At 59.2% G+C, this 41,546-nt stretch carries 36 protein-coding genes and 1 pseudogene; 25 read left to right on the top strand and 12 right to left on the bottom strand.

The features are described from left to right. From ABD827_RS01620 to ABD827_RS01605, 4 genes are all read right to left on the bottom strand, one after another. The coding region (locus tag ABD827_RS01620; protein WP_344961742.1) for a DUF4347 domain-containing protein at positions 1–4,963 on the bottom strand (4,963 nt) is incomplete at its 3' end. Between the two features lie 61 nt (positions 4,964–5,024). Continuing rightward, entirely contained in the window at positions 5,025–5,765 is a 741-nt protein-coding gene (locus ABD827_RS01615; RefSeq protein ID WP_344961740.1) for an efflux RND transporter periplasmic adaptor subunit, read from the bottom strand. Continuing rightward, positions 5,762–7,354, bottom strand: a complete 1,593-nt coding sequence (locus tag ABD827_RS01610; protein ID WP_344961738.1) for a TolC family protein — start codon at positions 7,352–7,354, stop codon at positions 5,762–5,764. Before ABD827_RS01610 ends, ABD827_RS01615 begins: the two co-directional genes overlap by 4 nt. A 380-nt stretch (positions 7,355–7,734) precedes the next feature. Further along, positions 7,735–8,220: a zinc ribbon-containing protein gene (locus ABD827_RS01605; RefSeq protein WP_344961735.1), complete on the bottom strand. Its 486-nt coding sequence runs from the start codon at positions 8,218–8,220 to the stop codon at positions 7,735–7,737. A 122-nt stretch (positions 8,221–8,342) separates the two neighbouring features. Between ABD827_RS01605 and leuS the strand changes: the two genes are divergently transcribed. The 14 genes from leuS (at position 8,343) to lipA (ending at position 22,436) form a co-directional block, all read left to right on the top strand. Further along, entirely contained in the window at positions 8,343–10,922 is a 2,580-nt protein-coding gene (leuS, locus tag ABD827_RS01600) for a leucine--tRNA ligase (protein ID WP_344961733.1), read from the top strand. Positions 10,923–11,171: 249 nt separating this feature from the next. Beyond that, entirely contained in the window at positions 11,172–11,657 is a 486-nt protein-coding gene (locus ABD827_RS01595; protein ID WP_298719083.1) for an LPS-assembly lipoprotein LptE, read from the top strand. Beyond that, the gene (holA, locus tag ABD827_RS01590) at positions 11,657–12,685 is read left to right on the top strand and encodes a DNA polymerase III subunit delta (protein ID WP_344961730.1); all 1,029 of its coding nucleotides are present in this window, start codon (positions 11,657–11,659) and stop codon (positions 12,683–12,685) included. Before ABD827_RS01595 ends, holA begins: the two co-directional genes overlap by 1 nt. Before the next feature lie 152 nt (positions 12,686–12,837). Next, the gene (nadD, locus tag ABD827_RS01585; RefSeq protein WP_344961728.1) at positions 12,838–13,485 is read left to right on the top strand and encodes a nicotinate-nucleotide adenylyltransferase; all 648 of its coding nucleotides are present in this window, start codon (positions 12,838–12,840) and stop codon (positions 13,483–13,485) included. Between the two features lie 34 nt (positions 13,486–13,519). After that, the gene (rsfS, locus tag ABD827_RS01580) at positions 13,520–13,861 is read left to right on the top strand and encodes a ribosome silencing factor (RefSeq protein ID WP_344961726.1); all 342 of its coding nucleotides are present in this window, start codon (positions 13,520–13,522) and stop codon (positions 13,859–13,861) included. Then, positions 13,861–14,331, top strand: coding sequence for a 23S rRNA (pseudouridine(1915)-N(3))-methyltransferase RlmH (gene rlmH, locus ABD827_RS01575; protein WP_298719075.1), 471 nt, complete (start codon positions 13,861–13,863; stop codon positions 14,329–14,331). Before rsfS ends, rlmH begins: the two co-directional genes overlap by 1 nt. Positions 14,332–14,333: 2 nt before the next feature. Beyond that, positions 14,334–16,226, top strand: a complete 1,893-nt coding sequence (gene mrdA / locus ABD827_RS01570; RefSeq protein ID WP_344961827.1) for a penicillin-binding protein 2 — start codon at positions 14,334–14,336, stop codon at positions 16,224–16,226. Continuing rightward, positions 16,219–17,325, top strand: a complete 1,107-nt coding sequence (gene rodA, locus ABD827_RS01565) for a rod shape-determining protein RodA (protein WP_344961724.1) — start codon at positions 16,219–16,221, stop codon at positions 17,323–17,325. The genes mrdA and rodA overlap by 8 nt, the downstream gene beginning before the upstream one ends. A 12-nt stretch (positions 17,326–17,337) precedes the next feature. Beyond that, entirely contained in the window at positions 17,338–18,315 is a 978-nt protein-coding gene (gene mltB / locus ABD827_RS01560; RefSeq protein WP_344961722.1) for a lytic murein transglycosylase B, read from the top strand. Further along, a complete protein-coding gene (locus tag ABD827_RS01555; protein WP_344961720.1) occupies positions 18,299–19,126 on the top strand; it encodes a septal ring lytic transglycosylase RlpA family protein in 828 nt (275 codons plus the stop codon). The genes mltB and ABD827_RS01555 overlap by 17 nt, the downstream gene beginning before the upstream one ends. A 73-nt stretch (positions 19,127–19,199) precedes the next feature. Then, complete coding sequence (locus ABD827_RS01550) at positions 19,200–20,366, top strand: serine hydrolase (protein WP_425567953.1); 1,167 nt, start codon at positions 19,200–19,202, stop codon at positions 20,364–20,366. 181 nt (positions 20,367–20,547) lie between these two features. After that, positions 20,548–20,811, top strand: coding sequence for a DUF493 family protein YbeD (gene ybeD, locus ABD827_RS01545; RefSeq protein ID WP_298719064.1), 264 nt, complete (start codon positions 20,548–20,550; stop codon positions 20,809–20,811). 9 nt (positions 20,812–20,820) lie between these two features. Next, complete coding sequence (gene lipB, locus ABD827_RS01540; protein ID WP_298719062.1) at positions 20,821–21,474, top strand: lipoyl(octanoyl) transferase LipB; 654 nt, start codon at positions 20,821–20,823, stop codon at positions 21,472–21,474. Beyond that, positions 21,471–22,436, top strand: a complete 966-nt coding sequence (lipA, locus tag ABD827_RS01535; protein ID WP_298719060.1) for a lipoyl synthase — start codon at positions 21,471–21,473, stop codon at positions 22,434–22,436. The genes lipB and lipA overlap by 4 nt, the downstream gene beginning before the upstream one ends. Positions 22,437–22,892: 456 nt before the next feature. Here lipA and aroG read toward each other — a convergent pair whose 3' ends face one another. After that, positions 22,893–23,948 (bottom strand): 3-deoxy-7-phosphoheptulonate synthase AroG, encoded by a 1,056-nt coding sequence (gene aroG, locus ABD827_RS01530; protein ID WP_344961716.1) that lies wholly within the window; start codon positions 23,946–23,948, stop codon positions 22,893–22,895. A 224-nt stretch (positions 23,949–24,172) separates the two neighbouring features. On the opposite strand from aroG, the pseudogene ABD827_RS01525 reads away from it, so the two are divergent. From ABD827_RS01525 to ABD827_RS01490, 8 genes and pseudogenes are all read left to right on the top strand, one after another. Further along, positions 24,173–24,334 (top strand): annotated as a pseudogene (locus ABD827_RS01525) (DUF2061 domain-containing protein); the annotation flags it as partial. A 79-nt stretch (positions 24,335–24,413) separates the two neighbouring features. Then, the gene (locus ABD827_RS01520; RefSeq protein ID WP_298719054.1) at positions 24,414–24,815 is read left to right on the top strand and encodes a DUF2750 domain-containing protein; all 402 of its coding nucleotides are present in this window, start codon (positions 24,414–24,416) and stop codon (positions 24,813–24,815) included. Then, positions 24,815–25,252: a YaiI/YqxD family protein gene (locus ABD827_RS01515; protein ID WP_344961713.1), complete on the top strand. Its 438-nt coding sequence runs from the start codon at positions 24,815–24,817 to the stop codon at positions 25,250–25,252. Before ABD827_RS01520 ends, ABD827_RS01515 begins: the two co-directional genes overlap by 1 nt. A gap of 264 nt (positions 25,253–25,516) precedes the next feature. Continuing rightward, the gene (locus tag ABD827_RS01510) at positions 25,517–26,062 is read left to right on the top strand and encodes a YceB family lipoprotein (RefSeq protein ID WP_344961711.1); all 546 of its coding nucleotides are present in this window, start codon (positions 25,517–25,519) and stop codon (positions 26,060–26,062) included. 206 nt (positions 26,063–26,268) lie between these two features. Then, entirely contained in the window at positions 26,269–26,871 is a 603-nt protein-coding gene (locus tag ABD827_RS01505) for a LysE family translocator (RefSeq protein WP_344961709.1), read from the top strand. 41 nt (positions 26,872–26,912) lie between these two features. Continuing rightward, positions 26,913–27,299, top strand: coding sequence for a hypothetical protein (locus tag ABD827_RS01500; RefSeq protein WP_344961707.1), 387 nt, complete (start codon positions 26,913–26,915; stop codon positions 27,297–27,299). 52 nt (positions 27,300–27,351) lie between these two features. Next, positions 27,352–29,409: a protein-disulfide reductase DsbD family protein gene (locus ABD827_RS01495; RefSeq protein ID WP_344961705.1), complete on the top strand. Its 2,058-nt coding sequence runs from the start codon at positions 27,352–27,354 to the stop codon at positions 29,407–29,409. Beyond that, positions 29,406–29,918, top strand: coding sequence for a protein disulfide oxidoreductase (locus ABD827_RS01490; protein ID WP_344961703.1), 513 nt, complete (start codon positions 29,406–29,408; stop codon positions 29,916–29,918). The genes ABD827_RS01495 and ABD827_RS01490 overlap by 4 nt, the downstream gene beginning before the upstream one ends. Before the next feature lie 169 nt (positions 29,919–30,087). Here the strand turns inward: ABD827_RS01490 and ABD827_RS01485 are convergent, their stop codons facing one another. From ABD827_RS01485 to gpt, 5 genes are all read right to left on the bottom strand, one after another. After that, positions 30,088–30,516 (bottom strand): hypothetical protein, encoded by a 429-nt coding sequence (locus ABD827_RS01485; protein WP_298719041.1) that lies wholly within the window; start codon positions 30,514–30,516, stop codon positions 30,088–30,090. A 65-nt stretch (positions 30,517–30,581) separates the two neighbouring features. Continuing rightward, positions 30,582–31,838 (bottom strand): glutamate-5-semialdehyde dehydrogenase, encoded by a 1,257-nt coding sequence (locus ABD827_RS01480; RefSeq protein WP_344961700.1) that lies wholly within the window; start codon positions 31,836–31,838, stop codon positions 30,582–30,584. Positions 31,839–31,846: 8 nt separating this feature from the next. Further along, complete coding sequence (gene proB, locus ABD827_RS01475) at positions 31,847–32,950, bottom strand: glutamate 5-kinase (protein ID WP_344961698.1); 1,104 nt, start codon at positions 32,948–32,950, stop codon at positions 31,847–31,849. 114 nt (positions 32,951–33,064) lie between these two features. After that, positions 33,065–33,463: a sigma factor-binding protein Crl gene (gene crl, locus ABD827_RS01470; protein ID WP_298719035.1), complete on the bottom strand. Its 399-nt coding sequence runs from the start codon at positions 33,461–33,463 to the stop codon at positions 33,065–33,067. A gap of 156 nt (positions 33,464–33,619) precedes the next feature. Beyond that, positions 33,620–34,090: a xanthine phosphoribosyltransferase gene (gene gpt, locus ABD827_RS01465; RefSeq protein WP_298719033.1), complete on the bottom strand. Its 471-nt coding sequence runs from the start codon at positions 34,088–34,090 to the stop codon at positions 33,620–33,622. Between the two features lie 333 nt (positions 34,091–34,423). Here gpt and ABD827_RS01460 point away from each other — a divergent pair, with 333 nt between their 5' ends. The 3 genes from ABD827_RS01460 to ABD827_RS01450 all read left to right on the top strand — a co-directional run bounded on the left by ABD827_RS01460 (position 34,424) and on the right by ABD827_RS01450 (position 38,152). After that, positions 34,424–36,052 carry a methyl-accepting chemotaxis protein gene (locus ABD827_RS01460; protein ID WP_344961693.1) on the top strand — a complete coding sequence of 543 codons (1,629 nt, stop codon included), beginning with the start codon at positions 34,424–34,426 and terminating at the stop codon, positions 36,050–36,052. Between the two features lie 121 nt (positions 36,053–36,173). Next, positions 36,174–37,631: an aminoacyl-histidine dipeptidase gene (locus tag ABD827_RS01455; protein WP_344961691.1), complete on the top strand. Its 1,458-nt coding sequence runs from the start codon at positions 36,174–36,176 to the stop codon at positions 37,629–37,631. Positions 37,632–37,810: 179 nt separating this feature from the next. Next, a complete protein-coding gene (locus ABD827_RS01450; RefSeq protein WP_344961689.1) occupies positions 37,811–38,152 on the top strand; it encodes a hypothetical protein in 342 nt (113 codons plus the stop codon). Between the two features lie 242 nt (positions 38,153–38,394). Here the strand turns inward: ABD827_RS01450 and dinB are convergent, their stop codons facing one another. Both dinB and ABD827_RS01440 read right to left on the bottom strand, forming a co-directional pair. After that, positions 38,395–39,450 (bottom strand): DNA polymerase IV, encoded by a 1,056-nt coding sequence (gene dinB / locus ABD827_RS01445; RefSeq protein WP_344961687.1) that lies wholly within the window; start codon positions 39,448–39,450, stop codon positions 38,395–38,397. A 50-nt stretch (positions 39,451–39,500) separates the two neighbouring features. Next, positions 39,501–41,087: a methyl-accepting chemotaxis protein gene (locus tag ABD827_RS01440; RefSeq protein WP_344961685.1), complete on the bottom strand. Its 1,587-nt coding sequence runs from the start codon at positions 41,085–41,087 to the stop codon at positions 39,501–39,503. Positions 41,088–41,546: the final 459 nt, after the last annotated feature.

Here is a 41,546-nt window from a genome sequence, read left to right as displayed (position 1 = left end):
CGTCGATCACGTAGCTGTAGGAGCCGTCTTCGTTCAACGTCAGGCTGCCGTACTGGCCATTCAGTGCCGTGCCGACCGTGCCGCCGGTGTCACCAAACTCGACCGTGGTCACCACCTTGGTTTCGCCATTGGCCACGCTGTCGACATCGCTGTCGTTGTTCAGCACGTTGCCGCTGGCATTACTGCCCACGCTGCCGTTGGCCTCGCCGCCCGCTTCTACCGCGATCGCCGTGTCATCGGTCGCCACCGGGGCATCGTTCTGTCCCTGGAGGGTAATGGTCAGCGTCGCGGTATCGGTAGCACCGGCCGCATCGGTGACGGTATAGCCGAAGGCTTCGCTCAGAGTCTGGCCGCTGGTACGCAGGGCCTGCACCGCCGCATTGCTCTCGTCGATCACGTAGCTGTAGGAGCCGTCTTCGTTCAACGTCAGGCTGCCGTACTGGCCATTCAGTGCCGTGCCGACCGTGCCGCCGGTGTCACCAAACTCGACCGTGGTCACCGCCTTGGTTTCGCCATTGGCCACGCTGTCCACGTCGCTGTCGTTAGCCAACACATTGCCGCTGGCATTACTGCCCACGCTGCCGTTGGCCTCGCCGCCCGCTTCTACCGCGATCGCCGTGTCATCGGTCGCCACCGGGGCATCGTTACTGCCCTTGATAGTGATGGTCAGCGTCGCGGTATCGGTAGCACCGGCCGCATCGGTCACGGTATAGCCGAAGGTTTCACTCAGGGTCTGACCGCTGGTACGCAGTGCCTGGACCGCCGCATTATTCTCGTCGATCACGTAGCTGTATGAGCCGTCTGCATTCAGTGTCAGGCGGCCGTACTGGCCATTCAGTGCCGTGCCGACCGTGCCGCCGGTGTCGCCGAACTCGACCGTGGTCACCGCCTTGGTTTCGCCATTGGCCACGCTGTCCACGTCGCTGTCGTTAGCCAACACATTGCCGCTGGCATTACTGCCCACGCTGCCGTTGGCCTCGCCACCCGCTTCTACCGCGATCGCCGTGTCATCGGTCGCCACCGGGGCATCGTTACTGCCCTTGATGGTAATGGTCAGCGTCGCGGTATCGGTAGCACCGGCCGCATCGGTGACGGTATAGCCGAAGGTTTCGCTCAGAGTCTGGCCGCTGGTACGCAGGGCCTGCACCGCCGCATTGCTCTCGTCGATCACGTAGCTGTAGGAGCCGTCTTCGTTCAACGTCAGGCTGCCGTACTGGCCATTCAGTGCCGTGCCGACCGTGCCGCTGGTGTCACCGAATACCACGCCGGTAACAGTGCTAGTATCGGCGCTGTCAACATCACTATCATTACCGAGCACGTCACCTCTGACCTCACCTCCAGCGGTAGCATTGACAACACCACCGGCCTCGGTAGCTATATTACTGTCATTCTTCGCCACCGGCGCATCATTCAACGGGGTCACCGTCAGCGTGGTGCTCTGCACATTACTGCTCTCGGCTCCCGCGTCATCGGAATTGGCGTCGGTCACCTGCCACTGCAGGGTGCGGGTGGCGCTGGTCGCGGTCGGATCGTCCGAGCTGCAGGCGAAGGTCACGCTGCGCAACACCGCCTGGTAGTTGGCCACCGAGTCGGTACCGGTCAGGGTCAGCACGCCAGTAGCGCTGTCGTAGCTGGCCGAGATCACAGTGCCGGTGGTGGTCGCCGCCAGCACATCGCCGCTGGTCAGGCCGGCGCTGAGGGTGACACTGGCCCCGGTCAGCTGGCTGTCGTCGGCATCACCGAGGCTGATGGTGCCATCGATCACCGTGGCGGAGGCGTTCTCCGTATAGGCAGCCGTAGCGGCCGCGGAGACCATCGGCGCGTCGTTGCTCGGCGTAATCGCCAGCGTGGTGCTCTGCACATTACTGCTCTCGGCTCCCGCGTCATCGGAGTCGGCGTCGGTCACCTGCCACTGCAGGGTGCGGGTGGCGCTGGTCGCGGTCGGATCGTCCGAGCTGCTGGCGAAGGTCACGCTGCGCAACACCGCCTGGTAGTTGGCCACCGAGTCGGTACCGGTCAGGGTCAGCACGCCAGTAGCGCTGTTGTAGCTAGCGCTGATACTGGTGCCGCTGGTGGTCGCCGCCAGCACATCCCCGGCAGTCAGGCCGGCGCTGAGGGTGACGCTGGCCCCGGTCAGCTGGCTGTCGTCGGCATCACCGAGGCTGATGGTGCCATCGATCACCGTGGCGGAGGCGTTCTCCGTATAGGCAGCCATAGCGGCCGCGGAGACCACCGGCGCATCGTTGCTCGGGGTCACCGTCAGGGTGGTGCTCTGTACTGTGCTGCTCTGAGTCCCGGCGCCGTCGGAGTTGGCATCGGTCACCTGCCACTGCAGGGTGCGGGTAGTGTTGCTGGCGGTCGGATCTTCCGAGCTGCTGGCGAAGGTCACGCCGCGCAGCACCGCCTGGTAGTTGGCCACCGTGTCGGTGCCGGACAGGGTCAGCACGCCGGTAGCACTGTTGTAGCTGGCGCTGATGGCGGTACCACCGGTGCTGGCCGCCAGTACATCGCCGCTGGTCAGGCCGCTGCTGATGGTGACGCTGGCGCCGGTCAGCTGGCTGTCGTCGGCATCGCTCAACGTCAGGCCGTTATCGATCACGGTGGCGGCGGCATTTTCGGTATAGCCCGCCGTTGCCGCGGCACTCAGTACCGGCGCATCGTTCACCGCCACTAAAGTAATGGTCGAGGCAACAGCCAACAAGGCGGCGGTATCTTCACCGTCGTTGGCGGTACCGCCGCTGTCCTGCAGGCTGGTCAGACTCACGACGCGATAGCTGGCAGTATCAGGATCCTGACTGTTGTTCTGGTAACTCATGCCGTCGACCAAGGTCTGAGCCGAGGCGGTCGGCATGTTGCCGCCGGTCAGCAACACGGTCGCGGTGGTGCCGCTGACACTGACATTGTAACTGAGGCTGTTGCCGGCGGTGGTGCCGCTGGTGCCGTGGGTCAGCACAATGGTGGTGCCATCGATGTTGATACGCTCGTTGCTGCCGTTGGTGACATTGGTGACGGTGAAGCTCAGGCCGTTGATGCTCTGTCCAGCCTCGACGGTGCTGATGCTGGTGCCGCTAAACAGGATGGCCGCGCTGCCGTCCTCGGTAAAGGTCGGGTTGCTGGCGATAGCAGTCAGAGTCGGTTCGTCATTAACAGAAGTAGAGACAACTGTGGTTGTAGCGTCGTTCGTTGTAGACGTACCATCGCTAACCGAAATGGTAAAGGTTGTGGTTTCGGTCGAGCCGGACGCAACCCGGTTTTCGGCTGGATCGAATACTAGCTGACGAATAGCCGTTTGCGCACTGGCAGCGTTGGTAGTGGCGAGGCTGTAGTTGCCATCTCCATTATCGGTAAAGCCTGATGCGGTCAACGATGCTTCGGTAAAGGCCCCTTTGGCCGCTGAGTCCAGCGAGATATTTACAGTCAGATTATCTCCCTCGGCATCGGACAAGGCCACGGCGGAAAACGGCGTGATAGTGCCAGTATCGTTTACATTCTGGCCGCTGCTGCTCCCCCCGATGACAGGGGCAGCATTAGCAGGCACGACTTCTCCCGGCGGTGGTGGCGCATTAGGATCTTCAGCTATAGGCCCGTAGCTCTGTCCATTCTTGAAGGTGGTGCCCGCACCATCGTCGACAAACAGGTAGGGGCTAACTGCTTTGTCTTTCATATCAAATACGGCAAAGCCAATTCGGTAAGTACCCGCTTCACTCGCCTTTAAGTAAGCGGTCTGCCAACCAGTACTCGAATAGCTGCCAGTTGAATAGTTGCCAGTACCAGGAGTGATCGCCCCCAAAATTCCGATCTCGGATTGGACGTTATTAACCAGAGGCTGATCGGAGACATTACTCAAATTGACAAAGGAAATGAATGAGGCATCGTTATAATATTCACTGTCTGTTGCAAGAAAGTTCCAGCCGAAAGACAGCACCTCACCAGCAGATAAACTAACATCCTGATAGATATAGCTAACTTGGGTAATCGCAGTAAACTGTTCATCAATATAACTTTTACTTTCAGAAGACAGACTCAATTTATCAGTCGCTACGCTTGCCCAGTCTTCGCCACTGGTAGCATTCAGAGAAGCCATAGTTGAACCATTCGGATTGACTGTCCACGAACTACCTGAGATGGGATAGTTATCGCCGCCACTGGCAGTGACAGTCCCCCCTTCAGTCCAGCCACTCATCCCACTTTCAAATCCGAGATTCACCCCGCCAAGCAGGTCGTCATAAGCGGCAATCACAAGCGGGGAAACAACATCGTCACCATCATTGGACAAGGCAACCTGCTCCAACACCCAATCGCCGCCTGCAATAGTACCGCCAGTTGCGTCCGTCGAGGCGCCAATATCGGTACCGGTCGCCTGGCCGAGCTTACCAATGAATGCAAATCCAGCATCGCCGGCGGCGATATTACAGCCATAAAGCATAATATCGCCGTGCTCGGTCAACGTTTGTCCCAGTTGCTGAAGATCATTCGAATATTCGGCAATATTGGAGTCATTCAACGTCAGCGACCCCAGCTGTAGCGCACCGTCACTGCCATGGCTCAAAATATGAATGGCGTCATAACCCTGATTCTGCTGCGCCCACACTGCCAGTTGCGCCAGCCCGTCCTCACTGCCGTCGATCAGCTGCACTTCGATACCGGCGCCGATGCCGTCCACCAGGGTCTGATAGTCTTCCACGCTGCTGTCTACAAAGGCCACTTCCTTGCGGCCGTTATTCTGGCTCGGGTCAGCAGCTGTAATCTGTGTGGGCGCCAGCGCCAGGTCGCCATCGCTGAAGTGCACGGCCTGATCCGGAGCAGGCTGATGCACCGCATCCTGCTGAAAGGCCACATCGGTGGTCATGTCGACGGCGGTGGCCACGGCGGCACCATCCAGCAAAATGCGTGATTCAAGGGCGGTGATCAGCGGCTTGCGACGAAATTTGGGTAATGTTTTCGGGGTATCTTGCTTGTTCATGGCATCTGTCCCTGGTCGGCTCAGGGCGCCATACAAGACACCCGGCAAAAATATAATGAGGTTACTGGGTGCTATCGGTAGTGAAGTAGGCGGTGGCGCTCATTCCCGGCATCAAGGCGGCCGACGGTGTCAGCTCTGCACGCAATAGCAGGGTCTGGCTCACCGGATCGATGGCCGGACTGATGGCGGCAATGGTCGCCTCCACTCTGGCGCCGGTTTCATCTATCTGCAGCGTTAACGGCATGGCTGGCTGCAACCAGCTCAGCCAGGTGGCAGGCACCACCACCTCGGCCTCAAGCCGCTGGTCGGCGACAATTTCGATCAATTCCTGCTGCTGGCGAATGTTCTCGTGCTGGTTGACCAGCACCGTCACCACCTTGCCGTTGTAGGGAGCCTTGATTCGGCAGCGCTGGGTATTGATGCGGGCGATACGCAATTCGGCCTGGGTCTGGGCGTATTCCGACTGGGCCAGCGCTACGTCCAGGCTGCCGATCGAGCGCAGCTCGTTCAGTTGCCGGGCGTTATCCAGCTTGACCCTGGCGGCGGTATGCTCTGCCGCTACCTTGCCGGCCTGGGCTTCATACAGGGCACAATCGAGCCCGACCAACAGATCGCCCTTGTTGAAGCTTTCTCCCGGCCGTTTCGGCAGGCTGGTGATCCGGGCCGCCAGCTCGCCGGACAGCACAGCCCTGTCCCAGGCGTTGATCACCGCCCGGGCCTTGTGCTCCTCGGCCTGAATAGACGAGGCCGAAAAAAGCAGGGCCGCCAGCAGCAGGCCCTTGTTCGATAATGGTGTTATCAACTCATGTCACCCGTGCTGTCAGACTCTGCGCCGTTGGCCGGTACCGGCTCATTGTCGGCATTCGCAGACGGCACCATCGCCGCCGCGTCGCTAAACTCACCACGCTGCCACCGACCAAAACGCTCGCCAATGGTGTCGGCCAGTGCATCCACGCTGCTGGCGGCATAATCTTCCGGCAACAAATCCATGCCCATGGTCACAAAGACCCGGCCGTAGCTGTTTTGCAGATCCGCATAGGCTACGTCGCGCCGCAGCTCGGCCAGCAGGGTATTGAGCGACTCACGGATCAAGTCCAGTTCCGAGGTCCGTTTCATGCGCGCGGCATTGACGGTTTGCTCATTGATGCGGCTGGCCACGTTCAGGTAGCGATCGGCCAGATCAAACGACTTGCGTGACTCGTTATAGCGGATTCTGGCCAGATGCACCTGGGTCAGCACCGCCATGGATGACGCCAGGCGCTGCTCTTCGGCAAGCGCCTCACGGGTCTTGGCCAGACGGCGCTCGGCGCCCACCTTGAATACATCGAACAGGTTCCAGCTGACCTGGGCGCCCAGGGTGGTCCAGTTCTGATTGAGCAGATAATCACTGTCGTCCTGGTAAACGCCCGCATTGAGACTGATACCCGGCAACATTTTCAGAATGGCGGCTCGGGTGTCGGCGGCGGAAATACGCTGCTGGTAATAGGTTTCCACCAGCTCGGGCCGCTGGTTCAGCGCCAACTCTTCCATAGTCGCCAGCTCTACCGTCAGCTCGGGCACACTGAAGTCGGGCTCGTTTACATCCGCCAGCTCGAATACCGTGCCGGGTTTCAGCCCCATCAGCCCGGCCAGCTCGGTTCTGGCGTTGGACAAGTCCTGCTTCAACGACTGCAGCGAGCGCAGCACATCGAGCAGTTCGCGCTGATAATACAGCGCTTCCATCGGAGAGCGCAGTTGCAGCAATTCAACCTGACGCGAGTCGTCAAGCGCGGCGGAGGCTTGCTCAATCAAGGGACCGATTTTCTGCAGCAAGCGCTCGGCCGACACCGCCCGCCAGTAGGCACCGCGCACATCCTGGGTGATGTTATGGCTGACCTTGCGCTCCCGCTCCTTGGCAATCAGATAACGATCCGCATGCTGCTTGGCACGCACGTAAGACAGGCCGAAGTCGAGCACATTCCAGCTCAGTGCTAGGTCGTAGGTGGAACGCTGTTTATCCTGGGAAATGGAATAGGAAGGATTGGGTCCAAGGGGCTCGGGGTGTCCGTCCTGAAAACCAACGCTGGCGGAGGCGGCAAAGTTGCTGCGCTCGGAATAACCGGCCGAGGCGGCGAGACTGGGCAGCATTTCATGCTGAACCAGATCGATCTGGCCCTGCTCCATCGCCGATTCCAGCGCCTTTAGTTTTTTATCCCGGTTGTTGCGCACCGCGCGGGCAATGGCATCTTCCAGCCCGATACTATCCAGCACCTGATCTTGCTCCTGTGCGAGCAGCGTCATGTCTGCCTGCACCGTTGCGCTGACGTTATCGGGAGAAATCGCTTCTGGAGTGACGGCACAGCCAGTGATGGCCAACACCATTGATGAGGCAAGCAAGGTCTTCTTGAACATATATTAATCTCTTAACTTTCTGAGGGAGCCAGTATCCGTTTGGCTATGTTCACTGAACAGTGACGTTAACCGGAGATAGTAAATACAGGATGAATTTAAAAGGAATCAGGAGGGTGAGGCAGGAGTGATCTATTCGATATCGATCGGGCAGCGTAGCCCAACCCTGTAAGGCTGTAGTATGAATCACAAGTAAAACCCGCTTTATCGTCCATGAATAACCGCAGATAATTTATGTGTAAAATAATTTCGGATGCTAGCAGCGTTAGATAAGAGTATCAAATGAAAACCTTTGATTTTCAGTCAACGTCATTAAAGTATCATGAATCGGCGTCGAACGGCCCCAAAAGAGGCCGTATTGGATACATCAATATAATCGCATACTACGGCATGAGCGGCCGGCGTATAAAGGTCTCGTGGTTGCACTCCAGACAGCTGGTCAGTACCTCCGGGTGGGTCACTTCGTGGGTATGGGCGCACAGGGTGCAATCGTAGAGACCCGGCCCTACCACCTCACCGGCCCGGTATTCGCCGTGATGCTCCAGCTCAGAGGCCAGCTCCCGCCATTCGAGCTGGCTCTTGTCGGTCACATCGGCCAGCCAGCCCCACACGGTTTCCTTGATGCGGCGATAGAAGAGGCTGTCACGAAATTCGTCGCCGCTGTCTTCCATTTCCGCCAGATCCCGCTTCACATACTGGGCAATCAGCGCCAGTTCGTCCTTGGTCAGATCGCCGGCGGCTTCCATGTAAGCCTGGGTGGTTTCTACCATGTCCCTGATGCTGGTGTTTTCGGTCTGCTGCCACTGGCGGTGCAGCTCCTCGACGAAGGCGTCGTAGCCTTTCTTGTGTTTTTGCTCTTTATTATCCATGTTCCCCCCTTGGATGCGCGGTACCAGGAGGAGCGGCTATTGTTGCCCTCCCCCCCCTGGGGTATTCTATGGCGATTTATCGCCGTGGTTTATCACCCATTTCACAGATCCGGATGTCACTAATGCAAGAGCAATACATTCCCCAGAACATTGAGCCCGCAGTGCAACGCTTGTGGGCCGAGCAGCAGACCTTCAAGGCCACCGAACAGCCGGGCAAAGACAAGTTCTACTGCCTATCCATGTTTCCCTATCCTTCCGGTCGACTGCACATGGGGCATGTACGTAACTACACCATAGGTGACGTTATCTCTCGCTACCAACGGCTGCAAGGCAAAAACGTGCTGCAGCCCATCGGCTGGGATGCCTTTGGCCTGCCCGCCGAGAACGCCGCCATCAACAACAAGACGGCACCGGCGCCCTGGACCTATGAAAACATCGATTACATGAAGAACCAGCTCAAGCGGCTGGGCTTCGGTTATGACTGGGATCGGGAACTGGCCACCTGCACTCCCGAATATTACCGCTGGGAGCAGTGGTTCTTCACCAAGCTGTATGAAAAAGGCCTGGTCTACAAGAAGACTTCGTCCGTCAACTGGTGCCCGCACGATGAAACCGTGCTGGCCAACGAGCAGGTCAACGACGGCTGCTGCTGGCGTTGTGACACCCCGGTGGAGCAGAAAGAAATTCCCCAGTGGTTCATCAAGATCACCGAATACGCCGACGAATTGCTCAAGGACATCGACAACCTGGACGAGTGGCCCGAGCAGGTCAAGACCATGCAGCGCAACTGGATTGGCCGCAGCGAAGGCGTCACCCTGAGCTTTGCGGTTGCCGAGCAGGACCAGTCCTTCGAAGTCTATACCACTCGCCCCGACACCCTGTTTGGCGTGACCTATGTCGGCATTGCCGCCGGTCATGCGCTGGCCACCCAGGCTGCCGAGAACAATCCGGCCCTGGCCGCCTTCATCGAAGAATGCAAACACCACAAGGTGGCCGAGGCCGAAATGGCCACCATGGAGAAGAAGGGCATGGCCACCGGTTTGTACGCGGTTCACCCGCTGACCGGCAAGCAGGTGCCGATCTGGGTCGCCAACTTCGTGCTGATGGATTACGGCTCCGGTGCCGTGATGGCGGTGCCCGCCCACGATCAGCGTGACTTCGAGTTTGCCACCCAGTACGGCCTGGACATCACACCGGTGATCAAGCCCGCCGACGGCGACGAGCCGGACCTCGGTGACGCCGCCTATATCGATAAGGGCGTGCTGTTCAACTCCGGCGAGTTTGACGGTCTCGACTTCGATCAGGCCTTCAATGCCATCGCCGATACCCTGATTGCCAAAAATCTGGGCCGTCGCACCGTCAACTTCCGTCTGCGTGACTGGGGCGTGAGCCGCCAGCGTTACTGGGGCGCGCCCATTCCGATGCTAAACCTGGAAGACGGCTCGGTCGTCGGCGTACCGGAAGCAGACTTGCCGGTGATACTGCCGGAAGACGTGGTGATGGACGGCATTCAGAGCCCGATCAAGGCCGACCCCGAATGGGCCAAGACCAGCTATAACGGCCAGCCGGCACGGCGCGAAACCGATACCTTCGACACCTTCATGGAGTCGTCCTGGTATTACGCCCGTTACTGCAGCCCGGAATACGATCAGGGCATGCTGGATGTGGAAAAAGCCAACTACTGGCTGCCGGTGGATCAGTACATCGGCGGCATCGAACACGCCTGTATGCACCTGCTGTACGCCCGCTTCTTCCACAAGCTGCTGCGCGATACCGGCCTGGTCGAGTCCGACGAGCCCTTCAAGCGCCTGCTGTGCCAGGGCATGGTACTGGCCGACGCCTTCTACCATACCGATGAAAAAGGCGCCCGCACCTGGGTCAGCCCGCTGGATGTCACCATGGAGCGGGACGAAAAGGGCCGGGTCAAGCGCGCGCTGGATAAAGACGGTCGCGAGCTGGTACACACCGGCATGACCAAGATGTCCAAGTCCAAGAATAACGGCATCGATCCGCAGGTGATGGTCGACAAGTACGGCGCCGATACCGTGCGCCTGTTCATGATGTTCGCCTCCCCCGCCGACATGACCCTGGAATGGTCCGACTCCGGCGTCGAAGGCGCGCTGCGCTTCCTCAAGCGCCTGTGGAAACTGGTGTTTGAACACCAGGCTCTGGGTGAGGTTGCCGCGCTGGATGTGGCCGCATTGAGCAACGATCAGAAGGCCCTGCGCCGCGACGTGCACAAAACCATTGCCAAGGTGAGCGACGATGTCGGTCGCCGCCAGACCTTCAACACCGCCATCGCCGCCATCATGGAGCTGATGAACAAGCTGACCAAGGTCGAGATGAGTGACGCACAAAACCGCGCCCTGCTGCAGGAAGCGCTGGAAGCGGTCACCATCATGCTGCACCCCATAGTGCCGCACACCTGTTTCGAACTGTGGCAGGCACTGGGCCAGAGCGATATCGATCACGCTCAGTGGCCGGTGGCCGATGCCGATGCCCTGGTAGAAGACGAGAAACTGGTGGTGGTGCAGGTCAACGGCAAGGTACGTGGCAAGATTACCGTCGCCGCCGATGCCAGCCGGGAAGCGGTAGAAGCCGCCGGCCAGGCCGACGACAACGTGGCCCGTCACCTGGACGGCAAGACGGTACGCAAGGTGATCTACGTGCCCGGCAAGCTGCTGAACATCGTCGCGAACTAACTCGTCGCGCACTAAGAAACGTGAGGGGTGAGGAGTCAGGCGTGAGGGGGTTATACCTCGCGCCTCACACTTCGCCCCTCACCATCTGTCGTAGGGTCGATTTCAATCGACCAATGACCGTGACTCGCGGTCTGACTCGGTCGAATAAATTCGACCCTACCAAGAAACGCGAAGAGTAAGGGATAAGGAGTGAGGAGTCCCCCTCACCCCTCACGCTTTACCCCTATCGGTTAATTTTAAGGAGTTTTCATGCTCACTCGAATCAAGGCAGGGCTACTGATACTGCTGACGCTGCTGCTGACCGGTTGCGGCTTTCAGCTCAGGGGCGGCGACAACCTGGCGCCCGAGCTGCAGCGGCTGGCGCTGGTTGGCGACGACAAGACCCAGTTTTATCGGCTGGTGGCGGCCCGGCTGCAACGCGCCGGTGCGCAACTGGTCGAGCCCGACGCACTGACGCCGGTGCTGACTATTTCGGGTCTGGGACAGGGCAACAGCGTGGCCTCGGTCAACTCGCGGGCCGATGCGCTCGAATACGCCACCCGCTTCAACACCCGCTTTACCCTGGATATGCCCGACGAGCCGCGCCAGGTGTTCAATGTCACCTTCAACCGCAGCTTCCTCGATAAATCCGAGCAGGCACTGGCCTCCGGCCGGGAGCAGCAGCAACTGCGCGAGCAGATGGAATTCGAGGCGGCCGCGCAAATCGTGCGCCAGCTCAATCGCCTGTCGTTCTGATGCGTCTTTACCCGGAACAGCTGCCGCAACATCTGCAGGCCGGGCTGGCACCCTGCTATTTCATTTACGGTGACGAGCCGCTGCTGAAGCAGGAAGCGCTGGACACCCTGCGCCAGGCCGCCCGCACGCTGGGGTTTGACGAGCGTCACCGCTTCGATGCCGACGAGGGCCTGGACTGGGACGACATTTTCGATGCCAGTCAGTCGATGAGCCTGTTCAGTCAGCGCCAGATCATCGAGCTGCACCTGCCGGACAAGCTCGACAAAACCGGCTCGGATCGGTTGCGCGAACTGCTCAAACAATGTCACCCGGATTTATTGCTGCTCGTTACCGGCCCCCGGCTCAATCAGCAACAACAGAAGAGCGCCTGGTTCAAGGCGCTGACGGCGGCGGGCCCCCAGGTGCCGGTTATTACCCCGGATGCCCGGCATTTTCCCCGCTGGCTGAGCCAACGCCTGCACCAGCATGGCATGAGCGCCGAACCCGAGGCCCTGCGCTGGCTGGCCTATGCCTTCGAGGGCAACCTGCTGGCGGTAGTCGGCGAAATCGAAAAACTGGCCCTGCAAAATCTGCCGCAACCGCTGACACTGGCGCTGTTGCAGCAGCAGGTACAGCCCCATCATCAGTTCAATCCCTTTCAGCTGTTCGACCCCCTGTTGCAGGGCAAGGTCAAACGGGCCTGTCGCATCCTGCTGCAACTGCGCCAGGAAGGAATAGAAGCCGGCATGCTGTGCCATTTGCTGGCCCGGGAGCTGAGCACCCTGCAGCAACTGCAGCTGGGGTTGCAGGGCGGGCAGTCGTTTCATCAGCTGGCCGGCACCCTGCATGTCTGGTCCAGTCGCCAACCGATGATGCAGGCGGCCCTCGGCCGACTGCCACTGCCCAAGCTGCAGCAGTTGCAGTCCATGCTCGCCGCCGCCGACCGGGCCGTGGCCGCCTTCGATGACGACGAAGCCTGGCGCTGGCTGTACAGCCTGTGTGTCGGCTTTCTCGATGCGAAACCGCTGACTATTAATCCAAACATGTAAGGAGTGAGGTGTAAGACGTGAGGAGACAGTTCAACACACTCGGGGCCAAATTGCCGACGGCCTTCGCACTCGGCAAACGCTCCTTGCCCGCCTGTTCCCCCTTACCCCTCACGCCTCACCGCTTTCACGCCTCACCCTTCACGGAATAAACCATGAAAAAAGCCATCGGCCTGCTGGGCGGCACCTTCGACCCCATTCATATCGGCCATCTGCGCCCGGCCATCCATGTGCTGGAGCGACTGGAACTGGCCGAGGTGCGGCTGTTGCCTAATTATATTCCGCCCCACAGAGCCACACCCGACAGCGCACCGGCACACCGCCTCGCCATGGTAAAACTGGCGGCGGCACAAACCCCGGGGCTGACCGTCGACGACCGGGAACTGAGGCGCGACCGCCCCTCCTACACCATCGAGACGCTGATCGAGCTGCGTCGGGAATTTCCCCGGGTTCCCTTGTGCTTTCTGATGGGCATGGACTCCCTGTGCAGCCTGGATCGCTGGCATCGCTGGCAGGAGCTGCTCGACCATGCCCATCTGGTGGTCAGCCACAGGCCCGGCTGGATGCCCGAGTTCAACCCGACCATAGAAGCGCTGTATCAGGCCCACGGCACCCGGGACAGCGAGCAATTGCATCGCAAACCGGCCGGCTGTATTTATCTGATCGATAACCCGCAACTGGATATTTCCTCCACCCGGATTCGTGAATGCATTCGAGCCGGGAACAATCCGCAATATTTATTGCCTGACCCGGTCGCGGACTATATTCGAGATAAGGGACTCTATAACGGGCCCGTGTTATAATTCGCTGTCATTTTGAATTGAGGAGAACGCCCCCTTGCAAGGTCAAGAACTGCATACCTTCATCGTCGACAAGCTCGACGATCTGAAAGCCCGCGATATTCAGGTTCTGGATGTCAGCGGCAAGTCCACCATCACCGACTGCATGATCATCTGCTCCGGTAATTCCAGCCGCCATGTCAATTCCATCGCCGAGCACCTGGCCACCGAAGCCAAGCATGCCGGTCTGCACCTGATGTGTGTAGACGGTATGGACGCCGGAGAATGGGTACTGGTCGACCTGGGCGATGCCATCGTGCACGTAATGCAGGAAGAAACCCGCGACTTTTACCAGCTCGAAAAACTCTGGGGTGGCAACAGCGTCGGAGCCGTGGCCTGATGAAATTGCAACTGGTGGCGGTCGGCACCAAAATGCCGGCCTGGGTAACCGCCGGTTTTCAGGAATATCAGCGGCGTTTCCCTCGGGATCTGCCGCTTGAGCTGGTCGAGATCGCGGCCGGTAAACGCGGCAAGAATGCCGATATCGAGCGCATTCTGCACAAGGAAGGCGAGCAGATGCTGGCGGCGGTGGCCAAGTCGGCACGCATCGTCACCCTCGATATTCCGGGCCGTCCCTGGACCACGGAGCAAGTATCCGGCGAGCTGACCCGCTGGCAGCTTGACGGCCGGGATGTCGCCATTCTGATCGGCGGTCCCGAAGGGCTGTCGCCGGCCTGCAAGGCCGCCGCAGAACAATCCTGGTCGCTATCGCCACTGACGCTGCCTCATCCGCTGGTGCGGGTAGTGGCGGCAGAAAGCCTGTATCGCGCCTGGAGCATCAATAACAACCACCCCTATCACCGGGAATAATGATGGCAAAAGGCCGGGTAAAGATGCGCGATCATGGCGCCGAATCATCCCTGTACTGGCGCCGGGCGGTGATTGCGTTTATGGGCATAGTGATATTGCTGGGGGTATTGCTTGCCAATCTTTACCATCTGCAGATCAACGAACACCAGAGTTATCAGACCCGCTCCAACGATAACCGCATCAAGGTGCTGCCCATCGCCCCCACCCGCGGCCTGATCTTCGATCGCAACGGCGTGCTGCTGGCGGAAAACCGGCCCATCTACAGCCTGGAAATCATTCCCGAACAATCCCCTGATCTGGACACCACCGTCGACGAGTTGATTGCGCTGCTCGACCTGGATCCCGAGGTCAAGGCCCGCTTTCTGGCCGACGTGCGCCGCCAGCGCCGTTTCAACCCGGTGGTGCTGGTCAATCGCCTGAGCGAAGAGCAGGTGGCCCTGTTCAGCATCAATCAGCATAAATACCCGGGCGCGAACATCGAGGCCTATCTCAAGCGCTTTTATCCCTACCGGGATACCTTCACCCACGTGATCGGCTATGTGGCGCGTATCAACGACAAGGACGTGGCGCGCCTGCAGCAAGACAACAAGCTGGCCAACTACGCTGCCACCCGCGATATCGGCAAGCTGGGGGTAGAGCGTTACTACGAGGATCTGCTGCACGGCCAGGCCGGCTATCAGGAAGTCGAAGTCAACAACCGCGGCCGGGTGATCCGCACCCTCAAGTACCAGCCGCCGATACCGGGCAGCGATATCTATCTCAACGTGGATGTTGCGCTGCAGCAGAAAGCGCAGAAACTGATGGCCGAGCGCCGGGGGGCCGCCGTCATCATGAGTCCGAAAGACGGCAAGATACTGGCGCTGATTTCCAGCCCCAGCTACGACCCCAATCTGTTCGTGCACGGCATCAGCAGCCCACAATACCGGGAGCTACTTAACAACCCGGACCGCCCGCTGATCAACAGAGCCAGCCAGGGCATCTACGCTCCCGCCTCTACCGTCAAGCCGATGATGTCGGTCATGGGGCTGAACGAAGGCGCCATTACCCCCAGCACCCGTTTCTTTGGCGGACCCTATTTCCAGATCCCCAATACCAAGCGTAAATTCCGCGACTGGCGGCGCTGGGGCCACGGCTGGATGGATGTGTACCGGGCCATCGAAATCTCGGCCGATACCTTTTTCTACGATCTGGCCTACCGGGTGGGCATAGACAAGATCAACGATTACATGAGCCGCTTCGGCTTCGGCCAGTATTCCGGGGTCGATCTGCACGAAGAAACCAGCGGTACCATGCCGTCCCGCGACTGGAAACAGGCACGTCACAAGCAACCCTGGTATCAGGGCGACACCATCTCGATCGGCATCGGTCAGGGCTACTGGACCGCGACCCCGCTGCAACTTGCCCGGGCCGTCGCCATCATGGTGGACCACGGCGAAACGGTTCATCCCCGGCTGTTGCATGGCATCAAGGGACCCGAGGGCATGATCTCGATGCCGGTCAGTAAAGGTAATCCCATTCAACTGAAGCAAGACAGCTTCTGGGATGTGGGTCTTTCCGGCATGTACCGGGTAATCAACGGCAGAGAGGGCACCGCCCGGCGGGCCTTTGCCGATACCCCCTACAAGGCGGGCGGCAAGTCCGGTACCGCTCAGGTATTCGGCCTGGCCGAAAACCAGCAGTACGACCACGCCAGTACCAAGGAACATCTGCGCGACAACGCCCTGTTTGTGGCCTACGCACCCTTTGAAAATCCGGAGGTCGTCGTATCTGTGGTATTGGAAAACGCCGGTGGCGGCAGCTCACACGCCGCTCCCGTGGCCCGGGCTCTGCTCGATCTCTACATGATCCCCGAGCTATTGCAGGACCCCGAAGGCGAGGAACAGACGCATGAATAAACGACAGCACCGCCGCTCCCTGTCGGAGATATTGCACCTGGACTGGCCGCTGCTGCTGGCGCTGCTGACCCTGCTCGGCGCCAGCCTGGCCATTCTTTATTCCGCCTCCGGTGAAAGCCTGGACTCGCTTACTCGTCAGGGTCTGCGTATCGGCCTGTCACTGGTGGTAATGATGGTGCTGGCGCAATTACCGCCCGGCTTCTATGCCCGCTGGGCGCCACCGGTGTTTATGCTGGGGGTCATACTGCTGGTGCTGGTGCTGCTGGTCGGCGATATCGGCAAGGGGGCACAACGCTGGCTGGAATTGGGCTCCTTTCGCTTCCAACCCTCGGAAATCATGAAGCTGGTGATGCCGATGACCATCGCCGCCTATATCAGCCGCTATCCGCTGCCACCCAGCCTGTTGCATGTCTTTCTGGCACTGGGGCTGGTGCTGCTCCCCACCCTGCTGATCGCCAAGCAACCGGATCTGGGCACGTCTCTGCTGGTGGCAGCCTCCGGTTTTTTCGTCATTTTTCTGGCCGGCATGTCCTGGCGACTGATTATGGCCGCCGTGGCTGCCATTGCCGCCTTTCTGCCGGCCCTGTGGTTTTTTCTGATGCACGATTATCAGAAACGACGGGTTCTGACTCTGCTCAACCCGGAAAGTGACCCACTGGGCGCCGGTTATCATATCATCCAGTCCAAGATTGCCATTGGCTCGGGCGGACTCTGGGGCAAGGGCTGGCTGCAGGGCACCCAGTCGCAGCTGGAGTTTCTTCCCGAACGCCATACCGACTTTATCTTTGCGGTATTGAGTGAAGAGTTCGGCCTGGTTGGCGTCTGCCTGCTGATGCTGCTCTATCTGTTCATCATCTGGCGCGGCCTCTATATCTCGATGCAGGCCCAGGGGGCATTTCCCCGTCTGCTCGGTGGCGCCCTGACCCTGACTTTTTTCGTGTACGTGTTCGTCAATATCGGCATGGTCAGCGGCCTGCTGCCGGTGGTGGGAGTGCCCTTGCCCCTGATCAGTTACGGCGGTACCTCCATGGTGACACTGATGGCCGGATTTGGCATCCTGATGTCCGTGCATACTCATAAGCGCCTGTTGGCCAAATAAAAGGATTATCGAATGCGTCTTGCCCTTGTTTCTGCCGCCTTGCTGTCCACCACCTCGGTAACGGCCGCAGAGATGAATCCGGAACAGCAGCGCTGGCTCGACGAGCTGGCCGGCAAGTTCGAGTTGCCCGTCACCGAGTTGAACGACGCCATCACCCAGGCTACTTATCAGCAATCGATCATCGATGCCATGACCCGGCCGGCAGAAGCCAAGCCCTGGCACCAGTACAGCCCCATCTTTCTGACCGACAAACGTCTGCAGCAGGGCGTCGAATTCTGGCAGCAACATGCCGAACTGCTGGCCCGGGCCGAGCAGGAACTGCAGGTGCCGGCACAAGTCATTACCGCCATCATCGGGGTGGAAACCTTTTATGGCGCCCACATGGGCAGCCACAAGGTACTGGATGCGCTCTATACCCTGGGCTTCAACTACCCGCCCCGGGGCGAGTTCTTCCGCTCCGAGTTCGCCCATTACCTGCAACTGGCCAAAGAGCAGGACTGGACGCTGGATGAGCAGAAAGGCTCCTACGCCGGCGCCATGGGCATGGGCCAGTTTATTTCCTCCAGCTACCGTCATTATGCGGTCGACTTCGACTTCGACGCCGACGGCGAACGCAACCTGTTTCAGCCGGTCGATGCCATCGGCAGCGTCGCCAACTACTTTCACGAGCATAAATGGCAGCCGGGTGACGATGTCGCCTACCCGGCTAAAGTGACCGATACCGAGGCGGCCGACGCCCTGCTGAGTCCGGCACTGGAAATGAGCCACAGCTGGGCCGAACTGGCCGCCGCCGGTGTGGTCGTCGATCAGGAGCTGGCCGCCGATACGCCGGTCAAGCTGATCCGTCTGGACGGCGTCGACGGGCCGGAATATTGGGTGGTAAGACATAACTTTTACGTGATTACCCGCTATAATCGCAGCCCCTTGTACGCCATGGCAGTCTATCAACTCAGTGAGCAGCTTAAGCAGGCCTATGAACAGTCTCTCTAAATCCCTTTTGCCGTTGGCGGCACTGATGCTTGCCGCCTGCAGTTCCCAGCCTGATCCCGAACAGGGCCAGACCCAGGATGATGCCTACGATCGGGAAACCGCCGGCGGCCGGTATGCCCTGCGCCAGGACAAGCCACCGGGTGTGGCGCCCAACCTGGACCACGTCAAGGACGCGGTGCCGCGCTATGAACCCTATACCCGCCAGGGCAACAAGAACTACAACGTCTGGGGGCAGGATTACGAGGTATGGCAGGAAGTCGAGAACTACCAGGATGAAGGCATGGCCTCCTGGTATGGCGCCAAGTTCCACGGCTATCACACCTCCAACGGCGAGGTATATGACATGTATACCATGACCGCCGCCCACAAGAATCTGCCGTTGCCTTCCTTCGTGCGGGTCACCAACAAGGAAAACGGCAAACAGGTGGTGGTGCGGGTCAATGATCGCGGTCCCTTCCACGACGACCGGGTACTCGATGTGTCCTATGCCGCCGCCTACAAGCTGGGCATGCTCAATACCGGCACCGCGCCGGTGAAAATCGAGCTGATCAAGGTGGCACCCGACGGCCAGGAAACCCGCCTGGCAAAGGTCACCGAAGGTAAGCATATTCAGTTACTGGCCACCCGCTCTGCCGATAAAGCCAAGGAACTTGCTGCCCGCCTGAGCAAAGAGTATGGTTTCCCCGCCCGAGTCGAGCGCCAGTCTGAATGGTATCGCCTGCAGATGGGGCCTATTCCGGCCAATAAAACAGAAAACACCCTGACCCGGCTGATTGCCGAAGGGTATGCACAGGCCTATTTTCTGAACTGAACAGCCTGTTTTAATTCATCTTATACCGGCAGCCACTGCCTCTTTACACAGGGACCCAGCAGACGTTATGCGTATGGTTAACACTCTCCCCTCCTTATTCCTCGCCGCTTTTGTGTCCTTTACCACTCAGGCACAGACTCAGGGCCCCATGATTCCGGAGCCGCCGGCCATCGCTGCCAAATCCTATGTACTGATGGACTATTCCAGCGGCCAGGTACTGGTGTCGCACCAGGCCGACGAAAAACTGCCGCCGGCCAGCCTGACCAAGATGATGACCTCCTACATTCTGGGTCAGGCGCTGCAGGAAGGTAAGGTCAAGCGGGACGATCTGGTCACCATCAGCGAAGCGGCCTGGGCACAGAACTTTCCCGGCTCGTCGGTGATGTTTCTGGAAGTGGGCAAACAGGTCAGCATCGATCAGCTGAACCGCGGCATCATCATTCAGTCCGGTAACGATGCCACCGTGGCCGTGGCCGAACATCTGGCCGGCAGCGTCAATTCCTTTGCCGATCTGATGAATGGCTGGGCGGCGCGTCTGGGCATGAACGACAGTCACTTCGTCACCCCGCACGGCCTGCACAGCGACGACATGTATACCACCGCTTACGACATGGCGCGGCTGGGGCAGGCGCTGATCCGCGATGTGCCGGAAGAATATAAAATCTATGCCGAAAAATCCTTTACCTTCAATGGTATAACCCAGCACAACCGCAATACCCTGCTGTGGGATCAGTCGCTGAATGTCGATGGCATCAAGACCGGTCATGTCGAGGCCGTGGGGTATAACCTGGTGTCATCCGCCACCAAGGAAGACATGCGCCTGATCGCCGTGGTGATGGGAGCATCGAACGAACGGATGCGCGCCTCCGAAAGCAAGAAGCTGCTGACCTATGGCTTTCGCTTCTATCAGACCCTGACCCCGTATCAGGCGGGCAGCAAGCTGATGGATCAACGCATCTGGATGGGCGACAAGGACACCGTCGCCCTCGGCGTCGACAAGACGGTCGCGGTGACCATTCCCCGTGGCCAGGCTCAGAGCCTGGAAGCCGACTTTACCCTCGACAAGGCATTGAAAGCCCCGCTGGCCAAAGGCGAACAGGTCGGCACCCTGCACCTGAAGCTCGACGGCAAAGACGTGATAACCATGCCGCTGGTGGCGCTGGAAGAAGTCGAGCAGGGTGGCATCTTCAGCCGTCTGATCGACTACATCAAGTTGCTGGTTCAGGATCTGTTCAACTAAGCATCGCCGAGTCGGATAAACCACAAGCCGGAAGGAATGCGCTTCCGGCTTTTTTTATCACGACTCTTCTCTGGCTCGATGACTTGCCGGTTTCGAAACCGGCGATTTTATGATAAAAATGTGACATTGGTTATGGAACAGTCTCCATTACCCCCGAATACCGCACGTTGTAAAGGTTGCCATGAATACCAAATTTGATGAGTTGCTCGATTTTCCCTGCCGCTTTCCCTTCAAGATCCTGGGCCTGGCCGACGAGCGTCTGCCCGATATGGTGGTGGAAGTGCTGCAACAGCATGTGCCCGGTGATTACAGTCCCCAGGTTCGCCCCAGCAGCAAGGGTACCTACCATGCGGTGACCGTGCAGGTCACGGTACACAGCAAGGAACAGGTCGAATTGCTGTACCAGCAACTGGGTGAACTGGAACTGGTCAAGTACGTACTCTAGGACATAGTGATGCCGCAGGATAAGCTTACCGTCAGGCACTGGGGACAGGCCTCCTATGAACACGTCTGGCATACCATGCAGACGTTTACCGATCAGCGGGGCGAAGACACCCAGGATGAATTCTGGCTGGTCGAGCACCTGCCGGTGTTCACTCAGGGTCAGGCCGGCAAGGCCGAGCATATTATCAATGTCGGCGACATTCCACTGGTACAGACAGACCGCGGCGGCCAGGTTACCTATCATGGGCCCGGTCAGCTGGTGCTGTATCTGCTGGTCGATGTACGCCGCAAGAAACTCGGCGTTCGTCCCCTGGTCACCGGCATGGAAAGCGCCATCGTCAACCTGCTGGCCGATTATCAGATTGCAGCCTATGCCAAGCCCGATGCTCCCGGCGTTTATGTGGGAGACAGCAAGATTGCCTCGCTGGGGCTACGGGTACGCCGCGGCTGCTCTTTTCATGGACTGGCGCTGAACGTCAATATGGATTTGACTCCCTTTCTGCGGATCAACCCCTGCGGGTACGCCGGCATGGCCATGACCCAGTGTTGTGCCCTGGGCGGACCCCAGACTCTTGAAGAAGCTCAGTCCCGACTGGTACCCTTGCTGGCAGATCAGCTTGGTTATCAACATCTCTACTACACCACAGAGAAACTGAAATTATGAATAAACCTGTACGCGTAGAGCCCGGCGTAAAATTGCGTGATGCCGACAAGATGGCCCTGATCCCGGTCAAGTATATGCCGGAGGCAGACGAGGAAGTGTTGCGCAAGCCGGAGTGGATGAAGATCAAGCTTCCTCCCAGCAACCAGCGCATACAGAACCTGAAGAGCATCATGCGCGAGAACAAGCTGCATTCGGTCTGCGAAGAGGCGTCCTGCCCCAACCTGCCCGAGTGCTTCAACCACGGCACCGCCACCTTCATGATCCTCGGCGCCATCTGTACCCGCCGCTGCCCATTCTGCGATGTGGCCCACGGCCGCCCGCTGGCGGTGGATCCGGAAGAGCCGGCCAAGCTGGCCAAGACCATCAAGGAGCTGGGCCTCAAGTACGTGGTGATCACCTCGGTAGACCGGGACGATCTGCGTGACGGCGGTGCCCAGCACTTCGTCGACTGTATTCGCGCCATTCGCGAGCAGAGCCCGAACACCAGGATTGAAATTCTGACCCCGGACTTCCGTGGCCGCATGGATACCGCGCTGGAAATCTTCAAGGATACCCCGCCGGACGTGTTCAATCACAACCTGGAAACCGCCCCGCGCCTGTATCGGGTTGCCCGTCCCGGCGCCGATTACAAGTGGTCGCTGGAGCTGCTGCGCCGGTTCAAGGAAATGCACCCGCAGGTAGCCACCAAGTCCGGCCTGATGATGGGCCTTGGCGAAACCAACGAAGAAATCGCAGAGGTACTCAAGGATCTGCGTGCTCACAACGTCACCATGCTGACCCTGGGCCAGTACCTGCAGCCGAGCCGTCATCACCTGCCGGTGAAGCGCTACGTGCCGCCGGCAGAGTTCGACGAGCTGAAAGTGATTGCCGACAGCATCGGTTTCACCCACGCCGCCTGCGGCCCCTTCGTTCGCTCGTCCTACCACGCGGATCTGCAGGCCCAGGGTGTGGAAGTGAAGTAATCGCCCTACCCTGCATCAAAAAGGAGCCGAAAGGCTCCTTTTTTGTTGTTCACTTCAGACTCAGCAGTGAAAGTGCAGCAATCAACACTGCACAAGTCGACCAAAGGGGTCACGACGCCGACACGCTACAAGCACATCCATGTGAGCTCGGACATGCCATCCATGGCATGTCACGGTCGGCTCTGTGATCCCCTTTGCCTTCCTTTCGGCTTGGGAGTCGCCCGCAGGAGGTGCCAACCGGCAACGCCGATGTATCAAAGAGGACGGAGGGAGCTGCTCAGCCGACCATCCGCGCCACGGATGGCGCGGCTGAGCCTACAAGGATGTATGTACGGCGAGTCGGCGGAGCTGGCCCTTCGTCCTCTTTCCTGACTCAAACAACCGCCTCTCGGCATTTTGGGAGCGAGAAACAAAAAGGAGCCTTGCGGCTCCTTTTTAAACGACTTATCGGACGACTCAAGCCTGACGACGAGCGGTCACGGCGTCGGCCAGTCGCGCCAGCAGGACTTCGGTATCGTCCCAGCCGATGCAGGCGTCGGTGATGCTCTGACCATAGGTAAGCTCGCACCCCTCTTCCAGATCCTGACGGCCTTCCACCAGATGGCTTTCTACCATCACGCCCATGATCGCCTGCTCACCGGCGGCCAGCTGGGTGCAGACATCGTCACAGACCACCATCTGGCGCTGATACTGCTTGCTGCTGTTGGCATGGCTGAAATCGATCATCAGCTTCTGCGGCAATCCGGCTTTTTCCAGGCCGGCGCAGACCGTGGCCACGTGATCGGCGCTGTAATTCGGCTCCTTGCCACCGCGCAGAATGATATGGCAGTCCGGGTTGCCGGCGGTGGCAACAATGGCGGAATGGCCCAGCTTGGTCACCGACAGAAAGTGGTGCGAAGCGCTGGCGGCGCCAATGGCATCGGCCGCCACCTTGATGGTGCCGTCGGTACCATTCTTGAACCCGACCGGGCAGGACAGACCGGACGCCAGCTCACGGTGTACCTGAGACTCGGTGGTGCGGGCACCGATGGCGCCCCAGCTCATCAGATCTGCCAGATACTGCGGCGTGATCATGTCGAGAAATTCGCTGGCGGTGGGCAGGCCCAGATCGTTGAGATCCAGCAGCAGCTTGCGACCGGTGCGCAGGCCGTCGTTGATCTGAAAACTGTTGTCCAGATAAGGGTCGTTGATCAGCCCCTTCCAGCCGACGGTGGTGCGCGGCTTTTCAAAATAGACCCGCATCACGATTTCCAGCCTGTCCGCATAGTGATCGCGCAACACCTTGAGCCGCTTGCCATATTCGATGGCCGCCTCGGTGTCGTGAATGGAACAGGGACCGATCACCACCAGCAGACGATCATCTTCGCCAGCCAGCAGTCGGTGAATGGCCTGACGTGATTCGAATACGGTCGACGAGGCGGTATCGGTGGCCGGATATTTTTCCAGCACCGCTATCGGTGGAAGTAGTTCTTTGATTTCGTTAATGCGGATATCGTCGGTTTGAAAGTGCATGAGCAACCCTGCTTACATTACCGAGCCCCTGGCTCGCTTTTATCGGAAAAGACTGGTTTTCAATCTATCCCGCCCAGCGACGGCTGTAAACGCTCAATTACCCCATGGCCGCATTTGTTTGATAGGAAGTGCCAATTAATATGGCAACAAACAACTCATGGACAACAAAATGAAAACCATTATCATTCAACCACAACCCCGACACACTCAATAGATGGCTCAACATGCTTAAAACCGTCACCTTTGCCCTCGTGCATTTTACCGTGGCCTTCAGCGTCGCTTACCTGCTGTCCGGCGATTTACTGGTCGGCGGATTGATTGCGCTGGTCGAGCCCATGGTCAATACCGTCGCCTATTTCTTTCATGAAAAAGCCTGGAACAAATTCAACGCAACGGGTGCTTAAGCTGGACAACACAGGGCTTGCGATGTGAACATGCAGGCAGATTCCCTGTATGAGAAAAACCATGAGCTATATCCTGACCGACGCAGACAAAGCCGCCGCCCAGACCATGCGCGATGACGAACGTTTCAACCATTTCGTATCACGGGTGTGCGAGCACGACGAGCTCTGGATTCTGACCGACGAGCACGGTTGCATGATGCTGACCTCGGATGACGACGAAGACTGCATTCCGGTGTGGCCCCATGCCGACTATGCCAAGGAATGGGCCGTCGACGACTGGAGCCAGTGCAAACCCGAGGCCATCAGCCTCAAGGTCTGGCAAAGCCGTTGGGTACCCGGTATGGAAGATGACGAACTGATGGTCGCCGTGTTCCCCACCCCCGACGCCACCGGTGTGGTGGTCGAGCCGCGTGAGGTACAGGACGCCATCGATCGCAAGAAAAAACCGAGCCGGTATAACTGATGCATATCTGGGTTGATGCGGATGCCTGCCCCAAGGTGATTCGCGATATTCTGTTTCGCGCCGCCGAGCGTACCCGGACGCCGCTGACCATGGTCGCCAATCATCCGTTGCCGCTGCCGGGCTCAACCCTGATCAAGCAGTTGCAGGTGCCCAAAGGCTTCGATGTGGCCGACGATGAAATCGTGGCCCGTATCCAGCCCGGAGAAATTCTGATCACCGCCGATATTCCACTGGCAGCCGAAGCGCTGGCAAAAGACGCCCGGGTACTGAGCCCGCGCGGCGAACGGTATGACAAGGGCACCATCAGGGCCAAGCTGACCATGCGCGACTTTATGGATACCCTGCGTTCCAGCGGTGTACACACCGGCGGGCCGCCCACCCTGAGCCCCGCCGACCGTCAGACCTTCGCCAATCAGCTGGATCAGTTACTGCGTTAAATACAGCCGTAAGCGGTAAGAAAAATAAGCGCTATCTGTAGGATCGAGATCATTCGGGACATTCTGTACTTGTTGATGATGTTCCCGAATAAATTCGGCTCTACAAGACAGCTGGGCTGGATACGTAGGGTCGAATTCATTCGACCGATTCAACCAAAGCACTGCACTCTTTGGTCGATTAAAATCTACCCTACCAAAGAAAACTGTCAGTTTTTACTTACAGCTTCCAGCTGAAGGCTTATAGCTGTCATTGAGAGGTATACCATGTTCAAGTCCGTTATTATCCTGTTGAGTACCCTGCTGCTGAGCGCCTGTGCCGGACTCAGCCAGTACAGCGTCTCTGAAAACGAAGTTGAAAAATCGCTCTATACCCTGCTGGAGCAGCAGGCACCACGCTTTACTCAGGGCCTGGTAGAAACCCGCATCGACAACCTGGATCTGCAGATAGGTCCCGAAAACCGTCAGGTAGTGCGCCTCAACCTGCAGGGCGAAACCGCCATCAATGCGCTGATAGCCCGTTTTCCGGCGCAGCTGGATCTGGCCATCGAGGGGCGCCCGGTCTACGACCGCCAGCAGAACGCGATTTTTTTACGTGATATCAAGCTGCTGCAAAGCAAGGTTGACGCCTTCGGCTACCAGGGTGACATGACCGCCGCTTCTGCCGGCATGATGCAACTGCTGCGTTCGGTACTGGAAAACCAGCCGGTCTACCGACTCGACGACAGCCGCTACAGCTGGCTGAGCAAGGCGCCGGTGGCCATGGACATCGCCCCCGGCCGACTGGTATTCAGCCCCCGCTTCGGCGATTGATTGCCGACGGCATAATAGCTAACCGGATACGGAGTGATGGAAGGGTGTGCTCTTCCCCACTCCGTTCTATTCTCACGCACGCCCTGCCTCTCTATTCACCCTAAATAGCCGTAGCCTGTTGTCCGGCATTTGGCCTACAATGGCGGATAACCTCTACAAATCAAGCCAGATAAACAGGTAGGTGTGCTATTAGCTCTGCAGTCTTGATGGTGTTTATCCCCACCTTTTTCTTCGTCTCGGTCACGCCGGGCATGTGCATGACGCTGGCACTGTCGCTAGGGATGACGGTCGGGGTGCGTCGCACCCTGTGGATGATGGTCGGCGAGCTGGTTGGCGTGGGCCTGGTGGCTTGCCTGGCCGTGGTCGGTGTGGCGGCCATCATGCTGCAATATCCGCAACTGTTTCAATTGCTCAAGTACGGCGGCGGCCTCTACCTGGCCTGGCTCGGCATTCAGCTGTGGCGTTCCCGCGGCAAACTGGCCCTGAGCCCGGTGGATGCCGGCCCGCGTCATATACCGGCCCGCACCCTTATCAGCCAGGGCTTCATTACCGCCATCGCCAACCCCAAGGGCTGGGCTTTTTTCATCGCCCTGTTGCCTCCCTTTATCGACAACAAGGCGCCGCTGACCGGTCAGCTACTGATGCTGGTGTCGATCATCCTGTCGCTGGAGTTCATCTGTATGCTGCTCTACGCCACCAGCGGTCGCACCCTGAGCCGGGTACTGCAGCAAAAAGGCAAGGTCAAACTGATGAACCGTATCGCCGGCAGTCTGATGCTGGGAGTGGCCCTGTGGCTGGCCGTCGGGTAACAGTGGTTGACAGTCGGACAACAGCGGCCGGCCATGGCCTGATGCAACGCCAGCCCGGCTGGCTGGCGTTGCTGCTGGTGCTGATCGTCATCGGTCTGTGCCTGAGTCAACGAATGGGGGTGATGACCGCCTGTGCCTACTCGGCCCAGCAGCCAGAAAGCATCTCATCGTTTGCCCACGGCATACTCTCTGACCAGGGGACTGCCGCCGAGTCATCGAGCGCAAACAACAACGGCCAGTGCAGCCTGTCGGAACAACTGCTGAGCAAGGTCTGGAGTCAGCTCGAGCCGATGCTCACCGCCTTGCTGCTATTGTTGTCTCTCTGGCTGCTGGCACCTCGTGTCGGCTGGTACTGCCGCCTGTTACCCTCGCCACAACCTTATGCCGGCCGACGGCGACACCTGGTGCTGTGTGTATTCCGGGAATGAGATTAACGCCGCCATCTTGTAAGCTTGCGTTAATCCATCGGAGACTCTATTCGTGATCAGAATTTTTAGCTTTTTTATCCTGTTGCTGGCGACCGCCTTGCCGCTGCAGGCCGCCGACACCGGCTGGCTGCAGGCACCCGAACACCCCCCGGTGCAGGTGCGACTGGTACAGACCGGCCCCTATGATGCGGTCAACAATTATTATCCGGCGCTGTTGCAGGTTCGCCTGCAAGACGACTGGAAAACCTACTGGCGCTCCCCGGGTGAAGGCGGCATCGCCCCCCGGCTGGAGTGGCCGTCGTCCAAGAACCTGCTGTCGGTCAACTGGCAGTGGCCGCTGCCCGAGCGCTTTACCCTGCTGGGAGTCGAAACCCAGGGCTATCGCCACGAGGTCGACTTTCCGCTGCAACTGACCCCGGCCGACGCCGGAAAGCCGGCCACCTTTGAAGGCCTGCTGACCCTGCCCAGCTGCACCACCATCTGTGTGCTGACCGAATATTCGCTGCAACTGCCGCTCGATCCGCAGATGGCGGCCGACGAAACACTGAACCATCACTATCAGCAGGCGGTGTCGCGGGTACCCAGAGCGGCAAGCCTGGTACAGGCCGAGTCTCTGGTCTGGGATCCGGCTGCCAAACAACTCGATATCAGCCTGACCAACCCCCGAGGCTGGCAGCAACCGGCGGTATACGTCGACGAGCTCGACAGCAGCATCTTCAGTCAGCCACGGCTGACGGTGAACGACACCCGGCTGCAGGCCCGCTTCAAGGTCGGCAGCTGGGATCCGGAGCTGAACCTGGCAGATCAGGTCGTGGTGATTACCGCCACCGACCAAGGACTGGCCGAAGAGCTGGCCGGCGCCATCACCCGCGGCACCCTGCCCCCGGTGGTGGCTACGGCTCCCCCGCTGAGTCTGGTGCTGCTCTATGCCCTGCTCGGCGGCCTGATCCTCAACATCATGCCCTGTGTATTGCCGGTGCTGGGGCTCAAGCTCAATGGCCTGCTGCTCGGCCACCGCAGCCGGGCCGATGTGCGGCGCCCCCTGCTGTGGTCTGCCCTCGGCATCATGCTGTCGTTCTGGGCGCTGGCGGGCTTTATGCTGGTCCTCACCTGGTCCGGCGCCCAGCTTGGCTGGGGCATCCAGTTCCAGCAACCGGGCTTTATCGGCTTTATGCTGCTGGTCACCGCGCTGTTCTCGCTTAACCTGTTCGGCCTGTTCGAGCTGCGCCTGCCCACCGCCATGAGTACCTGGCTGGCCACCCGGCCCGGCCACGGTAACGGCGGCCACCTGCTGCAAGGCATGTTCGCCACCCTGCTCGCCACGCCCTGCTCGGCGCCCTTCCTCGGCACCGCCGTGGCGGTGGCGCTGGCGTCTTCACCACTGGTGCTGATTGCCATCTTCACCGGTCTGGGGCTGGGCATGGCGCTGCCCTGGCTGGTGCTGGCATTGTTTCCCGGCGTCATTAGCGCCCTGCCCAGGCCCGGCCCCTGGATGATACGGGTGAAGTGGCTGTTCGGGCTGATGCTGCTGGCCACCAGCCTGTGGCTGCTGTCGTTGCTGCAATCGACCCTGGGTAATGCCACCACCCTGGTGCTGACCGCTATCCTGATAGTGCTGCCACTGTGGTCTTTGCTGCGCCATTACGGCAGCCGGGGCCTGATGTTCGGCCTGGCCGGCATCATGCTGCTCGGTGCTGCGGGGGGCGTGGGCGCCCTGATGACCCAGTCTCGCTGGGTCAGCCCGGTCACCGACGAGCTTGACTGGCAGCCGCTGGATCCGGCCCGTATCGAGCGTGAAGTGGCCGCCGGCAAACGGGTGTTTATCGACATCACCGCCGACTGGTGCATTACCTGCCAGGCCAACAAGATAGGCGTGGTGTTGCGGGATCCGGTCTACTCGGCGCTGCAGGAAGAGGACATGGTGTTGATGCGCGGCGACTGGACTCGCCCCGACGCGGCCATTACCGACTACCTGCGCGCCAACCAACGCGCCGGCATTCCCTTCAATCAGGTATTCGGCCCCGGCCTGCCCCAAGGCAAGGCACTGGAGGTATTGCTGACCACCGACAAGGTGATCGAGGCCCTGAATGAAAGCAGGAATAAGTCATGAAGCGATCCTGGCGCAGGCGATTCACCTCCGGCCTTGCCTACCTGTTGCTGATCGGAGTTGTGGTCACGGCCGTCGATCTCTGGCGCAGCCGGGATCTGCCCACCGAGGTGGCGGCTCTGGGCGCCATGACCACATTAGGCGGCGAGACCATCAGTCTCGATGCCATGAGCCGGCAACAGCCGGTGCTGGTGTATGTGTGGGCCAGCTGGTGCGGCGTGTGCCGAATCGTGTCGCCGATGGTGAACCTGATCGACGCCCCCCATGCTCGCGTAGTCAGCATCGCCATCGCCTCGGGTCCGAATGCCAGGGTTGCCGGCTATGTGCGTGAAAAGGGATATGACTTTACGGTGGTGAACGATGAGGATCACCGGCTGGCGCAAATTCTGGGTGTCAACGTCACGCCCACCCTGATGGTGGCCAGCCAGGGCAAGCTGCGCTTCGCCACCGCCGGCATTACCACACTGCCGGGCATGTACCTGCGATTGTTGCTGGCCCGCCTCGGGGACTAGGGAATGGGGAATGGGGATTAGGGATTAGGGATTAGGGATTAGGGATTAGGGATTAGGGATTAGGGATTAGGGATTAGGGATTAGGGATTAGGGATTAGGGATTAGGGATTAGGGATTAGGGTACTATTCCCTATTCACCAATCCCTATTTCACTTTTTTTTCACTTTTTTCAAAACAGCACTCGTCGTCCCTTGATGCAGTCCCGGCACGCGGGTTCGCCCTGTAGCGAGCCCAGTACTTCGGGCGCGCAGCGTTTGCCGCAACTGCTGCATTCGTGAAACGACTTCAACCGCAGTGCTATGGTGTCTTCCACCAGCGCCAGCAATTGTTCCAGACTGCCATCGCGCGACGCTACCACGCCCTGGGATCGGGGTTTGACGGTATGAATGTCGTGATGCCGCCACTGCATGGCCGGCAGCAGCACCTCGGCCTTGTCGTGCTGAAATGCCACTATCACCAGGGCGGGATCCCCGATAAACAGCGTTTGTGCCCCCTGCACCGGATAAGGAAGTTCGCTCTTGAGATGCAGCCGCCACGACTCCAGCGTCGGGGATAACGGCATTGCCAGCAACAAGGCGTCCAACAGCTTGGATGGCATAATATCCCCTCTTCATCATGCCCCGGCGACCAGAGCCGCCGGGTTATCGATTCAACCGTTTGCCACTAGTCGCGGATCAGATAATCCGCCTGGCCTATCCACTTGTAGCTGGTCAGCTCTTCCAGCCCCATGGGGCCTCGGGCATGCAGCTTCTGGGTCGAGACCGCCACCTCGGCCCCCAGGCCAAACTGGGCGCCATCGGTAAAGCGGGTAGAGGCGTTGACATAGACCGCCGCCGAGGGGGCACCGTTGATAAAGCGCTCGGCACTGCTCAGGCTGCTGGTGAGAATGGCATCGGAATGGCTGGCGTTATGCTCGCGCAAATGCGCCAGGGCCTCATCGACACCGGTCACGATTTTCACCCCCAGGGTCAGCCCCAGCCACTCGGTGTCGAAGTCACCCTCAACGGCGGCGCGCACCCTGGCCGGTCCTGCGTTAAGCAGTTTCAATGCTTCGGTTTCGGCCACCAGCTCGACGCCTTTTTCCGCCATGCGCGCACTCAGTAGCGGCAGGAATTCGGCGGCTGCCGCCTGGTGTACCAGCAGGGTATCGATGGCATTGCAGACGCTGGGTCTGTGGGTCTTGGCGTTATCGACCACCTCAATGGCGCGTACCAGATCGGCGCTGTCATCGACAAAAACATGACCGATGCCGAAACCACCGATGATCACCGGTATGGTGGCCTGCTCTTTGCACAACTGGTGCAGGCCGGGACCACCGCGAGGAATGATCATGTCTACATACCGGTCGAGCTTGAGCAGGCCGCTGACCCACTCCCGGCCCGGCTCACTGATGTACTGCACACAACCTGGCGGCAACTGGCTGGCCGCCAGCGCCTGCCGGATCACCTTGACCAACTCCTGATTGGTATGAAAGGTTTCCCGACCGCCGCGCAGAATGCTGGCATTACCGGTTTTCAGACAGAGGGCGGCGATGTCGATGGTGACATTGGGGCGTGCTTCATAAATCACCCCCACCACGCCGAGCGGTACCCGGCGACGCGACAGCCGCATGCCGTTTTCCAGCACCCGCGAGTCCAGCTCGCTGCCCACCGGATCCGGCAGTGACACCACGTTGCGCACGTCGTCGGCAATGGCCTTGATCCGCGCCGGGTTCAGCATCAGTCGATCCAGCATCGACTCGCCGGTACCGCTTTCTCGGGCCGCGTCCAGATCCTTGCCGTTGGCGGCCAGAATGTCGGCGGCGGCCGCCTCGAGGGCATCGGCCATCACCAGCAGGGCCTGATTCTTGGCCCGGGTAGAGGTTTCAGCCAGGGTATAGGCGGCAGCGCGTGCGGCCTGCCCCATCTGTTCCAGATTCATACTATCTCCTACAAGAGCACCAGATCGTCGCGGTGAATGGCCACGTTGCCGTAGCCATAGCCGAGCACCGATTCAATTTGCTCAGAGTGTTGTCCTTTGATTCGATTCAGGTCGAGTGCATCGTAACGACAGATGCCTCGCGCCAGCTCCCGCCCTTCGGGATTGACGATGCGTACCGCCTCCCCCCGGCGAAAACGGCCTTCTATGCGTACTATGCCCTTGGGCAGCAGGCTGGAGCCTTTTTCCCGCACCGCCTTCACCGCCCCGGCATCGATATGAATTTCGCCGTGCGGAGGCGGGCCGGCCAGGATCCAGCGTTTGCGGCTTTCGAGCGGGGTGGCCAGCGCCGGAAAACGAGTGCCGATGCGCTCCCCTTCCGCCAGACGGCCAATCACCTCCGGCACCTGGCCGGTGGCGATGACCACATCGATACCGGCGCGGCGGGCCACATCCGCCGCCTGCAGCTTGGTGGCCATGCCACCGGTGCCCAGTCCGCCGATGCTGCCACCGGCCAGTTTGCGCAGGGTGTCGTCGATGGTTTGTACTTCTTCAATCAGCTGCGCCTTGGGATCGTTACGCGGATCGGCGGTAAAGAGTCCCTTCTGATCGGTCAGCAGGATCAACAAATCGGCCTCGGCCAGAATAGCGGCCCGGGCCGATAAATTATCGTTATCGCCGACCTTGATCTCGTTGGTGGCGACGGCGTCGTTTTCGTTGATCACCGGAATAATGCGGTTATCAAGCAGGGCCCGCAGGGTATCGCGGGCATTAAGATAGCGTTCGCGGTCTTCCAGATCGGCCCGGGTCAGCAGTATCTGGCCCACATGCAACCCATACAGATTGAACAGGGATTGCCAGCTCTGGATCAACTGGGTCTGGCCCACGGCGGCCAGCATCTGCTTGTTGGCCATGGTGCCGGCCAGATCGGGAAAGCCCAGGTGCTCACGCCCGGCGGCAATGGCCGCCGAGGTCACCACAATAATCTGATGGCCGGCCCGATGCAGGCTGGCACACTGACGCACCAGCTCTACCATGTGGGCCCGATCCAGATGGCGGGTACCGCCGGTAAGCACGCTGGTGCCCAGTTTTACAACAATGGTTTTGCCTTTCATGGAACGCCCTGCGGCTCCTTACTAACAGCAATGCCGGCAAAGCCGGCAAGATAATAAAATGAGGCGCATCCGGGCCACGGATAGTAACGACTATTGTCGCAAGTGATGGTCGGCTCAGGCTACGCTCAACAGATGATTGTTTCCCAACGCGGGAGAAGGACGAGCACTGAGCGACAGTTCATCCAGGCACACGCCCAGCTTGTCGTAAAAATCACGCAGCGTGCGAGCCACCTCCGCTTCGTGCTTTTTGGGCAAGGCTTTCGGTTGCCACTCGCCACTCGCATTGAAAAAGCCGAGCTGATAATGAAACTCGAAATTGATGCCGTCTTCGGTGCTCAGCGTCAGCCACCAGCCCCAGAACTCACGCGCCTCCGGCTCCGCCTTGGCACTGACACACACGGATAAACAGTCGAAGAAATATTGCGACTCGCTCGACTTCAGCTCCCGTAAATAGGGACCGATGGCGGTGAATTTGCGCACCAGTTTACGATGAGTAACCTTGTCTATGGTCATGAATACCTCCCTGTTAACTTGCCTATATGTAACGTTTTTTTGGCCGGGGGTAAAGGTCGCCCGCCGCCCTTGCCCTAAAAAACGCCATCGACGGCGCAGGAAGGCAACATATTACTCGACAGCAGGCGATAAAAAAGGCTCCCGAGGAGCCTTTTTTTACGCTTTGTCCTGCTCGCACAGCGGCGGAGCAAAAACCACCCCCATATCCCAGGGTTGCTCTATCCAGGTATCTTGCCCGACCCGCACTTCAAAGTCATCGACCAGTGGCTCGCCCTTTGGTTTGGCAAACACGGTCACGAATTTGGCTTTGGGGTACATCTCGCGGATAACTTTGGCGGTGTTACCGGTGTCCACCAGATCGTCGATGATCAGAAAGCCTTCTCCATCGCCTTCGGCCTGTTTGAGCACTTGTAGATCAGAGCGCTGCTGATTGTGGTCGTAGCTGGAGATACACAGGGTATCTACATGACGAATTCCCAGTTCCCGCGCCATGATAGCAGCCGGAACCAGACCACCACGACTGACGGCAATAATCCCTTTCCACTGGCTGGCAGGCAACTGACGTTCGGCCAGCTTGCGCGTTTCGCGCTGAAAGGAGTCCCAGGTGACGACGAATTTGTTGGACATAAAAAGAACCTTTGGGTGTTAGCTTTCAAGACAAGATGGTCACCGCTGCTCACTGCCATCTTTCAGACCACGCCAATATTGAAATATTGAGCCGGCCTCAGTCTAACAACGAGCAAACAATGGCCGCATTATAGAGATCCCGCCCATTCTTGACCAGAGTTACAGCTTTTTATTGCCCCTCCGTTGTTCATATACCGGCGTATAAGACTAAAAGCTAAGACGAGAAGATCGCATTTTTGCACAACACCCACCGACCTGTATTGCCCTTTCATCTAGTATGAGTCTCGGTATGAACCGAGCTGATGCTCTCGACAAAGAAACAAGGATGTTATCGTGCTGCGCTCACTTTCCATCGCCAAACGACTCTATCTGAACCTGCTGCTGCTGTCTGCGGGCATCGTTGTCATCACCCTCATGATGTTGTGGCTGTTCTATCAGGGTCTGATAGAAGAAAAGCGAATTCAGGCCATGCGCCAGGTGGAGTCGGTCATCAGCCTTACCGATTATTATCATCAGCAACAGCAGCAGGGTCTGCTGTCGGACCAAGAGGCCCGCCGGCAGGCACTCAACGCCATTGCCGGATTACGCTATGGCAACAACGATTATTTCTGGGTCAATGATGCCCAGCCCCGCATGATCCTGCACCCCATGAATCCCGACCTCAACGGCGAAGATTTGACTAGTTTCAAGGATCCGGACGGCAAGGCGCTGTTTGTCGAAATGGCGGCGGTGGTGCGCAACCAGGGTAAGGGTTTTGTGCACTACCTCTGGCCCAAGCCCGGTTTCGAGCAGCCGGTGGATAAAATATCCTATGTGCAGCCATTTTCGCCCTGGGGCTGGATTATCGGTACCGGCATCTACATCGACGATGTGCAGACCCAGCTGACGGCCACGGCGCTCAAGATACTGCTGGTGGTACTCGGTCTGGGGGCGGTGGCCGTATTGGTCGCCATCGCCCTCATCCGCAGCATACTGCAACCGATGGGCGATACCGTGCGGGCAATGCGGGATATCTCTCACGGCGACGCCGATCTGCGCCAGCGGCTGGACGAGCACGGCAGGGATGAAGTCACCCAGCTCAGCAAGAGCTTCAACCAGTTCTGTTCGCGCCTAGCCGATACGGTGCGCAAGCTGTCCCCCATCAGCCTGGAGGTCAACGCCGCCGCCGAGCGACTGGCAGGTATAGTGCACCACAATCGCGGCGTATCGGAACAACAGTCCCGGGAAACCGAACAGGTGGCCACCGCCATGAACGAGATGCTGGCTTCCAGCCAGGAAGTCGCCCATGCCGCCGAACAGGCGGCTCAGGCCAGCCACGAGTCGGCCAAAGCCGCACAAGAGGGCAACAACAAAGTCACCCATACCCGGGAGGTGGCCGCCAGCCTGGTATCCGAGCTGGCCGAAACGCAACACCGCCTGGGATCGCTCGCCGAGCGAAGCCAGGAAATCGGCAAGGTACTGGAAGTGATCAGGGCCATCGCCGAGCAGACCAATCTGCTGGCGCTCAATGCCGCCATCGAGGCGGCCCGGGCCGGTGAACAGGGCCGCGGCTTTGCGGTGGTGGCCGATGAAGTGCGCAATCTGGCCACGCGAACCCAGAGCTCGACCGATGAAATTCAGGACATCATTCAGGGTCTGCAGCAGGAGGCGGACGAAACCGTCAACCGCATGAGTGGCCTGATGCAACGGGCAAAAGATACTCAGGGCACCGCCGATCAGGCCGGCGAAACACTGGAAGCCATCAACCAGAGCATGGCGCTGATCAACGACATGAACAGCCATATTGCCACCGCCGCGGCCCAGCAGCGGCAAACCACCGAAGAAATGAATCATAACCTGACCCGCCTGAGCGAGCTGGCGGAAGAAGTACGACTCAAGACCCAGGAGACCGACAGCGCCGGTGAAACGCTGTCCGGCCTCGGCCGTCGTCTGGCGGAAGAAGTGAACGTGTTCAGGGCCTGACGCCTGCCCGGCTGTGATGGCAGCCGGGATTATTCCTTGCCGATGCTTAATGAATGGATAAGCAGAGGAGAAGCGCGTTAAGCTATCGCTTTCCTTCGCCGCTCTTTGAACAAGGTATGCCATGTCTTCCATTCGTCAGCTTTCTCCTCGCCTGTTGTGGCAGTTCTTCGACACCCAGTGCAGCATTCCTCACCCGTCCGGTCACGAAGCGGCCCTGCGCCAGTGGATAACCGACTGGGCGGCCGAGAAAAACCTGGCGGTCATGCAGGACGCCATCGGTAACCTGATCATTCGCAAGGCGGCTACCGCCGGTATGGAAAAACGCAAGGGCGTCATACTGCAGGCCCACATGGACATGGTGCCCCAGGCCAACGCCGACACCCATCACGACTTCACCACGGACCCGATTCAGCCCTACATAGACGGCGACTGGGTGCGGGCCCGTGGCACTACCCTGGGCGCGGATAACGGCATCGGCCTGGCCGCCTGTCTGGCGGTGCTGGCCGATGACAAGGTACAGCACGGCCCGCTGGAAGTGCTGCTGACCATCGACGAAGAAAGCGGCATGACCGGCGCCTTTGGCCTGACGCCCGGGCTGTTGCAGGGCGAGATACTGCTCAATACCGACTCGGAGCAGGACGGTGATGTGTACATGGGCTGTGCCGGCGGCGTGGATGCCAATATCACCCTGCCCTATGAGCCGGAGCCGGTACCGGCCGGCCATCAGGCTCGCCGCCTGATCATCACCGGGCTGCGTGGCGGTCATTCCGGCATCAACATTCATCAGGGCCGGGCCAGCGCCAACAAGCTGCTGGCCGAGCTGCTGACGGATATCAATCAGCATGCCGCGATCCGCCTGAGCGAGCTGAACGGCGGCACCCTGCGCAATGCCATCGTCCGGGAAGCCTCGGCCCTGCTGACCCTGCCCGCCGACATGCTCGACACGCTGGCAAACCTGGTCGACAGGCGCCGGCAGCAATACCGCCATGAATTTAACGGCGTCGACGACTTCATCCAACTGGAACTGGCGCCCACCGAGCTACCCGAGCGAGTCATGACCTCCGCTCTGCAGCAGCGACTGGGAGCCGCCCTGCTCGCCTGCCCGCACGGAGTGATGGAAATGAGCCGCAGCATGGAGGCTGTGGTGCAAAGCTCCACCAATCTGGGCGTCATCGGCACCGAGGACGAGCATATTCATGTGCAATGTCTGATCCGTTCACTCAACGATGAAGGTCGCAACCGGATCGCCGAGATGACCGCCGCGGTGTTTCGCCTGGCCGGCGCCCGCTGCGACTTTGACGGCGCCTACCCCGGCTGGCAGCCAAATCCGGACTCGGCGATGATGCAGCTGGTGCTGAATACCCACCAGGAACTGTTTGGTGTGCTGCCCGAGGTCAAGGTGATCCACGCCGGGCTGGAGTGCGGCCTGTTCAAGGCGGCCTACCCAGAGTGGGACATGGTCTCTTTCGGGCCGACCATTCAGGGCGCCCACTCACCGGACGAACGAGTACACATAGAAGCGGTGTCCCGCTTCTGGCAGTTACTGGTGCGAGTACTGAAGCAGATTCCTGAAGCGTAAGAAGTGAGGAGTGAATTGTGAGGAGTGAGGAGTGAGGAGTGAGGGTATTCCCCTCACCCTTTACGCCTCTCCCCTCACAATTCAAAGCGTCAGCAACCGGCCTACACGCAGTCTATGCGGTATTCAAGGGCAATAATTTGGCTTATGCTTTCGGGCAGATCCCAACAGAGGTATATGTCATGAAAAGTGCCCCTTTCTACCTGTTGCTGACCTTGCTGGCCGCGCCGGCAATGGCCGATAATATCTTCAGTGGCATCATCGAGTTTGGCCGCGATGTGCTGGATGAAACCCGCAAGCTGGCACCCGGCATTCAGAACGACAAACGCAATGAAGCGCCCGCCCCAGTTGCCGCAACGGCACCGAACGACGGTCGGGATCGCCCGGCGCTGGAGGGTTCTGCAGACAGCGAGAGCACCGTGATAGTGGCGCCGTCTTCCACCGGTATGCAACCGGCTTCTCCCGCTGCCAACCAGGGCTGGACCTTCGTGGAAGAAGACCACCTGAACGGCAGCAACCAGTAACCTGACGGCGGTGTCTGCCCTGGCGCAGAGCCGTCATATTTTAAATTGGATTTCAATATGTTAAGATACTTAGACATCTAAGCTTATATGAGGACCCAATATGAAGAGATCGTACATTGCCTTGTTTCTGGCCCTGAGCGCAGATTATCTTGGCGCGGCTTCGGACGAGACAGCCTTGGCTACCCCGCAGAAAAACAACGATCAGGAAGCCTGATCCGGCACCAATCAGAATTAAAACAAGCTTACCATTCAAAACTCAGTTGCTCGGCCTGAGCAGCCTGCTCGTTACCTTCGTGACATAACTCGACACTCACCCCCACCAGCCGAACTCCACGCCCCCGGGCTCGCTCCCAGGCTTCGGTGCACAGTTGCGCGGCCAGCGCCAACTCCGGCCCGGTGCAGCGCCGAGACAGGGTGGTCTGGGTAAAGTCATCGAATTTGAGCTTGATGCACAGCCCCTTTATCGCCCGCCCGTCCAGTCGACGTATCAGCTCCGGCCATAACTCCTGCAATACCGACAGCCCCTGCGCAGGAGTATGAATATCGGTGACCAGGGTAGTCTCGACACCGACCGACTTGCGTATCCGTTCGGTCTGTACCTCCCGCTCGTCGATACCCTGGCCACGCTGCCACAACAGCCGGCCGAACTTGCCGAAACGACGCATAAGCTCCGCTTCGCCCACCTCATTCAGCTGACCACAGTACTCCAGCCCCAGGGCCGCAAGCTTTTCTGCCGTCTTTCGCCCCACTCCGGGCAACTTGACCAACGGCAACCGGCGCACATAATCGGCCACCGCCGCCGGTGGCAGCACGAAGAGGCCGTCCGGCTTGTTTTCTTCCGAGGCGATTTTTGCCAGAAACTTGCTGGGGGCCGCCCCGGCAGAAGCGGTCAGCTGCAACTCGTCATTGATGGCCCGACGAATGTCTGTGGCGATCAGGGTGGCACTGCCGCCAAACAGCGGACTGTCGCTCACATCCAGATAGGCTTCGTCCAGCGACAACGGCTCGACCAGATCGGTATAGCGATGAAAGATCTCCCGGATCTGCAGGGACACCGCCTTGTACTCGGCCATGTTACCCGGGATCAATAACAACTGCGGGCACCGTTGCAGCGCCTGATGGCTGGCCATGGCCGAGCGAATACCAAAACGGCGGGCCGGATAGTTACAGGTAGAAATAACACCACGTCGACTGGCGCTGCCACCGATGGCCAGCGGAATATCCCGCCATTCGGGATGCTTGCGCATCTCTACCGCGGCAAAGAAGCAGTCCATGTCGACATGAATAATCTTGCGCATTGAAAAACGTAAAAACTGAAACGTGGGGCTATAGTGTAGCCCCTTAGTTGTCAGGTACTGAACTTGTTAATCTGATCGCGCAGATTATATGCCAGTTGCTGCAGCTCTTCGCCGCTACCGGCAACCGCACTGGCGGTAACCACAGTGCTTTCCGAGGCCTGGGTGATGCGCAGCAGATTGCTGTTCATCTCTTCCGACACCTGGCTTTGCTGCTCGGCGGCGGTCGCCACCTGCACGCCCATGTCACGGATACGGGCCATCTGCTCGACAATACGCTCCAGCTCCTTGCCCGCATGCATCGCGGTCTTCACGCTGCCATCGGCCTGTATGCGAGAGCGTCCCATCACTTCCACCGCCTTGCGTGCGACGGTGCGCAGACGGTCATTCATGCTGCGAATCTCTTCGGTCGACCCCTGAGTCCGCTGCGCCAGCTGGCGAACCTCGTCAGCCACCACCGCAAAACCGCGTCCGGACTCGCCGGCTCGCGCCGCTTCGATCGCCGCATTCAGTGCCAGCAGGTTGGTCTGTTCGGAAATGGCCTGGATCTCTTCGAGAACCTGCCCAATCTGTACCGTATCGGCCTCCAGCGTCTGAATCACGTCGGCGGCTTGATCCACCTCCTGTGCCAATGCCTGAATCTGGTGCACGGTATCATCAACATCATGATTCCCTTCCTCGGCTTCATGATCCGCACTTTCAATGGCATTGGCGGTTTCACCGGCACTGCGTGCTACTTCGTGCACACTGGCTGCCATCTCGTTCATCGACGTCGACAGCAATTCAGCTTCCTGCGCCTGAATATCCAGCGCGGTGCTGGTTTCTTCCGCATGACGGGCCAGGCTTTCGGCGCTGGAGGAAACCTGCGCCGCAGATGCCGCGATCTGATGGATAAGATCCTGAAATACACCCAGTGTTTCGTCGATACGCCGCCCGACCTTGCCCAGCTCGTCTCTGCTGTCCAGTTTCGTACGTACCCGCAGATTACCGGCAGCCGCCTCTTGCATCACCTCGCTGATACGATCCAGCGGGCGGGTAATGGTGCGGCTGATAGGAATCGCCAGTGCCACCAGCAGCAACAAGGCACCCAACAGCAGTCCGCCCATGTGCATCAGGTCGTGACGAAAGGCGTCATCCAGATCATCAACATAGACACCGGTTGCCACCACCCACCCCCAGGGAGTAAACGGCTTGGCCAAAGTGATCTTGGGCTGGGGCTCGCTATTACCCGGCTGTGGCCAGAGGTAGCTGAACTCGCCAATATCGGTCTTGGTACCAAGCAGCGCCGCCATTTCCACAAACACCGCTTGACCATCCTGGCTTCGTTCCCCACGCATGATGCGGCCATTCAGGCCGGGATTGGCACCATGGGCCAGCATGCGCGTTTCGGCATCCAGCACAAAGAAGTATTCATCGCCGTCATAACGCATGCTTTCCAGCAGTTGACGTGCCGTGCCCTGTGCCTGCTGCAGGCTTACTTCACCCGCATCAACCCGTGCCTGCTGCGCCGTCAGCAAGCCCTCGGCACTGTCCAGCAGAGCATGCAACTGATGGCGGCGTTCCTGTTGCAGAGAGTCGCGCATATCTAACAGAGACAAAGAAGCCTGAACTGTCAGCATCAGGCCGGCAATCAGAATCATGAGCCAGAGCTTCGCACGTACAGAAAGATTACCGAGGGTCATGAGGGCGATACCTTTTCAATTCAATTGAGTCTAAATGAAGCTACAGACTAGCACAGTCATGAAGGGGGGAAAGACCTTTTCAAGCACAAGGTTATATTGGAAATAGCTAATATTTTTCTCGGCGTTTTCCGCCATGGCTCACCGTACGCAGAACTTGTCTCCTGCACCTGCTTCCAGCTGGTTAATGCAGGCCGTTAAGGTAATACCAATCCCACTAAAGATGTGATCAATTCCCGATAACAATGCCGTGTTTTAAGCACTGTCATACCGGGCTTGACCCGGTATCTTTCTGCAGAGAGATCCTGACTTTCGTCAGGATAACGGCCTGAGCACATGATTAATCCGATTGGCTATGTATGAGTTAACTGTGTCTGTGCCAATAAGATGCTGTTTTCATTCGGGTTAGTGTGAGTTTCA

Origin of the sequence: Oceanisphaera sediminis (assembly GCF_039539745.1) — a bacterium.
GTDB lineage: Bacteria > Pseudomonadota > Gammaproteobacteria > Enterobacterales > Aeromonadaceae > Oceanimonas > Oceanimonas sediminis.
The sequence above is the reverse complement of the archived record's forward strand: the minus strand, read 5'-3'. Positions and strand labels throughout refer to the sequence as shown.

Coding starts and splice junctions, on each gene's coding strand:
- lipA (WP_298719060.1), top strand. CDS start 21,471: ATGAATAAACCTGTACGCGTAGAGCCCGGCGTAAAATTGCGTGATGCC.
- leuS (WP_344961733.1), top strand. CDS start 8,343: ATGCAAGAGCAATACATTCCCCAGAACATTGAGCCCGCAGTGCAACGC.
- mrdA (WP_344961827.1), top strand. CDS start 14,334: ATGGCAAAAGGCCGGGTAAAGATGCGCGATCATGGCGCCGAATCATCC.
- ABD827_RS01510 (WP_344961711.1), top strand. CDS start 25,517: ATGTTCAAGTCCGTTATTATCCTGTTGAGTACCCTGCTGCTGAGCGCC.
- ABD827_RS01550 (WP_425567953.1), top strand. CDS start 19,200: ATGGTTAACACTCTCCCCTCCTTATTCCTCGCCGCTTTTGTGTCCTTT.
- mltB (WP_344961722.1), top strand. CDS start 17,338: ATGCGTCTTGCCCTTGTTTCTGCCGCCTTGCTGTCCACCACCTCGGTA.
- ABD827_RS01505 (WP_344961709.1), top strand. CDS start 26,269: ATGGTGTTTATCCCCACCTTTTTCTTCGTCTCGGTCACGCCGGGCATG.
- ABD827_RS01500 (WP_344961707.1), top strand. CDS start 26,913: ATGCAACGCCAGCCCGGCTGGCTGGCGTTGCTGCTGGTGCTGATCGTC.
- ABD827_RS01595 (WP_298719083.1), top strand. CDS start 11,172: ATGCTCACTCGAATCAAGGCAGGGCTACTGATACTGCTGACGCTGCTG.
- holA (WP_344961730.1), top strand. CDS start 11,657: ATGCGTCTTTACCCGGAACAGCTGCCGCAACATCTGCAGGCCGGGCTG.
- nadD (WP_344961728.1), top strand. CDS start 12,838: ATGAAAAAAGCCATCGGCCTGCTGGGCGGCACCTTCGACCCCATTCAT.
- ybeD (WP_298719064.1), top strand. CDS start 20,548: ATGAATACCAAATTTGATGAGTTGCTCGATTTTCCCTGCCGCTTTCCC.
- rodA (WP_344961724.1), top strand. CDS start 16,219: ATGAATAAACGACAGCACCGCCGCTCCCTGTCGGAGATATTGCACCTG.
- ABD827_RS01455 (WP_344961691.1), top strand. CDS start 36,174: ATGTCTTCCATTCGTCAGCTTTCTCCTCGCCTGTTGTGGCAGTTCTTC.
- gpt (WP_298719033.1), bottom strand. CDS start 34,090: ATGTCCAACAAATTCGTCGTCACCTGGGACTCCTTTCAGCGCGAAACG.
- ABD827_RS01605 (WP_344961735.1), bottom strand. CDS start 8,220: ATGGATAATAAAGAGCAAAAACACAAGAAAGGCTACGACGCCTTCGTC.
- ABD827_RS01555 (WP_344961720.1), top strand. CDS start 18,299: ATGAACAGTCTCTCTAAATCCCTTTTGCCGTTGGCGGCACTGATGCTT.
- ABD827_RS01490 (WP_344961703.1), top strand. CDS start 29,406: ATGAAGCGATCCTGGCGCAGGCGATTCACCTCCGGCCTTGCCTACCTG.
- aroG (WP_344961716.1), bottom strand. CDS start 23,948: ATGCACTTTCAAACCGACGATATCCGCATTAACGAAATCAAAGAACTA.
- ABD827_RS01610 (WP_344961738.1), bottom strand. CDS start 7,354: ATGTTCAAGAAGACCTTGCTTGCCTCATCAATGGTGTTGGCCATCACT.
- lipB (WP_298719062.1), top strand. CDS start 20,821: ATGCCGCAGGATAAGCTTACCGTCAGGCACTGGGGACAGGCCTCCTAT.
- ABD827_RS01485 (WP_298719041.1), bottom strand. CDS start 30,516: ATGCCATCCAAGCTGTTGGACGCCTTGTTGCTGGCAATGCCGTTATCC.
- crl (WP_298719035.1), bottom strand. CDS start 33,463: ATGACCATAGACAAGGTTACTCATCGTAAACTGGTGCGCAAATTCACC.
- ABD827_RS01480 (WP_344961700.1), bottom strand. CDS start 31,838: ATGAATCTGGAACAGATGGGGCAGGCCGCACGCGCTGCCGCCTATACC.
- ABD827_RS01450 (WP_344961689.1), top strand. CDS start 37,811: ATGAAAAGTGCCCCTTTCTACCTGTTGCTGACCTTGCTGGCCGCGCCG.
- ABD827_RS01520 (WP_298719054.1), top strand. CDS start 24,414: ATGAGCTATATCCTGACCGACGCAGACAAAGCCGCCGCCCAGACCATG.
- dinB (WP_344961687.1), bottom strand. CDS start 39,450: ATGCGCAAGATTATTCATGTCGACATGGACTGCTTCTTTGCCGCGGTA.
- rlmH (WP_298719075.1), top strand. CDS start 13,861: ATGAAATTGCAACTGGTGGCGGTCGGCACCAAAATGCCGGCCTGGGTA.
- ABD827_RS01515 (WP_344961713.1), top strand. CDS start 24,815: ATGCATATCTGGGTTGATGCGGATGCCTGCCCCAAGGTGATTCGCGAT.
- ABD827_RS01440 (WP_344961685.1), bottom strand. CDS start 41,087: ATGATTCTGATTGCCGGCCTGATGCTGACAGTTCAGGCTTCTTTGTCT.
- proB (WP_344961698.1), bottom strand. CDS start 32,950: ATGAAAGGCAAAACCATTGTTGTAAAACTGGGCACCAGCGTGCTTACC.